General features: G+C 60.6%; 39 protein-coding genes, 3 tRNA genes and 2 pseudogenes (1 of these 44 cut by a window edge). 31 read left to right on the forward strand and 13 right to left on the reverse strand.

The window, feature by feature from the left end:
• The 7 genes from U367_RS0103255 to U367_RS0103285 all read left to right on the forward strand — a co-directional run.
• On the forward strand, positions 1 to 1468 hold the 3' portion of the coding sequence (locus U367_RS0103255) for a 2-oxoglutarate dehydrogenase E1 component (RefSeq protein WP_016979562.1). The gene continues 1364 nt to the left of window position 1, outside the view; 1468 of the gene's 2832 nt are visible here — the last part of the coding sequence; its start codon lies beyond the left edge, outside the window; the stop codon is at positions 1466 to 1468.
• 44 nt (positions 1469 to 1512) lie between these two features.
• Complete coding sequence (odhB, locus tag U367_RS0103260) at positions 1513 to 2736, forward strand: 2-oxoglutarate dehydrogenase complex dihydrolipoyllysine-residue succinyltransferase (RefSeq protein ID WP_028615713.1); 1224 nt, start codon at positions 1513 to 1515, stop codon at positions 2734 to 2736.
• Between the two features lie 106 nt (positions 2737 to 2842).
• On the forward strand, positions 2843 to 4279 hold the full coding sequence (gene lpdA / locus U367_RS0103265) for a dihydrolipoyl dehydrogenase (protein ID WP_028615714.1): 1437 nt from the start codon (positions 2843 to 2845) through the stop codon (positions 4277 to 4279).
• A gap of 204 nt (positions 4280 to 4483) precedes the next feature.
• The gene (gene sucC / locus U367_RS0103270) at positions 4484 to 5650 is read left to right on the forward strand and encodes an ADP-forming succinate--CoA ligase subunit beta (RefSeq protein ID WP_016979559.1); all 1167 of its coding nucleotides are present in this window, start codon (positions 4484 to 4486) and stop codon (positions 5648 to 5650) included.
• The gene (gene sucD, locus U367_RS0103275; protein ID WP_003210566.1) at positions 5650 to 6531 is read left to right on the forward strand and encodes a succinate--CoA ligase subunit alpha; all 882 of its coding nucleotides are present in this window, start codon (positions 5650 to 5652) and stop codon (positions 6529 to 6531) included. The genes sucC and sucD overlap by 1 nt, the downstream gene beginning before the upstream one ends.
• Positions 6532 to 6908: 377 nt before the next feature.
• On the forward strand, positions 6909 to 8222 hold the full coding sequence (brnQ, locus tag U367_RS0103280) for a branched-chain amino acid transport system II carrier protein (RefSeq protein WP_028615715.1): 1314 nt from the start codon (positions 6909 to 6911) through the stop codon (positions 8220 to 8222).
• 208 nt (positions 8223 to 8430) lie between these two features.
• A complete protein-coding gene (locus tag U367_RS0103285) occupies positions 8431 to 9168 on the forward strand; it encodes a DUF599 domain-containing protein (protein ID WP_028615716.1) in 738 nt (245 codons plus the stop codon).
• 90 nt (positions 9169 to 9258) lie between these two features.
• Here U367_RS0103285 and U367_RS0103290 read toward each other — a convergent pair whose 3' ends face one another.
• Complete coding sequence (locus tag U367_RS0103290; RefSeq protein ID WP_012723095.1) at positions 9259 to 9510, reverse strand: hypothetical protein; 252 nt, start codon at positions 9508 to 9510, stop codon at positions 9259 to 9261.
• A 156-nt stretch (positions 9511 to 9666) separates the two neighbouring features.
• Between U367_RS0103290 and U367_RS0103295 the strand changes: the two genes are divergently transcribed.
• The 4 genes from U367_RS0103295 (at position 9667) to U367_RS0103310 (ending at position 13381) form a co-directional block, all read left to right on the forward strand.
• Complete coding sequence (locus U367_RS0103295; protein ID WP_028615717.1) at positions 9667 to 10143, forward strand: PaaI family thioesterase; 477 nt, start codon at positions 9667 to 9669, stop codon at positions 10141 to 10143.
• A complete protein-coding gene (locus U367_RS0103300; RefSeq protein ID WP_028615718.1) occupies positions 10140 to 10592 on the forward strand; it encodes a PaaI family thioesterase in 453 nt (150 codons plus the stop codon). The genes U367_RS0103295 and U367_RS0103300 overlap by 4 nt, the downstream gene beginning before the upstream one ends.
• A gap of 89 nt (positions 10593 to 10681) precedes the next feature.
• Positions 10682 to 12586 carry a molecular chaperone HtpG gene (htpG, locus tag U367_RS0103305; protein ID WP_028615719.1) on the forward strand — a complete coding sequence of 635 codons (1905 nt, stop codon included), beginning with the start codon at positions 10682 to 10684 and terminating at the stop codon, positions 12584 to 12586.
• Positions 12587 to 12652: 66 nt separating this feature from the next.
• Positions 12653 to 13381 carry a dienelactone hydrolase family protein gene (locus tag U367_RS0103310; RefSeq protein ID WP_028615720.1) on the forward strand — a complete coding sequence of 243 codons (729 nt, stop codon included), beginning with the start codon at positions 12653 to 12655 and terminating at the stop codon, positions 13379 to 13381.
• A gap of 98 nt (positions 13382 to 13479) precedes the next feature.
• Here the strand turns inward: U367_RS0103310 and U367_RS0103315 are convergent, their stop codons facing one another.
• Both U367_RS0103315 and U367_RS0103320 read right to left on the reverse strand, forming a co-directional pair.
• Complete coding sequence (locus U367_RS0103315; protein ID WP_028615721.1) at positions 13480 to 14346, reverse strand: pirin family protein; 867 nt, start codon at positions 14344 to 14346, stop codon at positions 13480 to 13482.
• Between the two features lie 64 nt (positions 14347 to 14410).
• On the reverse strand, positions 14411 to 14827 hold the full coding sequence (locus U367_RS0103320) for an OsmC family protein (RefSeq protein WP_028615722.1): 417 nt from the start codon (positions 14825 to 14827) through the stop codon (positions 14411 to 14413).
• A gap of 140 nt (positions 14828 to 14967) precedes the next feature.
• On the opposite strand from U367_RS0103320, the gene U367_RS0103325 reads away from it, so the two are divergent.
• The 3 genes and pseudogenes from U367_RS0103325 (at position 14968) to U367_RS1000000132645 (ending at position 17711) form a co-directional block, all read left to right on the forward strand.
• On the forward strand, positions 14968 to 15990 hold the full coding sequence (locus tag U367_RS0103325) for an amidohydrolase family protein (RefSeq protein WP_028615723.1): 1023 nt from the start codon (positions 14968 to 14970) through the stop codon (positions 15988 to 15990).
• Positions 15991 to 16085: 95 nt separating this feature from the next.
• A pseudogene (locus tag U367_RS1000000132640) lies at positions 16086 to 16856 on the forward strand (MCP four helix bundle domain-containing protein); the annotation flags it as partial.
• Entirely contained in the window at positions 16848 to 17711 is an 864-nt protein-coding gene (locus tag U367_RS1000000132645) for a methyl-accepting chemotaxis protein (protein WP_371923951.1), read from the forward strand. The pseudogene U367_RS1000000132640 and the gene U367_RS1000000132645, both read left to right, overlap by 9 nt.
• 170 nt (positions 17712 to 17881) lie before the next feature.
• On the opposite strand, the gene fabB is transcribed toward U367_RS1000000132645, so the two are convergent.
• The 5 genes from fabB to U367_RS0103355 all read right to left on the reverse strand — a co-directional run bounded on the left by fabB (position 17882) and on the right by U367_RS0103355 (position 24828).
• On the reverse strand, positions 17882 to 19102 hold the full coding sequence (gene fabB / locus U367_RS0103335; protein WP_016979549.1) for a beta-ketoacyl-ACP synthase I: 1221 nt from the start codon (positions 19100 to 19102) through the stop codon (positions 17882 to 17884).
• An 11-nt stretch (positions 19103 to 19113) separates the two neighbouring features.
• Positions 19114 to 19629 carry a 3-hydroxyacyl-[acyl-carrier-protein] dehydratase FabA gene (gene fabA / locus U367_RS0103340; protein WP_010211704.1) on the reverse strand — a complete coding sequence of 172 codons (516 nt, stop codon included), beginning with the start codon at positions 19627 to 19629 and terminating at the stop codon, positions 19114 to 19116.
• A 249-nt stretch (positions 19630 to 19878) separates the two neighbouring features.
• Complete coding sequence (locus U367_RS0103345; RefSeq protein WP_028615725.1) at positions 19879 to 21780, reverse strand: ATP-binding protein; 1902 nt, start codon at positions 21778 to 21780, stop codon at positions 19879 to 19881.
• Positions 21777 to 22706 (reverse strand): ABC transporter substrate-binding protein, encoded by a 930-nt coding sequence (locus U367_RS0103350; protein WP_028615726.1) that lies wholly within the window; start codon positions 22704 to 22706, stop codon positions 21777 to 21779. The genes U367_RS0103345 and U367_RS0103350 overlap by 4 nt, the downstream gene beginning before the upstream one ends.
• A gap of 1 nt (position 22707) precedes the next feature.
• Entirely contained in the window at positions 22708 to 24828 is a 2121-nt protein-coding gene (locus U367_RS0103355) for a TonB-dependent receptor plug domain-containing protein (RefSeq protein ID WP_317135396.1), read from the reverse strand.
• A 195-nt stretch (positions 24829 to 25023) separates the two neighbouring features.
• On the opposite strand from U367_RS0103355, the gene U367_RS0103360 reads away from it, so the two are divergent.
• From U367_RS0103360 to U367_RS0103400, 9 genes are all read left to right on the forward strand, one after another.
• Positions 25024 to 26049, forward strand: coding sequence for an NAD(P)H-dependent glycerol-3-phosphate dehydrogenase (locus U367_RS0103360; RefSeq protein WP_028615728.1), 1026 nt, complete (start codon positions 25024 to 25026; stop codon positions 26047 to 26049).
• Between the two features lie 10 nt (positions 26050 to 26059).
• Positions 26060 to 26407 carry a DUF4389 domain-containing protein gene (locus U367_RS0103365; RefSeq protein WP_028615729.1) on the forward strand — a complete coding sequence of 116 codons (348 nt, stop codon included), beginning with the start codon at positions 26060 to 26062 and terminating at the stop codon, positions 26405 to 26407.
• The gene (gene sixA / locus U367_RS0103370) at positions 26404 to 26853 is read left to right on the forward strand and encodes a phosphohistidine phosphatase SixA (RefSeq protein WP_028615730.1); all 450 of its coding nucleotides are present in this window, start codon (positions 26404 to 26406) and stop codon (positions 26851 to 26853) included. The genes U367_RS0103365 and sixA overlap by 4 nt, the downstream gene beginning before the upstream one ends.
• 85 nt (positions 26854 to 26938) lie before the next feature.
• On the forward strand, positions 26939 to 28588 hold the full coding sequence (locus U367_RS0103375) for an AMP-binding protein (protein WP_028615731.1): 1650 nt from the start codon (positions 26939 to 26941) through the stop codon (positions 28586 to 28588).
• Positions 28589 to 28619: 31 nt separating this feature from the next.
• Positions 28620 to 29063, forward strand: a complete 444-nt coding sequence (locus U367_RS0103380) for a hotdog fold thioesterase (RefSeq protein ID WP_028615732.1) — start codon at positions 28620 to 28622, stop codon at positions 29061 to 29063.
• Positions 29064 to 29160: 97 nt separating this feature from the next.
• Positions 29161 to 29964 (forward strand): alpha/beta fold hydrolase, encoded by an 804-nt coding sequence (locus U367_RS0103385; RefSeq protein WP_028615733.1) that lies wholly within the window; start codon positions 29161 to 29163, stop codon positions 29962 to 29964.
• Positions 29961 to 30815: an alpha/beta hydrolase gene (locus U367_RS0103390; RefSeq protein ID WP_028615734.1), complete on the forward strand. Its 855-nt coding sequence runs from the start codon at positions 29961 to 29963 to the stop codon at positions 30813 to 30815. The genes U367_RS0103385 and U367_RS0103390 overlap by 4 nt, the downstream gene beginning before the upstream one ends.
• Positions 30816 to 30917: 102 nt before the next feature.
• The gene (locus U367_RS0103395; RefSeq protein WP_028615735.1) at positions 30918 to 31736 is read left to right on the forward strand and encodes a DUF4892 domain-containing protein; all 819 of its coding nucleotides are present in this window, start codon (positions 30918 to 30920) and stop codon (positions 31734 to 31736) included.
• 72 nt (positions 31737 to 31808) lie between these two features.
• On the forward strand, positions 31809 to 32870 hold the full coding sequence (locus U367_RS0103400) for an AI-2E family transporter (protein ID WP_016979537.1): 1062 nt from the start codon (positions 31809 to 31811) through the stop codon (positions 32868 to 32870).
• On the opposite strand, the gene U367_RS0103405 is transcribed toward U367_RS0103400, so the two are convergent.
• Both U367_RS0103405 and U367_RS0103410 read right to left on the reverse strand, forming a co-directional pair.
• Entirely contained in the window at positions 32867 to 33901 is a 1035-nt protein-coding gene (locus U367_RS0103405) for a sensor histidine kinase (protein WP_028615736.1), read from the reverse strand. The genes U367_RS0103400 and U367_RS0103405 overlap by 4 nt on opposite strands.
• Complete coding sequence (locus tag U367_RS0103410) at positions 33901 to 34665, reverse strand: response regulator (protein WP_032864128.1); 765 nt, start codon at positions 34663 to 34665, stop codon at positions 33901 to 33903. The genes U367_RS0103405 and U367_RS0103410 overlap by 1 nt, the downstream gene beginning before the upstream one ends.
• Before the next feature lie 260 nt (positions 34666 to 34925).
• On the opposite strand from U367_RS0103410, the gene pyrF reads away from it, so the two are divergent.
• On the forward strand, positions 34926 to 35624 hold the full coding sequence (pyrF, locus tag U367_RS0103415) for an orotidine-5'-phosphate decarboxylase (RefSeq protein ID WP_010211681.1): 699 nt from the start codon (positions 34926 to 34928) through the stop codon (positions 35622 to 35624).
• 101 nt (positions 35625 to 35725) lie between these two features.
• Here the strand turns inward: pyrF and U367_RS0103420 are convergent, their stop codons facing one another.
• On the reverse strand, positions 35726 to 36733 hold the full coding sequence (locus tag U367_RS0103420; protein ID WP_028615738.1) for an NADP-dependent oxidoreductase: 1008 nt from the start codon (positions 36731 to 36733) through the stop codon (positions 35726 to 35728).
• Positions 36734 to 36962: 229 nt separating this feature from the next.
• Between U367_RS0103420 and U367_RS0103425 the strand changes: the two genes are divergently transcribed.
• The 4 genes and pseudogenes from U367_RS0103425 to U367_RS1000000132655 all read left to right on the forward strand — a co-directional run bounded on the left by U367_RS0103425 (position 36963) and on the right by U367_RS1000000132655 (position 41422).
• Positions 36963 to 37724, forward strand: coding sequence for an SDR family oxidoreductase (locus U367_RS0103425; protein ID WP_028615739.1), 762 nt, complete (start codon positions 36963 to 36965; stop codon positions 37722 to 37724).
• 203 nt (positions 37725 to 37927) lie between these two features.
• Positions 37928 to 39340 (forward strand): aminotransferase-like domain-containing protein, encoded by a 1413-nt coding sequence (locus U367_RS0103430; protein WP_028615740.1) that lies wholly within the window; start codon positions 37928 to 37930, stop codon positions 39338 to 39340.
• 1023 nt (positions 39341 to 40363) lie between these two features.
• Positions 40364 to 40564: pseudogene (locus U367_RS1000000132650) on the forward strand (HAMP domain-containing protein); the annotation flags it as partial.
• Between the two features lie 15 nt (positions 40565 to 40579).
• Positions 40580 to 41422: a methyl-accepting chemotaxis protein gene (locus U367_RS1000000132655; protein WP_372514802.1), complete on the forward strand. Its 843-nt coding sequence runs from the start codon at positions 40580 to 40582 to the stop codon at positions 41420 to 41422.
• 36 nt (positions 41423 to 41458) lie between these two features.
• On the opposite strand, the gene U367_RS0103440 is transcribed toward U367_RS1000000132655, so the two are convergent.
• Positions 41459 to 42271 carry an alpha/beta fold hydrolase gene (locus U367_RS0103440; RefSeq protein ID WP_028615742.1) on the reverse strand — a complete coding sequence of 271 codons (813 nt, stop codon included), beginning with the start codon at positions 42269 to 42271 and terminating at the stop codon, positions 41459 to 41461.
• Between the two features lie 274 nt (positions 42272 to 42545).
• Positions 42546 to 43316, reverse strand: coding sequence for a hypothetical protein (locus U367_RS0103445; RefSeq protein WP_028615743.1), 771 nt, complete (start codon positions 43314 to 43316; stop codon positions 42546 to 42548).
• Positions 43317 to 43678: 362 nt separating this feature from the next.
• Between U367_RS0103445 and U367_RS0103450 the strand changes: the two genes are divergently transcribed.
• The 3 genes from U367_RS0103450 (at position 43679) to U367_RS0103460 (ending at position 44014) form a co-directional block, all read left to right on the forward strand.
• Positions 43679 to 43754: transfer RNA gene (locus U367_RS0103450), tRNA-Glu, on the forward strand.
• Between the two features lie 4 nt (positions 43755 to 43758).
• Positions 43759 to 43834: transfer RNA gene (locus U367_RS0103455), tRNA-Gly, on the forward strand.
• 104 nt (positions 43835 to 43938) lie between these two features.
• Positions 43939 to 44014: transfer RNA gene (locus U367_RS0103460), tRNA-Glu, on the forward strand.
• The last annotated feature ends 29 nt before the right edge of the window (positions 44015 to 44043 follow it).

The following is a 44043-nucleotide window of genomic DNA, read 5'->3' on the forward strand; positions in this document are numbered from 1 at the left end:
GATCGACCTGGTCTGCTACCGCCGTCGCGGTCACAACGAAGCTGACGAACCAAGCGGCACCCAGCCGTTGATGTACCAGCAAATCACCAAGCAGCGCACCACCCGTGAGCTTTACGCCGAAAGCCTGACCAAGGCCGGTGTGGTTGACGATGCGCGTGTTCAGGCCAAGGTCGATGAATACCGCAACGCGCTGGACAATGGTCTGCACGTAGTGAAAAGCCTGGTTAAAGAGCCGAACAAAGAGCTGTTCGTGGACTGGCGTCCGTACCTGGGCCACGCCTGGACTGCGCGTCACGACACCTCGTTCGATCTGAAAACCCTGCAGGAATTGTCCGCCAAGCTGTTGGAAATTCCAGAAGGCTTCGTGGTTCAGCGCCAAGTGGCGAAGATTTACGAAGACCGTCAGAAGATGCAAGCCGGCGGCCTGCCGATCAACTGGGGTTACGCCGAAACCATGGCGTACGCGACCCTGGCGTTCGAAGGTCACCCGATCCGCATGACCGGCCAGGACATCGGTCGTGGTACGTTCTCGCACCGTCACGCGGTATTGCACAACCAGAAAGACGCGGGCACCTACATCCCGTTGCAGAACCTGTACGAAGGCCAGCCACGTTTCGATCTGTACGATTCGTTCCTGTCCGAAGAAGCGGTTCTGGCGTTCGAATACGGTTACTCGACCACCACGCCAAACGCGCTGGTGATCTGGGAAGCCCAGTTCGGCGACTTCGCCAACGGCGCCCAAGTGGTAATCGACCAGTTCATCACCAGCGGCGAGCACAAGTGGGGTCGCCTGTGCGGTCTGACCATGTTGCTGCCACACGGTTATGAAGGTCAGGGTCCTGAGCACTCCTCGGCCCGTCTGGAGCGTTACCTGCAGCTGTGCGCCGAGCACAACATCCAGGTGTGCGTGCCGACTACCCCGGCCCAGATCTACCACTTGCTGCGTCGCCAGGTGATCCGCCCGCTGCGCAAGCCGCTGGTAGTGCTGACACCGAAGTCGCTATTGCGTCATAAATTGGCCATCTCGACCCTGGAAGATCTGGCTGATGGTTCGTTCCAGACTGTTATTCCAGAAATCGACACGCTGGACGCAGCCAAGGTGACTCGCCTGGTCCTGTGCAGCGGCAAGGTCTACTACGACCTGCTGGAAAAACGTCGTGCCGAAGGCCGCGAAGACATCGCCATCGTGCGTATCGAGCAGCTTTACCCGTTCCCGGAAGACGACCTGATGGAGGCCATCGCGCCTTACACCAACCTCACCAACGTGGTGTGGTGCCAGGAAGAACCGATGAACCAGGGCGCGTGGTACAGCAGCCAGCATCACCTGCGTCGCAGCATGGGTAACCACAACAAGGCGCTGAACCTGGAGTACGCCGGTCGCGATGCTTCTGCTGCACCTGCATGTGGTTATGCGTCGATGCACGCCGAGCAGCAGGAAAAACTGCTGCAAGATGCTTTTACTGTTTAACGCCTTCGCGCTGACTGAAACCGAATTTTAAGGACACACAGATAATGGCTATCGAAATCAAAGCCCCGTCATTCCCGGAATCGGTTGCCGATGGCACCGTTGCCACTTGGCACAAGAAACCAGGCGACGCTGTAAAGCGTGACGACCTGATCGTTGACATCGAGACCGACAAAGTCGTGCTGGAAGTATTGGCCGAAGCTGACGGCGTGCTGGGCGCAATCGTTGCCGAAGAAGGCGCTACCGTTCTGTCGAACCAGGTACTGGGCTCGATCGAAGAGGGCAGCGCTGCTGCCGCTGCTCCTGCTGCCGCTGCACCGGCAGCCGCCGCTGCTCCTGCCGCCGCTCCGGCTGCTGGCGCTGAAGACCCGATCGCTGCACCAGCTGCCCGTCAGCTGGCTGAAGAGAACGGCATCAACCTGGCGTCCGTCAAAGGCACCGGCAAAGACGGTCGCATCACCAAGGAAGACGTGGTTGCTGCTGTTGAAGCCAAGAAAAACGCTCCAGCTGCCGCACCTGCCAAGGCTGCTGCCCCGGCCGCCGCTGCTCCTGTGTTCGCCGCTGGCGACCGCACCGAGAAGCGCGTTCCGATGACTCGCGTACGTGCCACCGTGGCCAAGCGTCTGGTTGAAGCCCAGTCGAACATGGCGATGCTGACCACCTTCAACGAAGTCGACATGACCGAAGTCATGGCCCTGCGTTCGAAGTACAAGGATCTGTTCGAGAAGTCCCACAACGGCGTGCGCCTGGGCTTCATGTCCTTCTTCGTGAAAGCGGCCACCGAAGCGCTGAAACGCTTCCCGGCAGTCAACGCTTCCATCGACGGCAACGACATCGTTTACCATGGCTACGCCGACGTCGGCGTTGCCGTGTCCAGCGACCGTGGCCTGGTGGTTCCAGTACTGCGTAACGCCGAACTGATGAGCCTGGCTGAAATCGAAGGCGGCATCGCCACCTTCGGCAAGAAAGCCCGTGACGGCAAGCTGACCATCGACGAGATGACCGGCGGTACCTTCACCATCACCAACGGTGGTACCTTCGGTTCGATGATGTCGACGCCGATTGTCAACCCACCACAAGCGGCAATCCTGGGCATGCACAACATCATCCAGCGTCCGATGGCCATCAACGGCCAAGTCGTGATCCGCCCAATGATGTACCTGGCGCTGTCGTACGATCACCGCCTGATCGATGGTAAAGAAGCCGTGACTTTCCTGGTGACCATCAAGAACCTGCTGGAAGACCCGGCTCGTCTTCTTCTGGATATTTGATTGAAGCAGCTTCAAGTTGCGAGCTACAAGCTGCAAGTAAACGCAGTTTGGCTTGCAGCTTGAAGCTCCGAGCTTGAAGCTTGAAGCTAATAGAGGATCTATTTTCATGACACAGAAATTTGACGTCGTAGTGATTGGTGCAGGTCCTGGCGGCTACGTTGCTGCCATCAAGGCCGCACAACTGGGCCTCTCGACTGCTTGCATCGAAAAATACACCGACAAGGAAGGCAAACTGGCACTGGGCGGTACTTGCCTGAACGTCGGTTGCATTCCTTCCAAGGCGCTGCTGGACAGCTCCTGGAAATTCCACGAAGCCCAAGACGGCTTCGCGATCCACGGCATCAACCATGCTGGCGTGACCATGGACGTGCCAGCAATGGTCGGCCGTAAAGCCAACATCGTTAAAGGCCTGACTTCCGGCGTTGCCACCTTGTTCAAGGCCAACGGCGTGACTTCCCTGCAAGGCCACGGCAAGCTGCTGGCTGGCAAGAAAGTTGAAATCACCAAGCCAGACGGCTCGACCGAAATCATCGAAGCCGAGAACGTGATCCTGGCCCCTGGTTCGCGTCCAATCGACATCCCGCCTGCTCCAGTTGACCAGAACGTGATCGTTGATTCGACTGGCGCCCTGGAATTCCAAGCAGTGCCTAAGCGCCTGGGCGTGATCGGCGCTGGCGTAATCGGCCTGGAGCTGGGTTCGGTATGGTCCCGCCTGGGTTCCGAAGTCACCGTGCTGGAAGCCCTGGACACGTTCCTGCTGGCTGCCGACACCGCTGTGTCCAAAGAAGCGCTGAAAACCCTGACCAAACAAGGTCTGGACATCAAGCTGGGCGCTCGCGTGACCGGCTCGAAAGTCAACGGTGAAGAAGTTGTCGTCAACTACACCGACAAGGATGGTGAAAAAACCATCACTTTCGACAAGCTGATCGTAGCCGTGGGTCGCCGTCCAGTGACCACCGACCTGCTGGCAGCTGACAGCGGCGTGACCCTCGACGAGCGCGGTTATGTGCACGTTGACGATCACTGCGCGACCACCGTGCCTGGCGTCTACGCCATCGGCGACGTGGTGCGTGGCATGATGCTGGCGCACAAGGCTTCCGAAGAAGGCATCATGGTTGTCGAGCGCATCAAGGGCCACAAGACCCAGATGAACTACGACCTGATCCCATCGGTTATCTACACCCACCCGGAAATTGCATGGGTCGGCAAGAACGAACAGCAGTTGAAAGCTGAAGGCGTTGAAGTTAACGTCGGCACCTTCCCGTTCGCCGCTTCTGGCCGTGCCATGGCAGCCAACGACACCGGTGGTTTTGTCAAGGTCATCGCTGATGCCAAGACTGACCGCGTATTGGGCGTCCACGTGATTGGCCCAAGCGCTGCAGAACTGGTTCAGCAAGGCGCGATCGGTATGGAATTCGGCACCAGTGCCGAGGATCTGGGCATGATGGTCTTCTCCCATCCGACCCTGTCCGAAGCGCTGCATGAAGCCGCGTTGGCAGTGAATGGCGGCGCCATCCACATCGCCAACAAGAAGAAGCGCTAAGCGAGATAATAAGAAACCACGGCGGAGTTGCCCGTCGTGAGCCTTGCGCGCAAGACTCACCGCGGAATATCCGCTGGACGCAGTCTTGCGCAGCTTTACGGGCCTTGAGCCCCGCAAGTTGCGCAAGCAGCAGTCACAGGTGGCGCGGCACTCATAATGAGCGCAGCGCCGAATGCGCAGTACCTAACGAAGACGGTAAAAAGCATGAATCTTCACGAGTATCAGGGTAAGCAGCTGTTCGCTGAATACGGCCTGCCAGTTTCCAAGGGCTACGCAGTAGACACCCCGGAAGCAGCAGCAGAAGCTTGCGACAAAATCGGCGGCAGCGAGTGGGTTGTCAAAGCCCAGGTCCACGCCGGTGGTCGCGGTAAAGCGGGCGGCGTTAAGCTGGTTCGCAGCAAAGAAGACGCCAAGGCCTTCGCACAGCAGTGGCTGGGCAAGCGTCTGGTGACTTACCAGACTGATGCCAATGGCCAGCCAGTCACCAAGATCCTGGTTGAATCGTGCACTGATATCGCTAAAGAGCTGTACCTGGGCGCTGTCGTTGACCGTTCGAGCCGTCGCATCGTGTTCATGGCTTCCACCGAAGGTGGCGTGGACATTGAGAAGATCGCCGAAGAAACCCCAGAAAAAATTCTGAAAGCTACTATCGATCCACTGGTTGGCGCTCAGCCATTCCAGGGTCGCGAGCTGGCTTTCCAGCTGGGCCTGGAAGGCAAGCAAGTTGCCCAGTTCGCCAAGATCTTCGTCGGTCTGGCCAAGCTGTTCCAGGATCACGATCTGGCCCTGCTGGAAGTGAACCCGCTGGTGATCAAGGCTGACGGCGATCTGCACTGCCTGGACGCCAAGATCAACATCGACGCCAACGCCATGTACCGTCAGCCTAAGCTGAAGACTTTCCACGATCCGTCGCAAGACGATCCGCGCGAAGCGCACGCTGCCAAGTTCGAACTGAACTACGTAGCCCTGGAAGGTAACATCGGCTGCATGGTCAACGGTGCTGGCCTGGCCATGGGTACCATGGACATCGTCAACCTGCATGGCGGCAAACCAGCCAACTTCCTCGACGTGGGCGGTGGTGCTACCAAAGAACGCGTAACCGAAGCTTTCAAGATCATCCTGTCCGACTCCAACGTCGCTGCAGTACTGGTCAACATCTTCGGCGGCATCGTTCGTTGCGACATGATTGCCGAAGGCATCATCGGTGCAGTGAAAGAAGTCGGCGTTAAAATCCCGGTTGTTGTTCGCCTTGAAGGTAACAACGCTGAACTGGGCGCTAAAGTACTGGCAGAAAGCGGTTTGAACATCATCGCGGCTACCAGCCTGACCGACGCTGCTCAACAAGTTGTCAAAGCTGCGGAGGGCAAATAATGAGCGTCCTGATCAATAAAGACACCAAAGTTATCTGCCAGGGTATTACCGGTTCGCAAGGTAGTTTCCACACCCAGCAAGCCATCGAATACGGCACCAAGATGGTTGGCGGCGTAACACCTGGTAAGGGCGGCACCGAGCACCTGGGTCTGCCAGTGTTCAACACCGTGAAAGACGCTGTAGCTGCCACTGGCGCCACCGCCAGCGTGATCTACGTTCCAGCTCCTTTCTGCAAGGACTCGATCCTGGAAGCAGCATTCGGCGGCATCAAGCTGATCGTCTGCATCACCGAAGGCATTCCTACCCTGGACATGCTGGACGCTAAAGTTAAGTGCGACGAGCTGGGCGTAGTCCTGATCGGCCCTAACTGCCCAGGCGTGATCACTCCAGGCGAATGCAAGATCGGCATCATGCCAGGTCACATTCACTTGCCAGGCAAGGTCGGTATCGTTTCCCGTTCCGGCACCCTGACCTACGAAGCTGTGAAGCAGACCACTGACGCCGGTTTCGGTCAGTCGACTTGCGTCGGCATCGGCGGTGACCCGATCCCAGGCTCGAACTTCATCGACATCCTGAAACTGTTCCAGGAAGACCCGAAGACCGAAGCGATCGTAATGATCGGTGAGATCGGCGGTTCGGCTGAAGAAGAAGCGGCTGCCTACATCAAGGCACACGTGACCAAGCCGGTTGTTTCCTACATCGCTGGTGTGACTGCCCCTGCTGGCAAGCGCATGGGCCATGCTGGCGCAATCATCTCTGGCGGCAAGGGCACTGCAGACGAGAAGTTTGCTGCCCTGGAAGACGCAGGCGTTAAAACCGTGCGTTCGCTGGCAGACATCGGCAAGGCTTTGTCCGAGCTGACCGGTTGGGCTGTCAAGTAAGCCTCGCGCTTAACTGACGCTTCACCAACACAAAGGCCACCTTCGGGTGGCCTTTGTGCTTTCTAAGTAACCACATTTTCTGTAGGAGCCGGCAAGCAGGCTCCTACAGTTTTTTGTATGGCATGGCTGTGTAACTTATCTGCATTGCCAGATTAAGTATGAAAACGCGACATAGAGATGTCGCTTATCGGACAGTCCGCCCCGCAACAGTGCGTTCGTCAGCCAATTTCTGTACCCTAGCCGCCTCTTTATGCGTGCGCATCCCAAAAGGAAGCCCCGCGCTAGACCGGTCGGCTCCCATAAGGGCCGGCAGTATTTCCCTCATCCATAGGGAATCCCTCTCTAAATTCCGATTCAGTAGTGTGGTATTTCCCGAAATGAAAGTGTTGAAAAGCCAGGATATCCTGGCGTTGGGCTTTATGACGTTTGCCCTGTTCGTGGGCGCCGGCAACATCATCTTCCCGCCTATCGTTGGTTTGCAGTCCGGACCTCACGTCTGGATGGCAGCGCTGGGCTTTCTGATCACGGCCGTCGGCCTGCCGGTGGTCACCGTGATCGCCCTGGCCAAGGTCGGCGGCGGTATGGACGCGTTGAGCAGCCCGATCGGCAAGATCGCCGGTGGCCTGCTGGCGGCGGCGGCGTATCTGGCGGTAGGGCCGCTGTTCGCCACCCCGCGTACCGCCACCGTGTCCTTTGAAGTGGGCCTGGCGCCGTTGACCGGCGAAAGCCCGCTGGCGTTGTTCCTCTACAGTTCGGTGTATTTCCTGGTGGTGTTCTTTGTCTCCCTGTACCCAGGACGACTGCTGGACACTGTGGGGCGCTTCCTCGCACCGCTGAAGATCATTGCGCTGGCCATCCTCGGTATCGCCGCCTTTGCCCTGCCGGCCGGTGAAGTGGGTGTCGCCACCCCGGAATACGTGGCTGCGCCGTTCTCCCAAGGTTTCATCAATGGTTACCTGACCATGGATACTCTGGGGGCACTGGTGTTTGGCATCGTGATCGTCAATGCGATCCGGTCCCGTGGTGTTGAGTCGCCGAAGCTGATCACCCGCTACGCGATCATTGCCGGCCTGATCGCCGGTGTGGGCTTGGCCCTGGTGTACATCAGCCTGTTCCGCCTCGGCTCGGGCAGCCACGCGGTTGCCGCCGGTGCAAGCAACGGCGCGGCGGTGCTGCACGCTTATGTGCAACACACCTTCGGTTCCCTGGGCAGCGGCTTCCTGGCCGTGCTGATCTCCCTGGCATGCCTGGTCACCGCCGTAGGCCTGACCTGCGCCTGCGCCGAGTACTTCAGCCGTATCCTGCCGCTGTCCTACAAGACGCTGGTGGTGATCCTGGCGCTGTTCTCGCTGTTCGTGTCCAACCTGGGCCTGACCAAGCTGATCGCGTTCTCGATCCCGGTACTCACGGCGATCTACCCGCCGTGCATCGTGCTGGTGGCGTTGAGCTTCTGCAAAGACTTCTGGCTGGAGCAGGGGCGCATCGTCGGTCCGGTGATGCTGGTGTCGTTCATCTTTGGTTGCATTGATGCGCTCAAGGGCGCTGGCCTCGCGGATTGGATGCCTGCGCAATTGGCCAACCTGCCGCTGAGCGAGCAGGGCCTGGCGTGGCTGGTGCCGTCGGTGATGACACTGGCTGTGGCGTTTGTGGTTGATCGTATGCTCGGCAAGCGTAGCGAAGCTATCGCTTAAACAAGCGGGTTTACGTTACAAGGAAATGCCTCGTATCAATCGATACGGGGCATTTTTTATGCTTATAGAACACGATCCTGTAGGAGCTGGCTTGCCAGCGATAGCGGTGTGTCAGCCAACGTATTCTGTGATTGATATGCTGCCATCGCCGGCAAGCCAGCTCCTACGATCGCTCGTGTTTGCCAAATCGCCGCTTAATAGGACCCGCATGTCGTTTATCGAAACCAATCAAATCCACCTGCTTGCCGCCCTCTGGTTCGTCCTGTGCTGGGGCGGCTACACCCGCTATGCCACCTGGAAAGCCCGCGACACGGCCTGCCTGGCCAGCGTGCTGCATCTGTATCGCGAGGACTGGATGCGCCGCATGCTGCTGCGCGACAACCGCATCGCCGACGCCAGTGTGATCGGCAACCTCGAGCGCAACGCCTCGTTCTTTGCCTCCAGTACCCTGATCATCCTCGCCGGTATTCTCACCGTGCTCGGGGCCTCGGAGCGCGCGGTGTCGTTGCTGGCGGATATCCCCATGGTGCAGCAGGCGTCCCAGGGCATGTCGGAGATCAAGTTGTTGTGCCTGGCGCTGGTGTTCGTCTACGCGTTCTTCACATTCAGCTGGTGCATGCGCCAGTACAACTTCGCGGCGGTGCTGGTGGGTTCGGCGCCGATGATCGGTGAGCGGCATGTGTCGGAACAGGAGCGCAATGCGTTTGCCCTGCGCGCGGCGCGGGTGATCTCCATGGCCGCTAACCAGTTCAACTTCGGCCTGCGCGCTTATTACTTCGGCATGACGATGCTGGCGTGGTTTGTCAGCCCCTGGTTGTTCATGTTGATGAGCAGCGGGGTGGTGTTGGTGCTGTACCGTCGGGAGTTTCATTCCGACGTGCTGCAAGTGATGGTGTATACGCAAACGGACGCGCCGCCGCCGGAACCGGCTAAAGAAGTGGGCTAACTACGGCCTACAAATAGAAACCCAGACAAAGTAAAGCCCGCTATCTAAGCGGGCTTTCTTTTTGCAGCCAGGCTATTTCAAGCCGCGGTCTCAAGAACCGGTGGCTGGGGTAGCAGGTGCTGCTTCTTTTGCGGCGGCTGCGTTCGATTCAGCCTGAGCTTTGGCAGCATCGGCGTTTTCTTTCGCAGCGTCGTTCACTTTATCCTGAGCCTTCGCCATATCTTTCTGAGCTTGCTCAGAGTGCGCGGCGGCGTCTTGGGCTTTGTCTTCGGATTTCTTGTCGCAGGCAGCGAGACCGAGGGCAGCGGCGAGCATCATGGAAATAGCTAAAGTCTTGCGCATGGGTGTTTCTCCTTATTGAAGATATCTACTGGCCTTTCGAGCATGGCGGTTCGGCATTAGTTCCTTTTATTCCATAGATATATAAATCGCTGACTAACCGGAACTTTTGCCCACCCACCCCTTCCGCGAATCAACACTAATAAGAGTCTGGAACGAATGACCGAAAATCCCCTGTTAGAGCGCGCGACGCGCTTTGTTTCGGCCTTGCGCCATTGTCAGGTGCTGGGCATTACCGCTCATCAGGCCAGCGAGGAGGGCATCACCTTGATCATGCCCTACGCCACGCATTTAGTGGGTGATCCCCAGTCGGGGGTGATCCATGGCGGCGCGCTGACTTCTCTGATGGACACCGCCTGCGGCATGGCCACCCTGTGTGTGCTGCCGGAATTCGAAGTGTGCCCGACCCTCGACTTGCGCGTTGACTACATGCATCCCGCTGCGCCCCACAAACCCGTGTATGGCTTCGCCCAATGCTACCGGGTGACCACCGACGTCATCTTCACCCGCGGCTTTGCCTTCCAGGATGACCCCCAGCAACCCATCGCCCATGTGGTGGGCACGTTCATGCGCATGGGCAAACGCCTCAGGGGCACACAAGGATTGGGCAGCGCGATAAAGGGAGAACAGGCATGACGCACCGATTCAAGACCCGCCTGGAACAGGCCCATGAGCGCGGTGATTACGAGGCGCTGCTCAACCTCATTCCTTACGCCAAGCTCATCGGCATTGAATGCACGCGACTGGGGGATGAATTGCTGTTCCGCCTGCCGGCCAACAAGGACAATATTGGTAACCCCATATTGCCGGCGCTGCACGGCGGCGTGATTGCGGGCTTCATGGAGCTGTCGGCGGCGCTGTACCTGCTGGTGTTCACGGGCGCGCCGGGCATCCCGAAAATCATCGACTTTTCCCTGGATTACCTGCGCGCCGGGCAGTTTCGCGACACCTATGCCAAATGCCAGGTGTGGCGCCAGGGTCGACGGGTGGCGAACGTGGCTATCACCGCCTGGCAGAGCACGGCCGCAGAACCTATCGCCACCGCCCGCGCGCATTTCAAGATCGAGGAACAGAGCCGCCCTTGAAATCCTGGTCTTAGCCCCCAACTTTGATGACAACCCGCCGCCAACCCTCAAGGGCGCGGCCACTGCCATCCAATTGGAGTTTGATGACCATGAGTGTGGAAACTCAAAAGGAAACCCTGGGCTTCCAGACCGAGGTGAAGCAACTGCTGCACCTCATGATCCATTCGCTGTATTCCAACAAGGAAATTTTCCTTCGCGAATTGATCTCGAACGCCTCTGACGCTGTCGACAAATTACGTTTCGAAGCCCTGTCCAAGCCTGAGTTGCTGGAAGGTGGCGCCGAACTGAAAATCCGTGTGAGCTTCGACAAGGACGCCAAGACCGTCACGATCGAAGACAACGGTATCGGCATGAGCCGCGAAGATGCGATCACCCACCTGGGGACCATCGCCAAATCCGGTACTGCCGACTTCATGAAGAACCTGTCGGGCGACCAGAAGAAGGATTCGCACCTGATCGGCCAGTTCGGCGTGGGCTTCTACTCGGCCTTCATCGTCGCCGACCAAGTGGAAGTGTTCAGCCGCCGTGCCGGCCTCGACGCCAGCGAAGGCGTGCATTGGTCGTCCAAAGGCGAGGGCGAGTTCGAAATCGCCACTATCGACAAGGCCGACCGTGGTACCCGCATCGTCCTGCACCTGAAATCCGGTGAAGACGAATTCGCCGATGGCTGGCGCCTGCGCAACATCGTCAAGAAGTACTCCGACCACATCGCTTTGCCGATCGAGCTGCCGAAAGAACAAGCGGCCGCCGAAGGCGAAGAGGCACCTGCCCAGGAATGGGAAGTGGTCAACCGCGCCAGCGCGCTGTGGACCCGTCCGCGTACCGAGATCAAGGACGAGGAATACCAGGAGTTCTACAAGCACATCGGTCACGACTACGAAAACCCGCTGAGCTGGAGCCACAACAAGGTCGAAGGCAAGCTGGAATACAGCTCGCTGCTCTACGTACCGGCCCGTGCCCCGTTCGACCTGTACCAGCGTGAAGCGCCGAAAGGCCTGAAGCTGTACGTACAGCGCGTCTTCGTGATGGACCAGGCGGAGTCCTTCCTGCCGTTGTACCTGCGCTTCATCAAAGGTGTGGTCGACTCCAACGATTTGTCTCTGAACGTGTCGCGGGAAATCCTGCAGAAAGACCCGATCATCGACTCCATGAAGTCGGCGCTGACCAAGCGTGTACTCGACATGCTGGAAAAACTGGCGAAGAACGAGCCTGAGCAATACAAAGGCTTCTGGAAAAACTTCGGCCAGGTCATGAAAGAAGGCCCGGCGGAAGATTTTGCCAACAAAGAAAAAATCGCTGGCTTGCTGCGTTTTGCTTCGACTCACGAAGAAGGCGGCGAGCAAGTGGTGTCCCTGGCCGAATACCTGGCACGCGCCAAGGAAGGTCAGGACAAGATCTACTACCTGACCGGCGAAACCTACGCTCAGGTCAAAAACAGCCCGCACCTGGAAGTCTTCCGCAAGAAAGGCATCGAAGTGCTGCTGCTGACCGACCGTATCGATGAGTGGCTGATGAGCTACCTCAACGAGTTCGACGGCAAATCCTTCGTCGACGTGGCCCGCGGTGACCTGGACCTGGGTAACCTGGATTCCGAAGAAGAGAAGAAAGAAGCCGAAGAAGTCGCCAAGGCCAAAGAAGGCTTGGTTGAGCGTATCAAGGCGTCCCTGGGCGATGCGGTCAGCGAAGTGCGGGTTTCCCACCGTCTGACCGACTCCCCGGCGATCCTGGCCATCGGCGAAGCGGACTTGGGCATGCAAATGCGCCAGATCCTCGAGGCCAGCGGCCAGAAAGTGCCGGATTCCAAGCCGATCTTCGAATTCAACCCGGCTCACCCGCTGATCGAGAAACTCGACGGCGAGCAAAGCGAAGAGCGGTTTGGCGACCTGTCGCACATCCTCTTCGACCAAGCGGCCCTGGCCGCTGGCGACAGCTTGAAAGACCCGGCCGCCTATGTGCGCCGCCTGAACAAGCTGTTGGTTGAACTGTCGGTTTGACCCTGACGTAGAAAAACCCGCTTCGGCGGGTTTTTTCGTTCTAGTGCACCTCAACTGGAGTAAATGATGAGCCAAGTCACAGTACGTTCCGTGGTCTATCAGATTGATGGCCAATCTTACGAAAGCCGTCTCGCGTTCGATGCCAGCCACAAGGGCCCGCTGCCGGGCCTGCTGATGGCGCCGAACTGGATGGGAGTGAGTGCGGGTGCCGAAGAGATCGCCAAGAGCGTCGCCAGCAAGGGCTATGTGGTGCTGATTGCCGATTTGTACGGGCAGACCGTGCGTCCGTCGAATGGCGATGAAGCCGGTGCGGCGATGATGCCGTTGAAGAACGACCGTGCGTTGTTGAACAAGCGTATGCAGGCGGCCTTCGAGCAGTTGCAGGGCCAGACTGAGGCAGCGGTTGATACCTCGAAACTGGCGACCTTTGGTTTCTGCTTCGGCGGGTGCTGCTCCCTGGAGCTGGCGCGTACCGGTGCGCCGGTCAAGGCTGCCATCTCGTTCCACGGCACCCTCGACACGCCGAACCCGGCGGATGCGAAGAACATCAAGGGCTCAGTGCTGGTGCTGCATGGCGCTTCTGACCCATTGGTCCCTAAAGAGCAACTGCCGGCGTTCGAAGATGAAATGAACGCGGCCGGTGTGGATTGGCAACTGCTGAGCTACGGCGGCGCGGTGCATTCGTTCACCGACCCGCATGCGAATGTGCCGGGCAAGATGATGTACGACGCGAAGACGGCCAAACGGGCTTTCCAGTCGATGCATAACTTGCTGGAAGAAGTGTTCAAGGGCTGATTTTTCAGCGCCTGTTTTGGCCTCTTCGCGAGCAAGCCCGCTCCCGCATTTGACGCTGTTCACAAGTCAAAATGTGGGAGCGGGCTTGCTCGCGAATGCTACCTCACCGGCAACTCAATTCTTTCAGACTCACCCGGCACCGTCGGCCAATCCCCAGCCGCCCACCGCTGCCTGGCCTGTTCGATCACCGCTGGATCACTCGCGACAAAATTCCAATTGATCCGCCGAGGCCCATCCAGCGGCGCGCCGCCAAACACCACCAGGTGGCAATCGCTTTCGGCAAACAGTGTCATCTCCTTACCAGCCGGCAGCACCACCAGGCTGTGCACTTCAAGCGTCTCGCCGTCCAACTGCGCTTCCCCCTCCAGCACATACACCGCGCGTTCCTCATGCTCATCCGGAATCAGCAGGGTTGTGGCCGTTTGCATCTGCACCTCGGCATACAGCGTGGGCGACAGCACCGGCACCGGCGATTTGAGGCAGAACCCATCGCCCGCGATCAGGCGTATCTGCACGCCCAGATTGTCACTCACCGGCAGGCTGGCTGCCGGGTGATGGCTGTAATGTCCCGGCCCGGTCTCGTGGTCCTTGGGTGAGGCCAGCCACACTTGCAACCCATGCAGGCTAAAACCGCTGGCCTTGAGCGGCTCAGGGGTGCGTTCGACATGGGCAATCGCGCTGCCGGCCGTCATCCAGCTCACATCACCGGCCTGCACCACCTGATCCGAACCCAGGCTGTCCTTGTGCTGCAGCGCACCTTCAAACAAATAGGTGAGGGTCGACAGCCCGATATGCGGATGCTGGCGGATATTCATGCCATCGCCCGGTGCGTAACGAGTGAGCAGCATATGGTCGAAGAACACAAAAGGCCCGACGCTGCGGCATTCCCGCGACGGCAGCGGGCGCAGGATCGGTTGGCCTTCGACATCTTCGGGGCGAGGGCGGATCACGGTGAGGGTGGTCATGGTGCGTCCCAGTCTGAGCGGGTTAGATGCTGCTGAGCATAACCCGCTCGGAAGGATGTTGCCGCTATTGGCTGAAGGCGCCTTCCGACAGCTTTGTCTCGATGGTGACGTCGGCGGTGGTCATCAGCTTGTGCACCGGGCAGCGATCTGCCACACGGTGCAGTTCGTCGCGTTGCTCGTCGGTGAGCACGCCCTTGAGCGTCAGCTTGACGTTGAGCTTGTATTTGCCCTTTTGCTCTTCGGTGGCGTCGTGGGTGACTTCCACAGTCACGCCGGTCAGCGGAATGTCTTTCTTCTGCGCGTAGAGCTTGACCGTCAGCGCTTTGCACGACGCCAGCGCGGCATCGAAGTAGTCATGGGGGGAGGGCGCCGAATCGTCGCCGCCCAGGCTTTTAGGCAGGTCGGTAAACAACTCATGGTTATTGATATTGACGCTATGACGGAAGTTGTCCTGGTTCAGGGTATTCACGGTAACAGGCATGGTAAACCTCACAGGGTGGCAGGATGAAGGTCATGCAGTTATAGAGCATGCTGGCACTTCGGTGTTCCGTGTTTTTTGCCGGATGAACCCTGGCAGCCTGAGCAAGGTCTACCCGTATCAGCCCTTATCGAGGTTTTATCGTGCCGTTGACCCGCCTGACGCTTGCCCTGTTGCTCACCACCAGCAGCCTTGCTGCGCAGGCCCGCGACTATGCCTACAGCGACGCGCACCTGCATTACGTGGATTTCTTCCAGGAAACCGCGGGCATGGACAAGCTGCTCAATGCCATGGCTGACAGCCGCATCGAGCATGTGATGATTTCCGGCATCCCGGTCGCCAAGAAATGGCACGAAGATGAACCCAAGCGGCCGCGCTACTACGCCGGTGACGATGCCGATGCCTACTGGTACAGCGCCACCGATGTGATTGTGGCCGCAGCGGTCAATAAACTGAGCCCAGAGCAACGCCAGTATTTTCATCCGTTCCTGTCCGGCTTCAACCCCAACGACAAGAACTCGGCCGCCCATATCCAGCGCATGCTCGACCTCAACCCAGGGCTGTGGCAAGGCATCGGTGAGGTCTTCACCCGCCATGACGACCTTACCGCCATCACCGCAGGCGACACCCCGCGTGCCAATAACGAAGCCATGACCCGCATCTATCACCTGGCGGCAGAAAACGACCTGCCGGTGATGCTGCACTCCAACATCACCTCCAAGCGTGAGCGCAATCCGCTGTACCTGGCTGAAGTGGAAGAGCCGCTGCGCAACCATCCGCACACCCGCTTTATCTGGGCCCACGCCGGCACCAGCAAGGAAATCCACCGCCATCAGGTGCAGATGGACTTTTTGCTGCCGACCCTGAGCCGCCTGCTGGAGGCTTACCCCAACCTGTACATCGACCTGTCCTGGAGCATGCTCACGCCGTATTTGCTGGATGACGCAGGGCAGCCGCGCCCGGAGTGGGTCAAGCTGGTGGAGCGTTTCCCGGAGCGGTTTATGCTGGGCTCGGACGTTGTAGGGCGGTTCAACAAGCTCGGTAAGGAAATGCGCCGCTTCGACCCGTTCCTGGATGCCCTGCCGGAGGACGTCGCTCGCAAAGTCGCACGGGACAACTTTTTGGCGATCCTGCCTAAAGCGCCCCGCGATGGTGTAGCACGTTGATATCGCGTTTTCGTCTTACGCAAAACGAGCAATAGGCCGATACCTTTCAAGAGCCAGCTGCAAATGGATGCAGCGAAATTGGAAGGAGCCAAGGCATGAGTATCAGAAGTCTGAATATCGCCCCGCGCGCGGGCTTGGGGTTTGGCCTATTGGCGTTGATGGTATTTGCCCTGGGCGGCTTTGCCCTGTTGCAGATGGCCAATATGCGCCAGCAATCGGACCAGGTGGAGAATAACTGGCTGCCCAGCGTGATGGCGGTGGGGCAGATGAGTCAGGACTTGCTGCGTGTTCGGGCGCTGACCTTGCGCCTGCTGGTCAACCGCGATTCCCAGGCGCTGGCGCAGAACGAACAGAAACTGGGCGAGCTGAAAAGCGGCCTGCATCATGCGCAGACCCTCTACGAGGCGCTGATTGTGCTGCCCGAGGAACGCACGCTGTTTGATCGCTTCAAGGCCCAGGAGCAGCAATACCTGCAACGCCAGGAGCAGGTCATGGGGTTTTCGAAGGCCAACCAGCTGGAAGACGCGATCAGGGTGGTCAATGGCGAGATGAACCAGATCGCCGATGAAATGGCCACGACCCTGCACGAACTGGTCAACCTCAACAAAGCCAATGCCAATCAAGCTGCAAGCTTGGCGCAAAGCGTGTTCAGCCAGTCGCGCAGCTGGGTGGTCGGCATGATCGTGCTTACGGCGCTGATTACCATCGGCCTGGCAGTGTGGCTGACACGCAGCATCGTGTTGCCCCTGGCCCAGTCTCTGAAAGTCGCCCAGGGCGTGGCCAGTGGCGATCTGACCGGCGAGATCCATGTGAGTGGCAATGATGAGCCGGCGCGTCTGCAGCAGGCGCTCAAGGGTATGCAGGAGAATCTACGCGATACCATCCGGCGTATCTCCGAGTCGTCGAACCAGTTGGCGTCCGCCTCGGAGGAGCTTAGCTGCGTGACTGAAGACGCCACCCGTGGTTTGCACCAGCAGAATCAGGAAATCGAGCAGGCCGCCACGGCGGTGAACCAGATGACGGCAGCCGTGGAGGAGGTGGCAAGCAACGCAGTGGCCACGTCCCAGGCGTCCCGCGAGTCCGACCGCATTGCCCAGCATGGGCGCGAGCAAGTGCATCAGACTGTGGTGTCGATCGAGGCGCTGGCCACTGACGTGACCGACAACGTGACGCAGGTCGAGGATCTGGCGCAGAAGGTTTATGGCATCAGCAAGGTGCTGGACGTAATCCGCTCGATTGCCGAGCAGACCAACTTGCTGGCGTTGAACGCGGCGATTGAAGCGGCGCGCGCCGGGGATGCTGGGCGTGGGTTTGCGGTAGTAGCCGACGAAGTGCGGGCTTTGGCTCATCGCACCCAGCAGTCGACCCAGGAAATCGAGCAGATGATCAGCGGGATCCAGCAAGGCACCGATCAGGCGGTCAGCTCGATGCAGCAGAGCAATACGCGAGCACGCTCGACCTTGGATATCGCCAAGTCGGCGGGCACGGCATTGGAGGAAATCGCCTCGGCGTTCACCTTGATCAATGAACGCAACCTGGTGATCGCCAGCGCATCCGAGCAACAGGCGGCGGTGGCGCGGGAGGTGGATCGCAACTTGATCAACATCCGCGACCTGGCGCATCAGACATCGACCGGGGCGAATCAGACCAGTGCGGCGAGCCAGGAGTTGTCGCGCTTGGCGGTGGACCTGAACACGATGGTGGCGCGATTTTCGGTGTAGGGCCGGGTACCGAGTTGGCGCTATCGCAGGCAAGCCAGCTCCCACAGGGGAATGCGTTTCAAATGTGGGAGCTGGCTTGCCTGTGATGAAGCCGACTCGGTCTCAAATCCATTACCCACAAAAAAGCCCCGAACCAGTCGGGGCTTTTTCATGCAATCAAGCTACAGGTCTTACTGACCCTGCCAGCGTTTCAGCACCAGGGTAGCGTTAGTGCCACCAAAGCCGAAGCTGTTGCTCATCACGGTGTCGATTTTTGCATTCTCAACGGTCTTGGTCAGGATCGGCATGTCAGCCACCACCGGATCAATCTCGTCGATGTTGGCCGAACCGGCCATGAAGTTGCCTTCCATCATCAGCAGGCAGTAGATCGCTTCGTGAACGCCAGCGGCGCCCAAGGAGTGACCGGACAGGCTCTTGGTAGAGCTGATGGCCGGAGCCTTGTCGCCGAATACCGCACGCACGCCTTCCATTTCCTTGGCGTCGCCGACCGGAGTCGAGGTGCCGTGGGTGTTCAGGTAGTCGATTGGGGTATCTACAGTGGACATGGCCATCTGCATGCAACGGATGGCGCCTTCACCGCTTGGGGCAACCATGTCGTAGCCGTCGGAAGTGGCGCCGTAGCCGACGATTTCCGCGTAGATCTTGGCACCACGGGCCAGAGCGTGTTCCAGCTCCTCGACCACCACCATGCCGCCACCGCCGGCGATGACGAAACCGTCACGCTTGGCGTCGTAGGCGCGGGAGGCCTTTTCCGGGGTTTCGTTGTACTGGGTGGACAGTGCGCCCATGGCGTCGAACAGGAACGATTGGCTCCAATGTTCTTCTTCACCGCCGCCGGCGAACACGATGTCCTGCTTGCCCAACTGGATCTGCTCAACCGCAGTACCGATGCAGTGTGCACTGGTGGCGCAGGCGGAGGAAATCGAGTAGTTCACGCCCTTGATCTGGAAAGGCGTGGCCAGGCAGGCCGACACAGTGCTGCCCATGGTCCGCGTGACACGGTACGGGCCGACACGCTTCACGCCTTTTTCGCGCAGGATGTCCAGCGCTTCCATCTGGTTCAGGGTCGATGCGCCGCCGGAGCCGGCGATCAGGCCGGTGCGTACGTTCGAGACCTGGTCTTCGCTCAGGCCGGAGTCGGCGATTGCGTCTTTCATCGCCAGGTAGGCGTAGGCGGCAGCGTGGCCGACGAAGCGATAGATCTTGCGATCGATCAGCTCTTCGAGGGGCAGGTCGATGGAGCCGGAAACCTGGCTACGCAGACCCATTTCGGCATATTCCGGGTTGAAGCGGATGCCAGGGCGACTTGCACGCAGGTTAGCGGTGACGGTCTCTTTGTCATTGCCCAGGCAAGAAACAATGCCCAGACCAGTGATAACGACGCGGCGCATGCGGATAACCCTTAAAAGTTGTCAGTGGATGTGAATACGCCGACCCGAAGGCCTTCGGCAGTATAGATCTCGCGACCGTCGACGCTCACCGAACCATCGGCGATGGCCAGGTTCAGCTTGCCCTTGAGGACGCGCTTGATTTGAATGTTGTAGGTGACTTTCTTGGCGGTCGGCAGGACCTGGCCAAAGAACTTCACTTCGCCCGAACCCAGGGCACGACCGCGGCCCGGCAGGCCTTGCCAGCCGAGGAAGAAACCGACCAGCTGCCACATGGCGTCAAGGCCCAGGCAGCCTGGCATCACAGGGTCGCCTTCGAAATGGCAGGCGAAGAACCACAGGTCCGGGGTGATATCCAGCTCGGCGACCAATTCACCTTTGCCGTACTTGCCACCCTCTTCGCTGATATGGGTGATGCGATCCACCATCAGCATGTTCGGGGCGGGCAGTTGCGCGTTACCTGGGCCGAACAGCTCACCGCGACTGCAGCGCAGCAGGTCTTCCCGAGTAAAGGCGTTTTGTTTGGTCATGCGAGCTCCTCAATAATCCCATGCGGCAGGGTAGGGTAAATCTTCCCGAACCGAATGAAGCGTTCATGCCTCATGTCGGCAGCCTACACATAGACTATTGCGTTGTAGTGAAAGTCACAGCGGCAAGGCACTGAATGTACACTTGTTCACTGAAATTTTAAACCGGGCCTGTTTATGGGCCCGTTCGGGTGCCTAAGACTGCCGCACTTTCGCCTTTCACGCCAGTCGGAGTTGGCTGATGGCGCGGCGCTATTGCACCCAACGCTGCAGGATTTGCTGCAAATCCGTGCGTTTGAACGGCTTGGCCAGGTAATCGTTCATTCCCGCTGCCAGGCAGGCTTCACGGTCGCCCTGTAAAGCGTTGGCGGTCAGGGCGATGATCGGCAGATCGGCACAGCCCGGTAACTGACGGATTTGCCGGGTGGCTTCATAGCCGTCGATGACCGGCAGCCGACAATCCATCAGGATTGCGGTGAAAATCAGGCTCTCGGCGCTGCGGATCGCTTCGGCGCCGTCGGTGGCCAGGCTCACTTCGAAGCCCAGGCTGCGCAGCATGGCCTCAACCACCGTGCGGTTGACCGGGTTGTCTTCCACCAGCAGCACGTGACGACCATCACCCGCGCCGGCTTTGCCGTCGGCGTCGCTGGCAATCGGCGGCACGCTGTGCTGGTCGATGGCCAGGGGAATTTCCAGGGTAAACACCGAGCCGCGGCCTTCTTCGCTTTGGGCACGCAGGGTGCCGCCCATGCGTTCGGCCAGGGTGCGTGCGATGGGCAGGCCCAGGCCGGTGCCGCCGTAACGTCTTGAAATGGAACTGTCAGCCTGCTGGAACGCGTCGAACATCGCCTCCAGGCGTTCGGCGGAAATGCCTATGCCGCTGTCACGCACGGTGCACGTGAACCACACCAGTTCATGGTCGAGGGTCTGCCAGTGGGGCTCGACACTGACGCTGCCGTGCTCGGTGAACTTCAAGGCGTTGCCGATCAGGTTCACCAGGATCTGGCGGATCCGCGTCGGGTCTCCCTGCACCTGCAAGGCGTCCATCCCCAGCGGGATCGCCAGTTTCAGCGCCAGCCCACGTTGCTGGGCGCTGTGCTGGAAGGCCTGCGCGCAACTGTTGATCAGGTCCGCCAGGTTGAACGGAATATGCTCCAGTTCCAGGGCGGCGCGTTCGATACGCGAGAAGTCGAGGATATCGTTGATCACCTTGAGCAAATGCTCGGTGGACTCCGAAGCCAGTGCCGCGTACTCGGTCTGCTCCTCGGTCATCTCCGTGGTTTCCAGCAACTGCAACATGCCCAGCACGCCATTCATGGGCGTGCGCAGTTCATGGCTCATCATCGCCAGGAACTCCGACTTGGCGTTGTTAGCGCGCTCAGCTTCTTCGCGGGTCTGGATCAACTGGGCCATGGCCTGCTGTTGTTCGCGACTGGCCTGGTTGAGGCCTTCGGCAAGGTTGTTGATATGCCGCGACAGGTCGCCCAGCTCCGAGTCATCCACAATCGGCAGCGGCGTCTGGTAGTCGCCTTGCTGGATCGCCTTCACCGCATGGCCCATGGCGCTGATCGGCTGGGACAGGCTGGCGGCCAGGCGCCGCGCGAGCAGGAAGGTAAACAGCAGGGCAAACAGCGCGAGGATGCCGGCCTTGAACAGGATCTCCTGCTGGCGCTGGCTGAACGCGTCGTTGGACATGCCGACGATCACCCGGCCCAGGTAATCGGCGCGCGGTGCCTTGGATTCGTTGAGGTTGTCCTGGAAGAAATCGTTACCCAGTTGAATGTGTTGCAGACGAATCGGTGCCTGGAACACTTTCACCGACAGTGAGCGGTCGTGCTTCTCCGACGGTTGCTCGACATACACCAGGATATTCTCGCTGCTGTCCTGGATCTCCAGGAAGCGCACGTGCGGCGTGGCCAGCGTCGCGCGCAACAGGCTGTCGAGCACGTCATTGTTGCCGGAAATCACCCCGTATTCGGTGGCCGGCGCCAGTTGGTTGGCGATCAGTTGGCCGGTGTGGTCCAGTTCTTGGCGCAAATCCTGGATACGCACAAAGGTGAAGAAGCTGATCAACAGCAACGTCAGCAACAGCGCCGGGCCCAGGGTAATGAGCTGGGTACGGGTGTTGATGTCCCAACGACGACGCAAGGTCATGGGCGTTTTTCTCCTTCGGCCAATCGGGTGGCGACGCTGGCTTCGTCCACCTGTTCGATCCCCAGTGAGCGCGCGACTTGCGGGTTGCCCACGACTTTGAAGCGATCCGGGTACAGCGAGCGCGGCCAGTTGGCCGGCGAATGGTCGAGTAGACGGTCAAGCACGGCCAGCCAGTCAGCCTGGTCGCTGTAGGTGCTGGCCAGGCTGCCGGCTCGTACGAAGCCCGCGTTCGGGCCTATCAGCGGCAATTGCTGGGCGTAACTGCTCAGCAACAGGTTCTTCGCGGTTTTCGGGTTGTACAACTGCGGGTCGTCGAGGCCGAGCAGCACATCACTGTTGCGGAACAGGATTTGGAGCGGTCGACTGTCATTAATGTTGTCCCAGAGCTGGGGCACGATCTCCAGGCCTAGCGAGGTGGAGTGCTGTTTCAGCTCGGGCAGCAGGAATTCGCTGTCGGCGCCATAAAGCACGCCGATACGCCGCGCCTGCGGCAGGATGCCCGCGATCAGGCGCAATTGGCGATCCAGCGGCGGGTCGCTCCACAGCAGGCTAATGCGTGGGTGCGGCATGCTGCCCAGGCGCTGATGGGCTTGCAGGCGGCTGATGCGCAGCACCAGGGTCGGTGGGCCCTGAGGCTCTTGCAGGCGCCAGTCGAGGCCGGGCAGGTCCAGCAGGATCAAGCGCGTGGTTGCCGGCAGGCGGCCGGGTGCCGGCAAGTCTTTGAGGGCTGTAAAGGTGACACGGTCTTCGGGGCGTTGCTGTGCCAGGGCCTGGGCAAAGGCTTGCACACCGGCGCCGTCTTCAGCGGCGGTCAGCAGGATATCGGCACTCCACGCCGGCGCGGCCAGCAGCAGGCAGGCGAGCAGCACGGCACGCCGCCAAAGCCGAGTGATCAACACGCCAGTCATCCGTGACGAGTCGCCCATGTCAGAACTCTAGCTCGGCACTGAAGTAGAGCACGTGGCGATGGTCATAATTGTTGTCGGCCCAGGTGGTGGGCTGGTTGTCGAGGCGTTCTTGCAACATGCCGGCCAGCTCCACGTTGGCTTTGCCCAGGGCAATGCGCTTGGCGACCCGCAGGTCGACCCGTTCGAAGCGATATTGGTTGAGTGCGTCATCGCCATAGTAGAACAGCGCGCTGGACCAACCCTGGCCCCACTCACGCAACCAGCCGGCGGAGCCACTGTTGCGCGCGGTCTGGGCTTTGTCCAGCGGGTTGCTGGTGCTGGCGTCGACGTAAGCATAGGTGAGCCGCAGGCGGTCGGCGTTGCTCACACGCCAGTCGAATTGGGACTCTGCGCCGGTAAACCGGGCGCTGTTGGCGTTGCTGGCAATGTACTGGTTATTGCGCAGCGGCGAGCTGATCATGTCGGTGATCTCGTCGTAGAACAGTTTCACGTCCATGTTCAGCCCGATGTCGGCAAAGAAGCCGTTGTACCCCAGTTCCCGTGACTTCATCATCTCTTTATCGAGGTTACCTGGGCCCCGGGTCTTTACGAAGTATTGCCCGGTGGTCTGCCCGTAGGCCGGGGAGCTGAGGTTGGTGACGCGGTAGCTCCAGTTGACGTTGTTCTCGAACATGTCCGGCGAGCGGATCGCCTCGGAGTACACCGCACGCAGGCCGTGGCGCGGGTTGATCAGGTAGTTGACCGCCACCCGTGGCGTCAGCGAGTTGCCGCTCAGGTGAGTGTCTTCATACATGGCGCCGCCTTGCAGCAGCCAATGCTCGCTGGCGCGCCATTCCAACTGGCCGAACAGGCGCCAGGTGGTGTCGTCCAACGTGCCGTTGAAGTAAGTGTCGGAGTCGGCGCGGTCATAGCGGTAGTTCATGCCGCTGACCAGGCGCAGGCTGTCGGACAGGCTGAGGGTGTCTTGAATCTCCAGGTCGTAGCGGCTTTCGCGGGTGCTCTGGTCGATGTCGCCGCACACGCTTTGACTGGCACCGTCGCGCCACTGTTGCAGCACTTGGTTGGCCAACGCCTGCTCGGCTGCGCTGCCCGGTGGTGCGCTGCCCTGGCTGTAGGTGTCCATGTGCCGGGCCAGCAGTTCGGCGTAGTTGGGATTCATCTGCCACAACTGGGTCAGCTCGGGGCTGAACGAGACCTTGGCGTCACACGCCTTCCAGATTTGCTGGCGGTCCCACTGCTGGGCGGAGCCCTGGATATACAGACTGTGATCCGGGTTGAAGTCGAAGTTCCAGCGCAGGGAGCCGGCATAATCCTTGGCGGTGACGTCGGAATTGTTACCGCCCTCGGTAATCCCGGCGAAGACCGGGCTGTAGGTATACGGTCGCTGGTTTGTGCCTTCTTTCGCATCCAGTTGCAAGTCGATGCTTTGCTGCGTGTTCAGCGTCTGGCTGATCGCCAGGCTGAAGCGGCTGAGGCGGCGGCTGTCACGACGGTCGGCCCCGGATGCATCGCTGTCGAAACCGTCGTCTTGCTGCCCGGACAGGGACAGGCGCAAGTCACCGGTTTCCCAGCCTGCGCCCTGGCTGGCATAGAAATCATTGATGCCGCGTTCGCCACGCACCACTTTTACCCGCGTGCCGTGGCTGTTGGCCGGCGAGCGCGTAAGAATGTTCACCACCGCCATCAAGGCATTGGCGCCGTAGCTGACGGTATTGGGGCCACGGAATACTTCGATGCGCTCGATATCCTCCATGGCCACCGGAATGTCGCTCCAGTCCACGGTGGCCAGGCCCGCGCGGTACACCGAGCGGCCGTCGATCAACACCTGCATGCGCCGCGCATCGCTGGCACTGGTGCCGTGGTAGTTCACCGCCGCCTGATTGCCGCTGGTGTAGCCGACCATCATCCCCGGCACAAGGCGCAGCAACTCACTGATATCCCGCGCGCCACTGGCTTTGATCAGCTCGCTGTCGATCACGGTCATGCTGCCGGGCACGGCGGCGGCCGATTGCTTGAGGCGCGTGGCCGTCAATACCTGGGGCAGCGGCTGGCTGTCGAGGAACAGGTCGTCGGCCATGGCAGGCGTGCAGCACAACAGCATCAGCCACAGAGATGAACGGGGAGGAGGGCCCAAATACACGGCACGGCCTTGATAATTGCGGATAGCCGCCCATGTTAACTGAGGTGGGGCCTTTTGCCAGTCGCCGGACTTGCAATTACTCCATGTAAATGTGGCATTTTCCGACAAACGCGCGAATTGATACGGGGGCTGGCCGCCAGCGGGTCGGCCCGTATAATGCCGCCATCGCCACTGGTATGGATTAACGGATTGCATATGACTGAACAGCGCCCTATTGCGGTCCTGGGAGGCGGAAGTTTTGGTACCGCCGTGGCAAACCTGCTGGCCGAGAACGGCCACGCTGTGCGCCAGTGGATGCGCGACCCCGAACAGGCCGAGGCCATTCGGGTGCACCGGGAAAATCCGCGTTACCTCAAAGGCATCAAGATTCATCCGGCGGTCGAGCCGGTCACCGACCTGCTCGAAACCCTCACGGCGTGCGACCTGTGCTTCGTCGCGCTGCCCTCCAGCGCCTTGCGCTCGGTGCTGGCGCCCCACGCCGAGCGTCTGGCCGGCAAGTTGCTGGTCAGCCTGACCAAGGGCATCGAGGCACAGACCTTCAAGTTGATGAGCGAAATCCTCGAGGAAATCGCTCCCCAAGCGCGCATTGGCGTGCTGTCCGGGCCGAACCTGGCACGGGAAGTGGCCGAACACGCGTTGACCGCCACCGTAGTCGCCAGTGAAGACGAAGAACTCTGCGAACGTGTCCAGGCCGTGTTGCATGGGCGCACTTTCCGCGTCTATGCCAGCAGCGACCGTTTTGGCGTCGAGCTCGGCGGTGCACTGAAAAACGTCTACGCGATCATCGCCGGCATGGCCGTCGCGCTGGGCATGGGCGAAAACACCAAGAGCATGTTGATCACCCGCGCCCTGGCCGAGATGACCCGCTTTGCGGTGAACCAGGGCGCCAACCCAATGACCTTCCTGGGTCTGGCAGGCGTGGGCGACTTGATCGTCACCTGCTCCTCACCGAAAAGCCGCAACTACCAGGTGGGTTTCGCCCTTGGCCAGGGCCTGAGCCTGGAAGACGCGGTCACGCGCCTGGGCGAAGTCGCCGAAGGGGTCAACACGCTCAAGGTGCTCAAGGCCAAGGCCCAGGAAGTCGGTGTGTATATGCCGCTGGTCGCCGGGTTGCACGCGATCCTGTTTGAAGGGCGCACCTTGGACCAGGTCATCGAGTTGCTGATGCGTGCCGAGCCGAAAACCGATGTCGACTTTATTTCCACCAGTGGTTTCAACTGAGGAACGCGTCATGAACGATCCGAAAGCAGCTCCCAAGTACGAATCCATTGGCCTGCGCATTCTGTGGATGCTGGTGTTTGCCCTGGTGTGGCAAGTGGCGCAGTTCCTGCTCGGCGCGCTGGTGGTGGTGCAGTTGATCTACCGCCTGGTCTACGGCGCCCCGAACCTGGGCCTGATGAACTTTGGCGACAGCCTCAGCCAGTTCCTGGCGCAGATCGGCCGCTTCGGCAGCTTCCACACCGACCAGAAGCCGTGGCCGTTCGCCGACTGGCCGACCCCGCGCGCACCCGAGGGCGAAGCCGCCCACAGCGTGCCGCCGGCGCCACACCCGGTGCGCGATGAAGAGCCGAAACTGTGAAGCTGTGGATCCTGCGCCACGGTGAGGCCGAAGGGCATGCGCGCACCGATGCCGAGCGCAACCTCACCGAGCATGGCCGCGCCGAAGTGTTGCGCAGTGCTGCGCAACTGATCGGCCAGCCCCTCAGCGCGATCATTGCCAGCCCCTATGTGCGGGCGCAGCAGACCGCGCAGCTGGTGCGTGAGGCCTTGGGCTTTGAGCCTGAGATTCGCACAGTGCCGTGGCTGACGCCCGAGGGTAATCCGTCGCAGGTGCTGGAAAAGCTCGACACTGATGACAATGTGCTGCTGGTCAGCCATCAACCGTTGGTGGGCAGCCTGATCAGCTTTCTGCAGCACGGCCACCAGCGCCAGCCGCAGCCGATGCACACCGCCAGCCTGGCGGAACTGGAAGGGGATTTCCCGCTGGCGGGGCTGATGAGCCTGGTCAGTGTGAAGAACCCGTAGGCTTTATCGCGGCTTTGTGTGTGCTATATAGTCAACCAAGCAAGTGCTTGGTTGGCTATCGTCGGACCACAAAGGAGCGCGTCCCATGCCCGTCGCTTTTCGTTTGCCGTTGCAGGTCTTCTTCGAACGTGAAGCGCGACATCCGCGCCAAACCTTTCTGGTGCAGCCGGTCGGTGGTGGCGACGTGCAAAGCCTCACCTGGGACGACGTCGGCCACCAGGCCCGCTGCGCCGCGCACTGGCTGCGCGCCCGGGAGTTGCCTCCCCGCTCGCACATTGCGCTGATTTCGAAAAACTGCGCCCACTGGATCATTGCCGACCTGGCGATCTGGATGGCCGGGCATGTCTCGGTGCCGCTGTATCCCAATCTCACCGCTGATTCTGTCGCCCATGTGCTGACCCATTCCGAGGCGGCGCTGGTGATTATCGGCAAGCTTGATGATTGGCCAGCCATGGCGCCCGGCGTGCCTGCGGATGTGCCGACCATCAGCCTGCCGTTGTGCCCAGCGGGCGAATTCGATTTCAGTTGGGCCGATCTGCAAGCCTGCTCGCCGATCCAGGATGAGCCGGCACCTGCGGCCTCGGACCTGGCCACCATCATTTATACCTCCGGCACTACTGGCCTGCCGAAGGGCGTGATGCACACCTTCGGCGCGTTGGGGTTTGCCGCCACCCGTGGTACGGAGTTGTTTGGCTTGGGTGAGGGCGACCGGTTGTTGTCCTACCTGCCGCTGTGCCATGTGGCGGAGCGGATGTTTGTCGAGATGGCCTCGATCTATACCGGGCAAACCGTGTTTTTCGCCGAAAGCCTGGAGACGTTTCTGACGGACCTGCGTAGGGCACGTCCGACCGCACTGTTTGGCGTGCCGCGTATCTGGACCAAATTCCAGATGGGCGTCTACGCCAAGATTCCCGCAAAGCGCCTGGACACCTTGTTGCGCCTGCCCTTCATCGGTAAGCGTGTGGGCCACAAGGTACTCGCCGGCTTGGGCCTGGACGCGTTGCGTATCGCGCTTTCGGGAGCGGCGCCTGTGCCTGAGGCGTTGCTGCGCTGGTATCAACGCCTGGGCCTGGATGTGCTTGAGGTGTATGGCATGACCGAGAGTTGCGGCTACTCCCATGTCTGCCGCCCCGGCCAGCAGACCCTCGGTTGGATCGGCTTGCCGTGCCCCGGGGTGGAAGTGCGTATCGACCCGACAGGCGAAGTCCAGGTCCGCAGCGGCGCGACCATGCTCGGCTACTACAAGGACCCGCAGAAAACCGCCGAAACCATCACCGCCGAGGGTTTCCTGCGCACGGGCGACAAAGGCGAGCAGGACGCCGAGGGGCGTTTGCGCCTGACCGGACGGCTCAAGGAAATCTTCAAGACCAGCAAAGGCAAATACGTGGCGCCGGCGCCGATTGAAAACCGCTTGGCCGAGCATCCGCGTATCGAGCAGGTGTGCGTGGTGGGTGATGGATTGATCGCGCCGATAGGCTTGTGCGTGTTATCGGCAGTGAGTGAGGACTTGCCAACCCTGCGTGCCAGCCTGGAGCGCTGGCTGGAACAGGTCAACCGGGCGCTGGATAAGCATGAGCGCCTACGCCAATTGGTGGTGGTCAAAGACAGTTGGGCGGTAGAGAACGGCTTCCTGACGCCGACCTTGAAGATCAAGCGCAACGTGATCGAATCGAGTTACGGCGAATATTTCCAGACATGGAGCGAGCGTTCCGAAACCGTTCTGTGGCAGGATTAGGGCCGTAATAAAACCAATAAGGACACTCTCCATGAGCCTGTGGCGCACCCAACCGAATATCGAGCAACTCAACGCAATCCAGAAAAACACCATCGGTGAACTGCTGGACATCCGTTTTGAAAGCTTCGACGACGAATCCCTGACCGCGAGCATGGTGGTCGACCATCGCACCCATCAGCCCTACGGCTTGCTGCATGGCGGCGCTTCGGTGGTGTTGGCCGAGAGCGTCGGCTCCATGGCGGCCTATCTGTGTATCGACCCGAGCAAGTTTTATTGCGTGGGCCTGGAGGTCAACGCCAACCACCTGCGCGGTGTGCGCAGCGGGCGGGTGACAGCGGTGGCCAAGGCCGTCCATATTGGCCGCACTACCCAGGTCTGGGACATCCGCCTGACCAACGATGAGGGCAAGGCCAGTTGCGTGTCGCGCCTGACCATGGCTGTGGTGCCGCTGGGCGAGAACCCGCCGGCACGATAGGTGTGGCGTGAGTGTCATCATTCCTGGCAGTTACAGTCATTGCTGTGCCGGCCGGGCATGGTGACAATCAATCTCTGTTTTTGTAGATGGATCCGGTATGTCGCAGCACGTGTTTTTTGCCCACGCCAATGGTTTCCCCTCGGCCACCTACGGCAAGTTGTTCGCCGCCCTGGCTCCGGAGTACGCGGTGGCTCATCTGCCACAGCACGGTCACGACCCCCGGTTTCCGGTGGACGATAACTGGCAGAACCTGGTGGACGAGCTGATCCACCACCTGGAGCAGCAACCGGAACCGGTGTGGGGCGTGGGCCATTCTCTCGGCGGCGTGTTGCACCTGCACGCGGCCATGCGCTGCCCGCAGTTGTACCGTGGCGTGGTCATGCTGGACTCGCCAGTGCTGACCCGCGCCGACCGTTGGGTGATTCGCGCGGCCAAACGCTTCGGGTTTATCGACCGGCTGACCCCGGCCGGGCGCACCTTGGGCCGTCGGGAAGAATTCAGCGACCTGGACGCCGCGCGCAGCTATTTCTCCGGCAAAACCCTGTTCCGTGGCTTTGACCCCGAATGCTTTGACGCCTACCTGCAACACGGCCTGCTGCAAGTGGGTGATCGCCTGCGGCTGCGTTTCGATCCGGCCACCGAAATCAGCATCTACCGTGGCGTGCCCCACACCAGCCCCGGCCAAGTGCGCCAGTTGAAGGTGCCACTGGCGGTGGTGCGCGGCCGGCAGAGCAGGGTGGTGATGCGTCACCACGCCAGCGGCGTCGGGCGCCTGCCCATGGGCGAAATGCTCACCATGCCCGGCGGCCACATGTTTCCTCTTGAACGGCCCCAAGACACCGCGACGCTGATCAAGAACCTGTTCTCCCGCTGGGAAGCCCGCGAGCGCAACTGCGCATGAGCACCCCGGTTGAAGAGGTGCGCCTGAGCCTGCCCCATATCGAACTGGCGGCCCATTTATTCGGGCCCGAGGACGGTTTGCCGGTGATCGCCCTTCATGGCTGGCTGGACAACGCCAACAGCTTTGCGCGGCTGGCGCCAAAACTTCAGGGGTTGCGCATCGTTGCGCTGGATATGGCTGGGCACGGGCATTCGGCGCATCGTCCTACCGGTGCCGGTTATGCCTTGTGGGATTACGTCTTTGACGTGCTGCAAGTCGCTGAACAACTGGGTTGGAAACGTTTTGCATTACTTGGCCATTCCCTCGGTGCCATCGTGTCCTTGGTGTTGGCCGGCGCGTTGCCGGAGCGTGTGACGCACCTGGGATTGATCGACGGTGTGATCCCGCCGACCGCCAGCGGTGAGAATGCCGCCGAGCGGCTGGGCATGGCCTTGCAGGCGCAATTGAACCTGCAGGACAAGCGCAAGCCGGTCTACAGCACCCTGGATCGCGCGGTCGAGGCACGCATGAAAGGCGTGGTGGCTGTCAGTCGCGAAGCCGCCGAACTGCTGGCGCAGCGCGGTTTGATGCCGGTGCCGGGTGGTTACACTTGGCGTAGCGACAGCCGTTTGACCCTGGCCTCACCGGTTCGCCTGACTGAGGAACAGGCGATGGCTTTCGTGCGACGCGTGAGTTGCCCTACCCAGTTGGTGGTCGCTGCCGACGGCATGCTGGCGAAACATTCCGAATTGCTTTCCCTGTTACCCTTTACCGTAACCACGCTGCCAGGCGGCCACCATTTACACCTGAATGATGAGTCCGGCGCGGTCCTTGTTGCAGACTGTTTCAATCGGTTCTTCTCCGCGCCTTGACTTGGGGCGGTCAACTGCCGAGGCTGGGCGGATTGAAAGGGAGTCAACCATGAACAAACTCAACACCGCTGCGACCTCCGATGGCCAGGGCTCGTTGATCTTATGAGCGTGCGTAAAGGATGTATCCGTATCCTGGGCTTGAGCCTTTTGAGCCCACTGGTATTCGCCGCCGACGTACCGGGCAGCCAGGACTTGCCCACCGTGGCCCGTCAGGTCGACTCGCAAATCGTCGACTACCGTCCCGCCGAAGAAAAAGAACGTATCTACCCCATGGGTGCGATCCGCAAGATCAGCGGCCAACTGCGTTATGAAGGCCAGGCCATCGCCCGCGGCCAGACCACCGCCGTCACCTATGAACTGCCCGCCGAACACAGCTCCAACGCCGCGTTCAAGGCCACGCGTGAAGCCTTGCAGGAGAAGGGCGCGCAGTTGTTGTTCTGGTGCCAGGCACGGGATTGCGGTGAAAGCAGCCTGTGGGCCAATGAAGTGTTCGGCAACGCCAAGCTGGTCGGCGCCGACGGCCAGCAGGAATACCTGCTGCTGCGCCTCGCGGCGCCGCAGGAAAACTCCCTGGTGGCGCTGTACGGCATCACCCGTGGCAACCGCCGCGCCTATTTGCATGTGGAGCAATTGGATGCCAACGCGCCGCTGGCCGACCTGCTACCCACCTCGGCAACCCTGCTGCGTGAATTGAAAAGCACCGGCGAACTGGATTTTCCCGCCCTGGGTGGCGAGCCTGACGACACCTGGCTGACCCTGATTTCTCGTGGCCTGAACCTGGATGCCACGTTGCGCGTCAGCCTGACCGGCCCGACCGCCGAAGCCTGGCGCCAGGCGCTGGTCGACAAAGGCGTGCGCGCCGCACGCATGGAAACCGGCACGGGTGACGCCAAGGGCCTGCACCTGCATCTGATACGCTAGGCGTAACAGGGCGAACGGACCCGCGCCGTTCGCCTAAGCTGTCTTCCTACAGTCTTCCTTTCGAGATCCTACATGCTCAATAACGATCGCCTACTGGTGCAAATCCTGCTGCTGGTGCTGTTCGGTGCCAGCTTCTGGGTGATGGCGCCGTTCTGGTCGGCGCTGTTCTGGGGTGCGGTGCTGGCGTTTGCCAGTTGGCCGCTGATGGTCCTGCTGACCCGCTGGCTGGGTGGCCGGGAATCCTTGGCTGCCGGCATCCTGACGTTGGGTTGGATGCTGCTGGTGGCGCTGCCGCTGGTGTGGCTGGGCTTCAACCTTGCGGACCATGTGCGCGATGCAACCGCATTGATCAAGGATATCCAGGTCGACGGCTTGCCGGAAGCGCCTACCTGGCTCGGCTCGATCCCCTTTGTCGGCGAGCGGCTGGTGGGCATGTGGGACAGCATTGATCAGCAGGGGGCAGCGTTGATGGTCAGCATCAAGCCGTACCTGGGGCAGGTCGGCAATTGGTTGCTGGCGCGCAGTGCGCAAATCGGTGGGGGGATTCTGGAACTGACCCTGAGCCTGGTATTCGTGTTCTTTTTCTATCGGGACGGGCCGCGCCTGGCGATGTTCGTGCACCGTCTGCTGGAACGCTTGATCGGCGATCGCGCCGGCTACTACATCGAACTGGTGGCCGGCACGGTGCAACGGGTGGTCAATGGCGTGATCGGCACCGCCGCCGCGCAAGCCCTGCTGGCGTTGATCGGCTTCTGGATCGCCGGCGTGCCGGGTGCGTTGGTGCTGGGCATCGTCACCTTCCTGCTCAGCCTGATCCCTATGGGCCCGCCGCTGGTGTGGATCCCGGCCACGGCCTGGCTGGCCTGGAAGGGCGACTACACCTACGCGGTGTTCCTCGGCGTATGGGGCACGTTCATCATCAGCGGCGTGGACAACGTGCTCAAGCCCTACCTGATCAGCCGTGGCGGCAACCTGCCGCTGGTGATCGTGCTGCTTGGGGTGTTTGGCGGCTTGATCGCCTTTGGGTTCATCGGCCTGTTTATCGGCCCGACCCTGCTGGCGGTGGCCTACAGCCTGTTGATGGATTGGAGCGCGACCCAGGCCCAGGGGCGACGGGAAGACAAACCGCTTTAAGCCCTGGGCAACCACATCACGGCGGTCAAGCCACCGCCGGGGGTTTCTTCCAGGTGCAGCCGACCCCCGAGGCGTTCGGCCGCTTCCTTGGAAATCGTCATGCCCAGGCCGACCCCGCCAGAGTTGCGATTGCGTGAGCCTTCCAGCCGATAGAACGGCTCGAACACCGCCTCACGCTTGTCGGCGGCGATGCCGGGGCCGTGGTCGATCACGCGGATCACCAAGGCCTCGCGGCTGTCCGTCAGCTCGATGCGCGCCGTACCGGCATAGCGCAGGGCATTGTCGATCAGGTTGTTGAGGCACGAACGTAAGGCCATCGGCTGCACCTGCAGCGGCGCGCAGGTGCCGGCGAATTGTACGTCGGAGCCTTGGTCCTGGGCGTTTTCGCTCATGGACTCGACCAACGCTTGCACGTCCAGCCAGTGTCGGGTTTCGCTGGTGCGTTGTTCGTGCAGGTAGCTCAGGGTGGCGTCGAGCATGCCGATCATGTCGTCCAGGTCCTGGCGCATCTGGCTTTGCAACCGGGTGTCTTCGATCTGTTCCAGGCGCAGTTTCAAGCGTGACAGCGGCGTGCGCAGGTCATGGGAGACCGCGCCGAGCATGCGCGCGCGTTGGCTGACCTGTTCGCGGATGCGCCGTTGCATCAGGTTGAAGGTCGACGCGGCTTGCTGTGCTTCACGCGGTCCCGACTCGTCGAGGGGCGGGCTGTCGAGGTCCAGGCTCAAGCGCTCGGCGGCTTCGCTCAGGCGCTGAATCGGCCGGCTCAGCAGCTTGGCGCCGTACCAGGCGGCGATGATCAACGAGATGAACTGGAACGTCAGCGGCACCACCGGGCCGCCAAACCACGGTCGCTTGTGCTTGGGCAGGGGCTTCATCGTGCCGTCAGGCTGTTCGACAAAGGTTTCCTGTGGCGGCGGCGGGGGCGGGCCGTAATAGCGAAACCAGGAGATCGCCAGCACGTGGGCCAGCACAATCGCCACCAGCAACACGCCAAACAGTCGACCGAACAGCGTGTTGAAGGCGTTGCGCATCAACCGATATCCCGCGCATCGAACAGGTAGCCTTCGCCGCGCACGGTCTTGATCAGTTGCGGGGCCTTGGGGTCGTCCCCGAGTTTTTGCCGCAGGCGCGACACCAGCAAGTCGATGCTGCGATCAAAGGCTTCAATGGAGCGGCCACGGGCGGCATCCAACAATTGTTCGCGGCTCAACACCCGGCGCGGGCGCTCGATGAAGACCCACAGTAGGCGGAATTCCGCGTTGGACAGCGGCACCACCAGGCCATCGTCGGCCACCAGTTGGCGCAATACGCTGTTGAGACGCCAATTGTCGAAGCGGATGTTGGCGCGCTGTTCGGTGCGGTCATCGCGCACACGGCGCAGGATGGTCTGGATCCGCGCTACCAGCTCACGCGGCTCGAACGGCTTGGACATATAGTCGTCGGCGCCCAGTTCCAGGCCGATGATGCGGTCCGTCGGCTCGCAGCGGGCGGTGAGCATCAGGATCGGAATGTCCGACTCCGCGCGCAGCCAGCGGCACAGCGAAAGGCCGTCTTCACCGGGCAGCATCAGGTCGAGCACCACCACATCGAAGGTTTCAGCCTGCATGGCCTGGCGCATGGCGGTGCCGTCGGTGACGCCATGCGCCAGGATGCCAAAACGGGCGAGGTAGTCGATCAGCAGTTCGCGGATCGGTACATCGTCGTCAACGATCAGCGCGCGGGTGTTCCAGCGCTTGTCATCGGCGATCACTGTGCCTTTTTGCTCGTCGTTCACAGAGACGGAAGGGGTCTGCATAATGCGATCATCTGCCTGGTCGTTGCGGTCAGCATAGGCGTCCAGCCCCATGGCTGGAAGTGCTGGTCGGTGGGTCGTGCGAGCGAGGCTAGCGGTGGGGCGTGTTGGGGGCATGTCGTGAATGTATCAGCTTTGAAATAATTGCCCGTAAATGCCTGCCCGATAGCGCTTGGTCAGTATTTACCGATCATCGGATCCCGCAACGCCGCCGCTTGCGCTACAATCCGCGCCGATTTCGACTTGCCTGAGAGCCCATTCCAATGTCCGTCTGCCAGACTCCTATCATCGTCGCCCTGGATTACCCCACTCGTGACGCCGCACTGAAGCTGGCTGACCAGTTGGACCCGAAGCTTTGCCGGGTCAAGGTCGGCAAGGAACTGTTCACCAGTTGCGCCGCAGAAATCGTCGGCACCCTGCGTGATAAAGGTTTCGAGGTGTTCCTCGACCTGAAATTCCACGATATCCCGAACACCACCGCCATGGCGGTCAAGGCCGCTGCCGAAATGGGCGTGTGGATGGTCAACGTGCACTGCTCCGGTGGCCTGCGCATGATGAGCGCGTGCCGTGAGGTGCTGGAACAGCGCAGCGGTCCCAAGCCTTTGTTGATCGGCGTGACTGTGCTCACCAGCATGGAACGTGAAGACCTGGCCGGCATCGGTTTGGACATCGAGCCTCAGGAGCAGGTGCTGCGACTGGCGGCCCTGGCGCAGAAAGCCGGTCTCGACGGCCTGGTGTGCTCGGCGCTGGAAGCCCAGGCCTTGAAAACCGCGCACCCGTCGCTGCAACTGGTGACCCCGGGGATTCGTCCGGCGGGCAGTGCCCAGGATGACCAGCGCCGTATCCTGACGCCGCGACAGGCGCTGGACGCGGGTTCCGATTACCTGGTGATTGGCCGTCCGATCAGCCAGGCGGCCGATCCGGCCAAAGCGTTGGCGGCAGTCGTTGCCGAGATCGCCTGAACAACACCCCCTGTAGGAGCCGGCGTGCCGGCGATAGCGGCCTTGAGATCAATGCTCAAGGGCCTCATCGCCGGCAAGCCGGCTCCTACATAAGCTGGGGGTCAGTTGACCTTCAGCACCAACTTGCCGAAATTCTCGCCGTTGAACAGCTTCATCAACGTCTCTGGGAACGTCTCCAGCCCCTCCACGATATCTTCTTTGCTCTTGAGTTTGCCTTGGGCCATCCAGCCGGCCATTTCCTGCCCGGCAGCGGCGAAGCCTGCGGCGTGGTCCATCACTACGAACCCTTCCATGCGCGCGCGATTGACCAGCAGTGACAAGTAGTTGGCCGGACCTTTCACGGCTTCCTTGTTGTTGTACTGGCTGATGGCGCCACAGATGACCACGCGGGCCTTCAGTGCCAGGCGGCTGAGGACGGCGTCGAGAATATCGCCGCCGACGTTATCGAAATACACGTCCACGCCCTTGGGGCACTCGCGCTTGAGGGCAGCGGGCACGTCTTCGCTTTTGTAGTCGATGGCGGCGTCGAAGCCCAATTCATCTATCAGGAACTTGCACTTGTCGGCGCCGCCGGCAATGCCCACCACGCGGCAACCCTTGAGCTTGGCGATCTGCCCGGCAATGCTGCCCACGGCGCCCGCCGCGCCGGAGATCACCACGGTTTCGCCGGCCTTGGGCGCACCCGTTTCCAGCAGCGCAAAGTAGGCGGTCATGCCGGTCATGCCCAGCGCGGACAGATAGCGCGGCAAAGGCGCCAGTTTCGGATCAACCTTGTAGAAGCCACGTGGCTCGCCCAGGAAATAATCCTGCACGCCAAGGGCGCCGTTGACGTAGTCGCCGACAGAGAATTTCGGGTTGTTTGACGCAATCACCTCTCCCACACCCAGTGCGCGCATTACCTCACCGATGCCGACAGGCGGAATGTAGGACTTGCCTTCATTCATCCAGCCGCGCATGGCTGGGTCGAGGGACAGGTATTCGTTGCGCACCAGCACCTGGCCCTCCTGGGGCGTGCCCACCGGGACTTCCTGATAAGTGAAGGTGTCCCGGGTGGCTGCGCCGACCGGGCGCTTGGCGAGCAGGAACTGGCGGTTGGTCTGGGCGGTCATGGCAGCGACTCTTCTGGAAATGAACCTGAAGTGATAGACCTTCAACGGGTAGGGAGCAAGGTTCACCGAGAGCGCGAATGCCGGTCGATAGGTGGTGTTGATAGTTGACCTATGTCTCTTATCACTGCGATCCATGCAGCGCCAACCGGCGGTTTGATAGTGCTGACGCGTCCAAGGCGACGTTGGCTAGACTCGACCCACGGCTATTTTCTCCCACAGGACATCTTCTATGAGCATGACGTTTTCCGGCCAGGTCGCCCTGGTGACCGGCGCCGCTGCCGGTATTGGCCGCGCCACCGCGTTGGCGTTCGCCGCCGAAGGCTTGAAGGTCGTGGTTGCCGACTTGGACGCGGTGGGCGGCGAAGGCACCGTCGCCCTGATCCACCAGGCGGGTGGCGAAGCGCTGTTTGTGCGTTGCAACGTCACGCTGGAGGCGCAAGTGCAGCAATTGATGGCCCAGACCATCGCCGCCTATGGTCGCCTGGACTATGCATTTAATAACGCCGGGATCGAGATCGAAAAGGGCAAGCTGGCCGATGGCAGCCTGGATGAGTTCGACGCAATCATGGGCGTTAACGTCAAAGGCGTGTGGTTGTGCATGAAGCACCAGTTGCCGCTGTTGTTGGCCCAGGGCGGCGGCGCCATTGTCAACACCGCCTCGGTCGCGGGCCTGGGGGCTGCGCCGAAGATGAGCATTTATGCGGCCTCCAAACATGCGGTGATCGGCCTGACCAAATCGGCGGCCATCGAGTATGCGAAGAAGAAAATCCGCGTCAACGCAGTCTGCCCGGCGGTGATCGATACCGATATGTTCCGGCGCGCCTATGAGGCCGACCCACGCAAGGCTGAATTTGCCGCCGCCATGCACCCGGTCGGGCGCATCGGCAAGGTCGAGGAAATCGCCAGCGCGGTCCTATACCTGTGCAGTGATGGCGCCGCATTTACCACAGGCCAAGCTTTGGCGGTGGACGGTGGTGCGACCGCTATCTAGGACCTCACGCCGCCCTTCATTCGAAAAGGTTTGGGGGGGTGTGGGGCGTTTCCATAGCTGGCACCGTGCCCTGTCAGAATGTGTATCAATAGGTAAATAATTCAATAAAATCAATACTTTAATAAGACTTGGCGCGCGGTCGAAATGCGCTTCTGTGCTTAACTGTTCTGGGTTGAATATCAGTCAGTTGAAGTGAGTGGCGCATGGATTTAGGGATCGATCGACAAGCCCTTGTACCGGTGGTGCAGCAAATTATCAGCGCTGTGGCGCAATGGATTCGCATGAGTGGGGTGAGCCCCGGCACACGCTTACCGTCCGTTCGACAGGTGGCCCTCGATAACCTGCTCAGCCAATCCAGCGTGATCGAGGCGTTCGAGCGGATGGTCGCCCAGGGATTGCTGGTTTCCAAGCACGGTTCGGGTTTCAGCGTGGCCCAGCCGTCAACGTTGTATGAGGGCCAGTGGTATGAAGGCGCGGAGCGGGAGTGGGGCGCCTTCGTCGATAGTCCGCTGGGCGAGTTGAAGCTGGGCTGCGGTTGGTTGCCCGATGCCTGGCGTGAAAGCGATGACATCAGTTACGCGATTCGTGAAGTCACTCGAACCGACACCGCCGGCCTGTTCAATTACAGCACGCCATTGGGGTTGCCGGCGCTGCGCGAGCAAGTGTTCAAGCGTCTGAGTCGAATCCACATTGCCGCCCACCAGGACCGTATCCTCATCACAGCGGGCGCGAGCCATGCCCAGGACCTGCTGATACGCACGTTGCTCAAGGCCGGCGACTGCGTGGTGGTCGAAACACCCGGGTACGGCAACCTCTATTGGCAATTAGGCTTCCACGGCGTGCAATTGCTGCAAGTGCCGCGAACGCCTGGTGGCCCTGACATTCCGGCGCTGGAAGCGCTGCTGCAGCAGCATCGGCCCAAGTGCCTATTCGTCAACAGCCTGTATCACAATCCCACCGGCTCCAGCTTGAGTCGTACCGTGGGCGAGCGTTTGCTGGCGCTGGCGCAGCGCGACAACTTCCTGATCATCGAAGAGGATGTCCTCGGCGACCTGCAGCACCCCAGTTGTACGCGCCTTTCGGCGTTACCCCATGATGATCGGGTGATCTACGTCGCCAGCTTTTCCAAGACCTTGAGCAGTGCCTTGCGCGTGGGTTACCTGAGTGCCAGCGCCGCGATCATCGCGCAGTTGGCCAGCCTCAAGACCCTGACCGGTTTTGGCACCTCACGCTTCGCCGAATCGGTGGTGGCCACGCTGCTGGCTAATGGCACTTATCGCAAATGGGTACAGCGCTTGCGCAAGCGGCTGAATACGCAAATGACGGCTACGCTGCAGGTGCTGGAGGACGAGGAGTGGGAGGTGTTCGCCGCACCTGCTGGCGGCATGTTTTTGTGGGCGCGACCAAGGGCAGGCGATCCATCGCGGTTGCAGGCATGTGCCCGCAGGCTCGGGGTTTTGTTGTCGTCGGGAGCGCTATTCAGTCCAACCAGCGAGCCCAGTGAGTGGTTGCGCATCAACGTGGCCTATGCCGATGATCAACGGGCCTTGGCGTTGTTCCGCGCCATGGGGCCCGCCAGATCGACCTCGACCATTCTGAAAACGACGGGCGTGTAGCTTTTTGCCATTATTGTGGCGCCAACGACTTGTGTTCAGTGCCTTGTGGTTGCGAATCTCGCCTGTGTAAACCGGGCTTGATGGCAACCGCCATTGCAAGAGGATTCAAGTGCAATGATTTCGGCCGTGCAACGACAATTCGCCAACCTCGGTATGGCGAAAAAACTGGGCTTGGGTTTCACCCTGGTATTGCTGCTGACGGCCTTGGTCGCGGCGATCGGTGTGTGGTCCCTGCAAACCGTTGGCCAGCGTTTCGAAGGGCTCAAGGCCATGTCGTCGCTTAACAGCGGCTTGCTCAAGGTGCGCCTGATCGAGCAGGACTACGCGTTGCATGCCGACCCCAAGGCCGTTGACGCCCTGCACGAAAGCGTCGATGCCCTGGCGGCTCTCGCGACCAGTCTCAAGTCCCAGTCGGCGGCCAACGTGCCGGTGATGACCGATGTCGAACAGGCCTTGGAGGCCTACCGCAAGGCGTTCGATGAGTTTGTCGAATTGACCCAGACCAAAGACCTGGCGTTGGAAATGGCCAGTTGGTCGGTGTCCAGTGTGGCCAATAACCTCGACGTGTTGCAGGCCGGGCTGGCGGACGACGGTGCCTATGGCTTGAAGGAAAGCCAGGGCAAGGAAGGCGCTGAGTTTATCGAGCAGGCGGGGCAGGTCAGCCAGGTGTCGCGCCTGATGCTGCAAGCAATGAATGAAGCCCATGTGCGGCTCGACCAGAGCCGCAAGGCCGATCAAGACGACGCAGAGCAGGGCAAGATCGAGCAGGCTGACCAGGCTCTTGCCCAGGTCGAGCAACTGAAGACCTCAGTCAAGGACTCCGGCTACCAGACCGTGCTCAATGAAGTTTCCGGGCATATCGCCGCGTTCAGTGAAAAACTCGGCGAGTACACCGGGCTGCTGGCCCAGGAAAAGGTGGTCTACAAGCAGCTGCATGATAGGGCGGAACAGGTCGTCAGCCGGGTCAACCAGGCCTACGACGCCGAAGACCAGTCGATGCAGGCGCAGTTGAAGAAAAGCGCAATGCTGATCATCGGCTCTTCGGCCTTGGCGTTGTTGGTGGGTTTGATTGCGGCCTGGGTGATCACCCGCTTGATCGTCGCGCCGCTGCGCAGCGTGATTGCCGTGGCCCAGCAGATTGCCGCCGGCGATTTGAGCGGGCGCATGGAGGTCAGCCGTCGTGATGAAATCGGCCAGTTGATGCAGGCGATGCAACAGATGGGTAATGGCCTGAGCCAAATGGTCAGAGGCCTGCAAGCCGGTATCGAGCAACTGGCCAGTTCGGCGCATTCATTGTCCAGTGTCACCGAGCAGACCAACGTCGAGGTCAGCAGCCAGAAAGAAGAAACCGAACAGGTCGCCACGGCGATGAACCAGATGACTGCCACCGTGCACGACGTGGCTCGCAACGCCGAAGAGGCCGCGCAAGCCGCACAGACGGCAGATGATAAAGTCGACAGCGGCCAACAGGTGGTGCGCCAGAGTTTGCAGCGCATTGAATTGCTGGCCACATCCAGCACCTCTGCCAGCGCCAGCATCGAGAGCCTGAGCGCTGAAATTCAAAATATCGGCACCGTGTTGAGTGTGATCAAAAGCGTGGCCGAACAGACCAACCTGCTGGCCCTTAACGCCGCCATCGAAGCCGCCCGCGCCGGCGAGCAGGGCCGAGGTTTTGCGGTGGTCGCCGATGAAGTACGGGCCTTGGCCAAGCGTACCCAGCAATCCACCGAGGAGATCGAACGACTGGTCAGCACCTTGCGCAGCGCTGCGCAATCATCTGTGCAGCAGATCCAGCAAAGCGGGGAGTTGGTGAAGCTGGCGGTAAGCGATGCCCTGGAAACCGAAAGTGCCTTGGGCAGCATCGCAGTGGCAGTGTCGCTGATCCAGCAGATGAACCAGCAGATTGCCGCGGCGGCCGAGGAGCAAAGTTCGGTGGCCGAAGAGATCAATCGCAGCGTCACCAGCATCCGCGCCAGTGCCGATCAGTCGGCGCTGAGCATGCAAGGCAACGCCGCGTCGAGCATTCAACTGGCGCAGTTAGGCGCGGAACTCAAGGGCATGGTGGGGCACTTCCGCCTGTGATCGCCGCGCGTTGGCAACGACCACAGGGGAGGGTGGTCAGGCGTTGTTGGCGAGGAAGGTCAGCAGGGCTTCGTTGACGAAGTCCGGGTTTTCCCTGGCGCTGATATGGCCGGCTTCGGGAATCAGGATCAGGCTGCAACCGATCAGGCCCGCCATCTCCTTGGACTCGGCGGGAGGGCGCGGTTTGTCCTGCTCGCCGCACATCAGCAACGTGGTGTCGGCGTCCAGTCGCGGCAGTTGCTTCAGTACGTTTTCGCGACTGAAGATCAATCGACCCAAGGGCACGATGCTCTGCAACAGACGTTCTTTCGAGTAACCCTGCAGTTGCCGGCGGAAATCCTGGTACAGCGCTGATTCGCGGTCGATACCCGGACGGAAGAAGATCGGCGCGACCACATCCAGCAACGGCTCGGGGATGGCACCGGCGTCTTCAATCATCTTGAACAGCGAGAAGTAATACTGGCGCGTGGCCTCGGGCTCGGCGCCCAGGTAGGTGTCCATCAGCACCAAGCTGTTGATCCGCTCGGGCGCCAGCAGTGCCAGGCGTGCGCCCCACATCCCGCCGACCGAGAGCCCCACCAGGTTGATCGCTGGGATATCCAGCTGGTCGAGCAGGGCCAGGGCTTGGCGCGCGAGGTCGTCCAGGGAATGGGTTTGCGCGGGCAATGCACCGGATTCACCATGGCCCCACAGCTCGGGCACGATCACACGGTATTGTTGCGACAGCGCTTCGATCTGCGGCGCCCACATGTCGGCGTCCCACAGGTAGCTTGAGCCCAGCAGTACGACCGGGCCGGTGCCCTGGTCCAAGTAGTGCAGCGGTTGTCCATCAATGACGGCGACAGGCATAACAGGCCTCTGACTTCACGGAGTAAGGGGCACTTTTTTACGCTAGTCGGGGGCGGGGGGATAGATGCAAAGTGATGGCATCTTGTGAAGCGGTAGGTTGTTTGTACAGACCTGGTCTTGTAGTGAGCGGGCTTGCCCCGCACTGGGCTGCGTAGCAGCCCCAATAAAAACCCCTCGTTCTGGCAGACAGATCGGGGGGTTAGGTTTTAGGGCCGCTGCGCAGCCCAGCGCGGAGCAAGCCCGCTCACCACAGGCCCGCCCAACTACCGCGCAATCAGTCGTAGATGACTTTCTTCTTCCACTCGGCGTCGGCATCCACCACTTTGAGGCCTTCGGTCAGTTCGTTGACCTCGTCTTCGGCGGGCTTGCTGTTGGTCAGCACCGTGGAGTTGGCGCGGGCAAGCTGGGCTTCCAGTTGTTGCAGCTGTGCGCTGTAGATCACTGGCTCCGGCTGTTTACGCAGGTATTGCACGCCACGCTCGAACGCCAGGCGTGCCTGGCCCGGCTGGCCTTGTTGCAAGGCGTGCTGGCCGAGGTTGTTGAAGAACTCGATGTGCAGCAACACCAGGATATGGCGGATTTCCCGGATCCAGTGCTTGGCCTCGTTGGCCGGCAGGAAACCGTCCTGGGCGGCGCGTGTGACCTGGCCGTGCAGGGCTTCGAGCAGGAAGCGCACATCCTTTGCCTTGGCTTCGGTCTGGATCGGCGCGGGCGGATTGTTCACCGGGATCGATTCGCCTTGGGCCACCAGCGTATTCAGCTCGGCGATGCGAGCCTTGAGCGGTGCGCTGCCTTTGTTGAGGTTCAACAGGCGCTGGTTGACGTTGAGTTCCAGGCGGGTCATCAACAGTTTGAGCGCCGGGGTCATCAACTGGCCGGGGAAGGTCTCGGTGATTTCACCGCAGCGACGCAGGCGATCGTTAAGCTCGATCTCGGTGCGCTTCTTTTCCAGCTTGTTGTTTTCCACCACGTGGTTCATGTAGCCAATGGCGATCAGTATTACGATCCCGGCTATTACCAGCAGGGTGATCATGAGTGGTGTCACCGGTGTGACCTCTTTATAGGGTTTACAGTGGAGTGTAGTGACTGGGCCATCCGGCGGATAGGACTGATCGACCAGTTGCCCGGGTAGTTTGCTTCTATATATAGATAGGCGCTCCCTGCATGGATGCACATTGCCATCATTTGCTGGAGCGAACTATAGCGTCTTGTCGGGCGCCAGAATATAGGCGTCAAAGCCCGGACACGCACAATTCGCCTTCAGGCCCTGAAAGCAGGTCGAAGTCATTGATTTTAATAAATTTATCCTTGGGGGTTGACGACCTTTCAATCCATCCATAGAATGCGCGCCACTTAACGCGTAAAGCACACAGCGAAACGCAGCTAAGTAGTGAATGTTGTACGTGTGTCCCCTTCGTCTAGTGGCCTAGGACACCGCCCTTTCACGGCGGTAACAGGGGTTCGAGTCCCCTAGGGGACGCCAATATGCGGGAATAGCTCAGTTGGTAGAGCACGACCTTGCCAAGGTCGGGGTCGCGAGTTCGAGTCTCGTTTCCCGCTCCAAGTTTAAGCAGTGTGGCTCTCGGGCGGCACTGAGTGAAACCAGGGCATGATCTTCGGATCTAACCTCTGGACACTGAAATACACACCATGTGTTTCAGTTGTGTGTCCCCTTCGTCTAGTGGCCTAGGACACCGCCCTTTCACGGCGGTAACAGGGGTTCGAGTCCCCTAGGGGACGCCATTTGCGGGAATAGCTCAGTTGGTAGAGCA

Source organism: Pseudomonas canadensis (assembly GCF_000503215.1).
Lineage (GTDB): Bacteria > Pseudomonadota > Gammaproteobacteria > Pseudomonadales > Pseudomonadaceae > Aquipseudomonas > Aquipseudomonas canadensis.

Excerpts from the sequence above, each read along its gene's own strand:
- odhB (WP_028615713.1), top strand. The coding sequence starts at position 1,513 with ATGGCTATCGAAATCAAAGCCCCGTCATTCCCGGAATCGGTTGCCGAT.
- lpdA (WP_028615714.1), top strand. The coding sequence starts at position 2,843 with ATGACACAGAAATTTGACGTCGTAGTGATTGGTGCAGGTCCTGGCGGC.
- sucC (WP_016979559.1), top strand. The coding sequence starts at position 4,484 with ATGAATCTTCACGAGTATCAGGGTAAGCAGCTGTTCGCTGAATACGGC.
- sucD (WP_003210566.1), top strand. The coding sequence starts at position 5,650 with ATGAGCGTCCTGATCAATAAAGACACCAAAGTTATCTGCCAGGGTATT.
- brnQ (WP_028615715.1), top strand. The coding sequence starts at position 6,909 with ATGAAAGTGTTGAAAAGCCAGGATATCCTGGCGTTGGGCTTTATGACG.
- U367_RS0103285 (WP_028615716.1), top strand. The coding sequence starts at position 8,431 with ATGTCGTTTATCGAAACCAATCAAATCCACCTGCTTGCCGCCCTCTGG.
- U367_RS0103290 (WP_012723095.1), bottom strand. The coding sequence starts at position 9,510 with ATGCGCAAGACTTTAGCTATTTCCATGATGCTCGCCGCTGCCCTCGGT.
- U367_RS0103295 (WP_028615717.1), top strand. The coding sequence starts at position 9,667 with ATGACCGAAAATCCCCTGTTAGAGCGCGCGACGCGCTTTGTTTCGGCC.
- U367_RS0103300 (WP_028615718.1), top strand. The coding sequence starts at position 10,140 with ATGACGCACCGATTCAAGACCCGCCTGGAACAGGCCCATGAGCGCGGT.
- htpG (WP_028615719.1), top strand. The coding sequence starts at position 10,682 with ATGAGTGTGGAAACTCAAAAGGAAACCCTGGGCTTCCAGACCGAGGTG.
- U367_RS0103310 (WP_028615720.1), top strand. The coding sequence starts at position 12,653 with ATGAGCCAAGTCACAGTACGTTCCGTGGTCTATCAGATTGATGGCCAA.
- U367_RS0103315 (WP_028615721.1), bottom strand. The coding sequence starts at position 14,346 with ATGACCACCCTCACCGTGATCCGCCCTCGCCCCGAAGATGTCGAAGGC.
- U367_RS0103320 (WP_028615722.1), bottom strand. The coding sequence starts at position 14,827 with ATGCCTGTTACCGTGAATACCCTGAACCAGGACAACTTCCGTCATAGC.
- U367_RS1000000132645 (WP_371923951.1), top strand. The coding sequence starts at position 16,848 with ATGCAGGAGAATCTACGCGATACCATCCGGCGTATCTCCGAGTCGTCG.
- fabB (WP_016979549.1), bottom strand. The coding sequence starts at position 19,102 with ATGCGCCGCGTCGTTATCACTGGTCTGGGCATTGTTTCTTGCCTGGGC.
- fabA (WP_010211704.1), bottom strand. The coding sequence starts at position 19,629 with ATGACCAAACAAAACGCCTTTACTCGGGAAGACCTGCTGCGCTGCAGT.
- U367_RS0103345 (WP_028615725.1), bottom strand. The coding sequence starts at position 21,780 with ATGACCTTGCGTCGTCGTTGGGACATCAACACCCGTACCCAGCTCATT.
- U367_RS0103350 (WP_028615726.1), bottom strand. The coding sequence starts at position 22,706 with ATGGGCGACTCGTCACGGATGACTGGCGTGTTGATCACTCGGCTTTGG.
- U367_RS0103360 (WP_028615728.1), top strand. The coding sequence starts at position 25,024 with ATGACTGAACAGCGCCCTATTGCGGTCCTGGGAGGCGGAAGTTTTGGT.
- U367_RS0103365 (WP_028615729.1), top strand. The coding sequence starts at position 26,060 with ATGAACGATCCGAAAGCAGCTCCCAAGTACGAATCCATTGGCCTGCGC.
- U367_RS0103375 (WP_028615731.1), top strand. The coding sequence starts at position 26,939 with ATGCCCGTCGCTTTTCGTTTGCCGTTGCAGGTCTTCTTCGAACGTGAA.
- U367_RS0103380 (WP_028615732.1), top strand. The coding sequence starts at position 28,620 with ATGAGCCTGTGGCGCACCCAACCGAATATCGAGCAACTCAACGCAATC.
- U367_RS0103385 (WP_028615733.1), top strand. The coding sequence starts at position 29,161 with ATGTCGCAGCACGTGTTTTTTGCCCACGCCAATGGTTTCCCCTCGGCC.
- U367_RS0103390 (WP_028615734.1), top strand. The coding sequence starts at position 29,961 with ATGAGCACCCCGGTTGAAGAGGTGCGCCTGAGCCTGCCCCATATCGAA.
- U367_RS0103395 (WP_028615735.1), top strand. The coding sequence starts at position 30,918 with ATGAGCGTGCGTAAAGGATGTATCCGTATCCTGGGCTTGAGCCTTTTG.
- U367_RS0103400 (WP_016979537.1), top strand. The coding sequence starts at position 31,809 with ATGCTCAATAACGATCGCCTACTGGTGCAAATCCTGCTGCTGGTGCTG.
- U367_RS0103405 (WP_028615736.1), bottom strand. The coding sequence starts at position 33,901 with ATGCGCAACGCCTTCAACACGCTGTTCGGTCGACTGTTTGGCGTGTTG.
- U367_RS0103410 (WP_032864128.1), bottom strand. The coding sequence starts at position 34,665 with ATGCAGACCCCTTCCGTCTCTGTGAACGACGAGCAAAAAGGCACAGTG.
- pyrF (WP_010211681.1), top strand. The coding sequence starts at position 34,926 with ATGTCCGTCTGCCAGACTCCTATCATCGTCGCCCTGGATTACCCCACT.
- U367_RS0103420 (WP_028615738.1), bottom strand. The coding sequence starts at position 36,733 with ATGACCGCCCAGACCAACCGCCAGTTCCTGCTCGCCAAGCGCCCGGTC.
- U367_RS0103425 (WP_028615739.1), top strand. The coding sequence starts at position 36,963 with ATGAGCATGACGTTTTCCGGCCAGGTCGCCCTGGTGACCGGCGCCGCT.
- U367_RS0103430 (WP_028615740.1), top strand. The coding sequence starts at position 37,928 with ATGGATTTAGGGATCGATCGACAAGCCCTTGTACCGGTGGTGCAGCAA.
- U367_RS1000000132655 (WP_372514802.1), top strand. The coding sequence starts at position 40,580 with ATGGTCAGAGGCCTGCAAGCCGGTATCGAGCAACTGGCCAGTTCGGCG.
- U367_RS0103440 (WP_028615742.1), bottom strand. The coding sequence starts at position 42,271 with ATGCCTGTCGCCGTCATTGATGGACAACCGCTGCACTACTTGGACCAG.